Origin of the sequence: Pelobacter seleniigenes DSM 18267, from assembly GCF_000711225.1 — a bacterium.
Taxonomy (GTDB): Bacteria; Desulfobacterota; Desulfuromonadia; order Desulfuromonadales; family Geopsychrobacteraceae; genus Seleniibacterium; species Seleniibacterium seleniigenes.
In genome coordinates this window covers 1,278,638-1,335,608 of the sequence record NZ_JOMG01000002.1, presented here as the reverse complement: position 1 = coordinate 1,335,608, position 56,971 = coordinate 1,278,638, and the positions used below count along the sequence as shown (strand labels likewise).

51 protein-coding genes, 1 pseudogene and 1 riboswitch (2 of these 53 cut by a window edge) are annotated in these 56,971 nt (G+C 54.5%); of the genes and pseudogenes, 28 read left to right on the top strand and 24 right to left on the bottom strand.

The annotated features are described in order from the left end of the window. From N909_RS0108815 to N909_RS0108765, 9 genes and pseudogenes are all read left to right on the top strand, one after another. Positions 1-585 carry the 3' end of a sigma-54-dependent transcriptional regulator gene (locus N909_RS0108815; RefSeq protein WP_029914173.1) on the top strand. Its footprint begins 783 nt before the window's first position, so the window shows 585 of its 1,368 coding nt (coding positions 784-1,368); its start codon lies off the left edge, out of view; it ends in the stop codon at positions 583-585. Positions 586-938: 353 nt separating this feature from the next. After that, the gene (locus tag N909_RS0108810) at positions 939-1,361 is read left to right on the top strand and encodes a response regulator (protein WP_051689625.1); all 423 of its coding nucleotides are present in this window, start codon (positions 939-941) and stop codon (positions 1,359-1,361) included. Further along, positions 1,358-2,821 carry a DegQ family serine endoprotease gene (locus tag N909_RS0108805; protein WP_029914169.1) on the top strand — a complete coding sequence of 488 codons (1,464 nt, stop codon included), beginning with the start codon at positions 1,358-1,360 and terminating at the stop codon, positions 2,819-2,821. The genes N909_RS0108810 and N909_RS0108805 overlap by 4 nt, the downstream gene beginning before the upstream one ends. 206 nt (positions 2,822-3,027) lie before the next feature. Then, a complete protein-coding gene (locus tag N909_RS0108800; RefSeq protein WP_029914167.1) occupies positions 3,028-3,378 on the top strand; it encodes a LapA family protein in 351 nt (116 codons plus the stop codon). A gap of 616 nt (positions 3,379-3,994) precedes the next feature. Further along, positions 3,995-7,945: an RHS repeat-associated core domain-containing protein gene (locus N909_RS0108795; protein ID WP_029914165.1), complete on the top strand. Its 3,951-nt coding sequence runs from the start codon at positions 3,995-3,997 to the stop codon at positions 7,943-7,945. Between the two features lie 441 nt (positions 7,946-8,386). Beyond that, entirely contained in the window at positions 8,387-8,779 is a 393-nt protein-coding gene (locus tag N909_RS0108785; protein WP_029914161.1) for a DUF5412 family protein, read from the top strand. A 290-nt stretch (positions 8,780-9,069) separates the two neighbouring features. Beyond that, a pseudogene (locus tag N909_RS26555) lies at positions 9,070-9,174 on the top strand (RHS repeat-associated core domain-containing protein); the annotation flags it as partial. A 15-nt stretch (positions 9,175-9,189) separates the two neighbouring features. Further along, positions 9,190-9,516 (top strand): hypothetical protein, encoded by a 327-nt coding sequence (locus tag N909_RS25240; protein WP_245613588.1) that lies wholly within the window; start codon positions 9,190-9,192, stop codon positions 9,514-9,516. Positions 9,517-9,861: 345 nt separating this feature from the next. Continuing rightward, on the top strand, positions 9,862-11,166 hold the full coding sequence (locus N909_RS0108765) for a DUF4034 domain-containing protein (protein ID WP_029914160.1): 1,305 nt from the start codon (positions 9,862-9,864) through the stop codon (positions 11,164-11,166). A 108-nt stretch (positions 11,167-11,274) separates the two neighbouring features. On the opposite strand, the gene N909_RS0108760 is transcribed toward N909_RS0108765, so the two are convergent. After that, complete coding sequence (locus N909_RS0108760) at positions 11,275-12,087, bottom strand: ZIP family metal transporter (RefSeq protein WP_029914158.1); 813 nt, start codon at positions 12,085-12,087, stop codon at positions 11,275-11,277. Between the two features lie 219 nt (positions 12,088-12,306). On the opposite strand from N909_RS0108760, the gene N909_RS0108755 reads away from it, so the two are divergent. Next, positions 12,307-13,053, top strand: coding sequence for an SDR family NAD(P)-dependent oxidoreductase (locus N909_RS0108755; protein ID WP_029914155.1), 747 nt, complete (start codon positions 12,307-12,309; stop codon positions 13,051-13,053). 18 nt (positions 13,054-13,071) lie between these two features. Here N909_RS0108755 and N909_RS0108750 read toward each other — a convergent pair whose 3' ends face one another. Next, positions 13,072-14,316 carry a RelA/SpoT domain-containing protein gene (locus N909_RS0108750; protein ID WP_029914153.1) on the bottom strand — a complete coding sequence of 415 codons (1,245 nt, stop codon included), beginning with the start codon at positions 14,314-14,316 and terminating at the stop codon, positions 13,072-13,074. Between the two features lie 233 nt (positions 14,317-14,549). On the opposite strand from N909_RS0108750, the gene N909_RS0108745 reads away from it, so the two are divergent. Further along, entirely contained in the window at positions 14,550-15,278 is a 729-nt protein-coding gene (locus N909_RS0108745) for a hypothetical protein (protein ID WP_029914151.1), read from the top strand. Positions 15,279-15,538: 260 nt separating this feature from the next. Further along, positions 15,539-16,111, top strand: a complete 573-nt coding sequence (locus N909_RS0108740) for a nitroreductase family protein (RefSeq protein ID WP_029914149.1) — start codon at positions 15,539-15,541, stop codon at positions 16,109-16,111. A 194-nt stretch (positions 16,112-16,305) separates the two neighbouring features. Here N909_RS0108740 and N909_RS0108735 read toward each other — a convergent pair whose 3' ends face one another. Then, a complete protein-coding gene (locus N909_RS0108735) occupies positions 16,306-18,834 on the bottom strand; it encodes an ABC transporter permease (protein WP_029914147.1) in 2,529 nt (842 codons plus the stop codon). Further along, on the bottom strand, positions 18,831-19,520 hold the full coding sequence (locus tag N909_RS0108730; protein ID WP_029914146.1) for an ABC transporter ATP-binding protein: 690 nt from the start codon (positions 19,518-19,520) through the stop codon (positions 18,831-18,833). Before N909_RS0108730 ends, N909_RS0108735 begins: the two co-directional genes overlap by 4 nt. Between N909_RS0108730 and N909_RS0108725 the strand changes: the two genes are divergently transcribed. After that, positions 19,519-20,148, top strand: a complete 630-nt coding sequence (locus N909_RS0108725) for an arylesterase (protein ID WP_051689624.1) — start codon at positions 19,519-19,521, stop codon at positions 20,146-20,148. The genes N909_RS0108730 and N909_RS0108725 overlap by 2 nt on opposite strands. A 64-nt stretch (positions 20,149-20,212) precedes the next feature. Here N909_RS0108725 and N909_RS0108720 read toward each other — a convergent pair whose 3' ends face one another. Beyond that, positions 20,213-21,091: an RluA family pseudouridine synthase gene (locus N909_RS0108720; RefSeq protein ID WP_029914142.1), complete on the bottom strand. Its 879-nt coding sequence runs from the start codon at positions 21,089-21,091 to the stop codon at positions 20,213-20,215. 222 nt (positions 21,092-21,313) lie between these two features. On the opposite strand from N909_RS0108720, the gene N909_RS0108710 reads away from it, so the two are divergent. Then, a complete protein-coding gene (locus N909_RS0108710) occupies positions 21,314-21,529 on the top strand; it encodes a hypothetical protein (protein WP_029914137.1) in 216 nt (71 codons plus the stop codon). Between the two features lie 273 nt (positions 21,530-21,802). Here N909_RS0108710 and N909_RS23775 read toward each other — a convergent pair whose 3' ends face one another. Then, entirely contained in the window at positions 21,803-22,837 is a 1,035-nt protein-coding gene (locus tag N909_RS23775) for an IS110 family RNA-guided transposase (RefSeq protein ID WP_245613587.1), read from the bottom strand. Positions 22,838-23,230: 393 nt separating this feature from the next. Here N909_RS23775 and N909_RS0108700 point away from each other — a divergent pair, with 393 nt between their 5' ends. The 4 genes from N909_RS0108700 (at position 23,231) to N909_RS0108685 (ending at position 26,227) form a co-directional block, all read left to right on the top strand. Further along, the gene (locus tag N909_RS0108700; RefSeq protein ID WP_029914135.1) at positions 23,231-23,896 is read left to right on the top strand and encodes a TetR/AcrR family transcriptional regulator; all 666 of its coding nucleotides are present in this window, start codon (positions 23,231-23,233) and stop codon (positions 23,894-23,896) included. A 46-nt stretch (positions 23,897-23,942) separates the two neighbouring features. After that, on the top strand, positions 23,943-24,980 hold the full coding sequence (gene ltaE / locus N909_RS0108695; protein ID WP_029914127.1) for a low-specificity L-threonine aldolase: 1,038 nt from the start codon (positions 23,943-23,945) through the stop codon (positions 24,978-24,980). 60 nt (positions 24,981-25,040) lie between these two features. Continuing rightward, a complete protein-coding gene (gene thpR, locus N909_RS24535) occupies positions 25,041-25,643 on the top strand; it encodes an RNA 2',3'-cyclic phosphodiesterase (protein WP_051689623.1) in 603 nt (200 codons plus the stop codon). A gap of 113 nt (positions 25,644-25,756) precedes the next feature. Then, the gene (locus tag N909_RS0108685) at positions 25,757-26,227 is read left to right on the top strand and encodes an RT0821/Lpp0805 family surface protein (protein ID WP_029914123.1); all 471 of its coding nucleotides are present in this window, start codon (positions 25,757-25,759) and stop codon (positions 26,225-26,227) included. Between the two features lie 269 nt (positions 26,228-26,496). Here N909_RS0108685 and N909_RS0108680 read toward each other — a convergent pair whose 3' ends face one another. The 3 genes from N909_RS0108680 to N909_RS0108665 all read right to left on the bottom strand — a co-directional run bounded on the left by N909_RS0108680 (position 26,497) and on the right by N909_RS0108665 (position 29,629). Then, positions 26,497-26,895: a hypothetical protein gene (locus N909_RS0108680; RefSeq protein ID WP_029914121.1), complete on the bottom strand. Its 399-nt coding sequence runs from the start codon at positions 26,893-26,895 to the stop codon at positions 26,497-26,499. 227 nt (positions 26,896-27,122) lie between these two features. After that, positions 27,123-27,197, bottom strand: a riboswitch (cyclic di-GMP riboswitch). Positions 27,198-27,278: 81 nt separating this feature from the next. Continuing rightward, positions 27,279-28,154: a DMT family transporter gene (locus N909_RS0108670; protein ID WP_029914119.1), complete on the bottom strand. Its 876-nt coding sequence runs from the start codon at positions 28,152-28,154 to the stop codon at positions 27,279-27,281. Between the two features lie 5 nt (positions 28,155-28,159). Beyond that, a complete protein-coding gene (locus tag N909_RS0108665) occupies positions 28,160-29,629 on the bottom strand; it encodes an aminotransferase-like domain-containing protein (protein WP_029914118.1) in 1,470 nt (489 codons plus the stop codon). 389 nt (positions 29,630-30,018) lie between these two features. On the opposite strand from N909_RS0108665, the gene N909_RS23770 reads away from it, so the two are divergent. Further along, the gene (locus N909_RS23770) at positions 30,019-30,321 is read left to right on the top strand and encodes a DUF2917 domain-containing protein (RefSeq protein WP_036683025.1); all 303 of its coding nucleotides are present in this window, start codon (positions 30,019-30,021) and stop codon (positions 30,319-30,321) included. A gap of 18 nt (positions 30,322-30,339) precedes the next feature. Here the strand turns inward: N909_RS23770 and hflC are convergent, their stop codons facing one another. Next, positions 30,340-31,263 carry a protease modulator HflC gene (gene hflC, locus N909_RS0108655; protein ID WP_029914116.1) on the bottom strand — a complete coding sequence of 308 codons (924 nt, stop codon included), beginning with the start codon at positions 31,261-31,263 and terminating at the stop codon, positions 30,340-30,342. Next, positions 31,260-32,297, bottom strand: a complete 1,038-nt coding sequence (hflK, locus tag N909_RS0108650) for an FtsH protease activity modulator HflK (RefSeq protein ID WP_029914114.1) — start codon at positions 32,295-32,297, stop codon at positions 31,260-31,262. The genes hflC and hflK overlap by 4 nt, the downstream gene beginning before the upstream one ends. Before the next feature lie 302 nt (positions 32,298-32,599). Between hflK and N909_RS0108645 the strand changes: the two genes are divergently transcribed. Continuing rightward, positions 32,600-32,917, top strand: a complete 318-nt coding sequence (locus N909_RS0108645; protein WP_029914113.1) for an MTH1187 family thiamine-binding protein — start codon at positions 32,600-32,602, stop codon at positions 32,915-32,917. 14 nt (positions 32,918-32,931) lie between these two features. Here the strand turns inward: N909_RS0108645 and N909_RS24530 are convergent, their stop codons facing one another. The 4 genes from N909_RS24530 to N909_RS0108625 all read right to left on the bottom strand — a co-directional run bounded on the left by N909_RS24530 (position 32,932) and on the right by N909_RS0108625 (position 37,934). Further along, positions 32,932-35,169 (bottom strand): diguanylate cyclase domain-containing protein, encoded by a 2,238-nt coding sequence (locus N909_RS24530; RefSeq protein ID WP_051689622.1) that lies wholly within the window; start codon positions 35,167-35,169, stop codon positions 32,932-32,934. A 136-nt stretch (positions 35,170-35,305) separates the two neighbouring features. Further along, positions 35,306-36,307 (bottom strand): ribosome small subunit-dependent GTPase A, encoded by a 1,002-nt coding sequence (gene rsgA / locus N909_RS0108635; RefSeq protein WP_029914109.1) that lies wholly within the window; start codon positions 36,305-36,307, stop codon positions 35,306-35,308. Beyond that, positions 36,304-37,212 carry a DMT family transporter gene (locus N909_RS0108630; RefSeq protein ID WP_036683020.1) on the bottom strand — a complete coding sequence of 303 codons (909 nt, stop codon included), beginning with the start codon at positions 37,210-37,212 and terminating at the stop codon, positions 36,304-36,306. Before N909_RS0108630 ends, rsgA begins: the two co-directional genes overlap by 4 nt. A gap of 11 nt (positions 37,213-37,223) precedes the next feature. Beyond that, complete coding sequence (locus tag N909_RS0108625) at positions 37,224-37,934, bottom strand: 16S rRNA (uracil(1498)-N(3))-methyltransferase (RefSeq protein WP_029914105.1); 711 nt, start codon at positions 37,932-37,934, stop codon at positions 37,224-37,226. Positions 37,935-38,081: 147 nt separating this feature from the next. On the opposite strand from N909_RS0108625, the gene ilvA reads away from it, so the two are divergent. Then, positions 38,082-39,338, top strand: coding sequence for a threonine ammonia-lyase (ilvA, locus tag N909_RS0108620; protein WP_281174828.1), 1,257 nt, complete (start codon positions 38,082-38,084; stop codon positions 39,336-39,338). Positions 39,339-39,366: 28 nt separating this feature from the next. Here the strand turns inward: ilvA and N909_RS0108615 are convergent, their stop codons facing one another. Then, positions 39,367-39,936 (bottom strand): cob(I)yrinic acid a,c-diamide adenosyltransferase, encoded by a 570-nt coding sequence (locus N909_RS0108615; protein WP_029914100.1) that lies wholly within the window; start codon positions 39,934-39,936, stop codon positions 39,367-39,369. Between the two features lie 424 nt (positions 39,937-40,360). Here N909_RS0108615 and N909_RS0108610 point away from each other — a divergent pair, with 424 nt between their 5' ends. From N909_RS0108610 to N909_RS0108600, 3 genes are all read left to right on the top strand, one after another. Further along, entirely contained in the window at positions 40,361-42,016 is a 1,656-nt protein-coding gene (locus N909_RS0108610) for an L-lactate MFS transporter (protein WP_245613586.1), read from the top strand. An 83-nt stretch (positions 42,017-42,099) separates the two neighbouring features. Beyond that, positions 42,100-42,702 (top strand): acetate uptake transporter, encoded by a 603-nt coding sequence (locus tag N909_RS0108605; protein WP_029914097.1) that lies wholly within the window; start codon positions 42,100-42,102, stop codon positions 42,700-42,702. A gap of 54 nt (positions 42,703-42,756) precedes the next feature. Then, positions 42,757-43,095, top strand: coding sequence for a hypothetical protein (locus N909_RS0108600; RefSeq protein ID WP_029914096.1), 339 nt, complete (start codon positions 42,757-42,759; stop codon positions 43,093-43,095). A gap of 12 nt (positions 43,096-43,107) precedes the next feature. On the opposite strand, the gene N909_RS0108595 is transcribed toward N909_RS0108600, so the two are convergent. The 5 genes from N909_RS0108595 to N909_RS0108575 form a co-directional block, all read right to left on the bottom strand. Then, positions 43,108-44,475, bottom strand: coding sequence for a sigma-54-dependent transcriptional regulator (locus tag N909_RS0108595; RefSeq protein WP_029914095.1), 1,368 nt, complete (start codon positions 44,473-44,475; stop codon positions 43,108-43,110). A 39-nt stretch (positions 44,476-44,514) separates the two neighbouring features. Continuing rightward, a complete protein-coding gene (locus N909_RS0108590) occupies positions 44,515-46,470 on the bottom strand; it encodes a cache domain-containing protein (protein ID WP_029914093.1) in 1,956 nt (651 codons plus the stop codon). Between the two features lie 290 nt (positions 46,471-46,760). Beyond that, on the bottom strand, positions 46,761-48,152 hold the full coding sequence (locus tag N909_RS0108585) for a dihydrolipoyl dehydrogenase family protein (RefSeq protein ID WP_029914090.1): 1,392 nt from the start codon (positions 48,150-48,152) through the stop codon (positions 46,761-46,763). A gap of 236 nt (positions 48,153-48,388) precedes the next feature. Further along, a complete protein-coding gene (locus tag N909_RS0108580; RefSeq protein WP_029914087.1) occupies positions 48,389-48,742 on the bottom strand; it encodes a hypothetical protein in 354 nt (117 codons plus the stop codon). Between the two features lie 314 nt (positions 48,743-49,056). Next, complete coding sequence (locus N909_RS0108575) at positions 49,057-49,818, bottom strand: porin family protein (RefSeq protein ID WP_029914084.1); 762 nt, start codon at positions 49,816-49,818, stop codon at positions 49,057-49,059. A gap of 232 nt (positions 49,819-50,050) precedes the next feature. Between N909_RS0108575 and N909_RS0108570 the strand changes: the two genes are divergently transcribed. The 3 genes from N909_RS0108570 to traF all read left to right on the top strand — a co-directional run bounded on the left by N909_RS0108570 (position 50,051) and on the right by traF (position 53,456). Next, positions 50,051-50,761: a response regulator transcription factor gene (locus N909_RS0108570; protein ID WP_029914082.1), complete on the top strand. Its 711-nt coding sequence runs from the start codon at positions 50,051-50,053 to the stop codon at positions 50,759-50,761. Further along, entirely contained in the window at positions 50,758-51,891 is a 1,134-nt protein-coding gene (locus N909_RS0108565; protein ID WP_051689621.1) for a sensor histidine kinase, read from the top strand. Before N909_RS0108570 ends, N909_RS0108565 begins: the two co-directional genes overlap by 4 nt. Before the next feature lie 89 nt (positions 51,892-51,980). Beyond that, the gene (gene traF / locus N909_RS0108560; RefSeq protein WP_029914078.1) at positions 51,981-53,456 is read left to right on the top strand and encodes a conjugal transfer protein TraF; all 1,476 of its coding nucleotides are present in this window, start codon (positions 51,981-51,983) and stop codon (positions 53,454-53,456) included. 198 nt (positions 53,457-53,654) lie between these two features. On the opposite strand, the gene N909_RS0108550 is transcribed toward traF, so the two are convergent. From N909_RS0108550 to aroC, 3 genes are all read right to left on the bottom strand, one after another. Continuing rightward, positions 53,655-53,999 carry an RNA recognition motif domain-containing protein gene (locus tag N909_RS0108550; RefSeq protein ID WP_051689620.1) on the bottom strand — a complete coding sequence of 115 codons (345 nt, stop codon included), beginning with the start codon at positions 53,997-53,999 and terminating at the stop codon, positions 53,655-53,657. Continuing rightward, entirely contained in the window at positions 53,996-54,862 is an 867-nt protein-coding gene (ylqF, locus tag N909_RS0108545) for a ribosome biogenesis GTPase YlqF (protein ID WP_029914074.1), read from the bottom strand. Before ylqF ends, N909_RS0108550 begins: the two co-directional genes overlap by 4 nt. Before the next feature lie 76 nt (positions 54,863-54,938). Next, positions 54,939-56,018, bottom strand: coding sequence for a chorismate synthase (aroC, locus tag N909_RS0108540; protein ID WP_029914072.1), 1,080 nt, complete (start codon positions 56,016-56,018; stop codon positions 54,939-54,941). A gap of 494 nt (positions 56,019-56,512) precedes the next feature. Between aroC and N909_RS0108535 the strand changes: the two genes are divergently transcribed. Continuing rightward, positions 56,513-56,971 carry the 5' portion of a carbonic anhydrase gene (locus N909_RS0108535; protein WP_051689619.1) on the top strand. 234 nt of this gene lie beyond the right edge of the window, so 459 of the gene's 693 nt are visible here — the first part of the coding sequence; it begins with the start codon at positions 56,513-56,515; its stop codon lies beyond the right edge, outside the window.

Sequence of the window (56,971 nt, the reverse complement as noted above, 5' to 3'; positions counted from 1 at the left end):
CGGGTGCTGGAAGATCATAAAGTTCGGCCGCTGGGCGGCAGCAACGAGATCGATTGTGATGTCCGCGTGCTGGCGGCCAGCCATCGCGACCTGAGCGAAGCCGTGGCCCGGGGCAGTTTCCGCAACGATCTGTTTTACCGGCTCAATGTCATTCAGCTCGAATTACCCCCCCTGCGTGAGCGCGGCAACGATATCCTGCTGCTGGCGCACAGCTTTATTCAGGATCTCGGCAAGCGCTTTAATAAATCCGTTACCGGGTTGGCGCAACCTGCCGCCGCCTGCCTGCTCGCCTATGATTGGCCCGGCAATATCCGCGAATTACGAAATGTTGTTGAACGCGCCCTGGCTTTGACCCTGCATGACCGGATCACGGTGGAAGATCTGCCCGAGCAGATCCGTCATCCGGGCGGAAGCACTCCGTTGCCTCCTAGTCTGGTCGAAGCCGGAAATATCCTGCCTTTGGAAGAGATGGAACGGCGCTATATTCATCAGGTCCTGGAACAGCTCGACGGTAATCGCACGCTGGCTGCCCGGCTACTGGGGGTGGATCGTAAAACCCTCTATCGCAAACTGAAGGAAGACTGAGCGTTCCCCGAGGTCAGGGCCATAAGCCATCGCCTTCCGCCTTATATTATTGTTTGTTGAAGTCATATCCTGCAGCTTTTTCCCCTTGCCAGTCCCATAAGCCCAAAAACCAACACTGCCCTTTGTTTGCCCGGCCATGGGTTCAAGGGCCGGAGTTCCCCGCGGCTGATTTTTTCAGGTGCCACGGCACACTCCAGAAGAGGGCCAGCCTGGGGCAAAATGCCCCGCCGTGGATTTATGCCCCGCTCTTCTGACCTCCAGAGGCCGATTTTCAGGCGTTAAATTTTGGCATGTAGATTGCTAAGAATAAGAACGTCAGAAACAACACAGGAATTTTATTCCGGAGATGACAGATGGAAGCAATCCACCTTGATGATCGACCCCACATCCTGCTGGCAGAAGATGACCCTGAATTACGGGAACTGCTCAGGTTTGTGCTGGTGCGTGCCGGTTATCGGGTGACGGTCTGTGGCAACGGTTTGCAGCTGTTGGAACAGCTTGAATGGGCTGAAGAATACGACCTGGTGATCAGTGATGTACGTATGCCCGCCTTCACCGGGCTGGAAGTATTGGAAAGTCAGTTAGACAATCCTGTTCGTCCGCCGTTCATCTGCATGACTGCTTTTGGGGACGATCTAACCTACGAATGTGCCAGAAAGCTGGGTGCTACGGCGACCATTGACAAGCCTTTTGACCTGGACAGAATCATTGCTTTGGCCCATACCGTTTGTCTCCGGAAAGAAAAGAAAAATCTGTCTTTAAGGAGTCAAAAATGAGAGTGAACAAGCGTCTGTTTTATGTCCTCACGGTGTGCCTGTTGACGGTCGCTTTGAATGTCGGGTCGTTTATCGTGCCGGCTTCCGCCCAGGACACTGGAATCCAGAATCTGAAAGAGACCGGCAAGGCCTTCCGCAGTGTTGCCAAGCAGGTTTCTCCGGCCGTGGTTTTTATTCAGGTGGAAACAGAAGTACAGCAAGCGGCGAACAACCCGTTTGAAGGCACCCCCTTCGGGGATGAATTCTTCCGGCGCTTTTTCGGCCAGGTTCCGCAGCAACAGCAACAAGCACCGCAGCAGCAGTTACCGAAGCGTCATGCAACCGCCCAGGGTTCCGGTTTTCTGATCTCTGCCGACGGTTACATTATGACCAATAACCATGTGGTCGCTAATGCCGATAAGGTTACGGTGCAGCTGCTTGACGGCCGCGATTTCGATGCCAAGATCATTGGCACCGATCCGGCTACGGATATCGCGCTGATTAAAATCACCGCCAAGGAAAAGCTGCCCTTCCTGAAGCTTGGCGATTCCGACAAGTTGGAAGTCGGTGACTGGGTGCTGGCCTTCGGCAACCCCTTCGGACTGTCTCACACCCTGACTGCAGGGATCGTCAGTGCCAAAGGGCGTAGCGGCATCGGCCTGAGCGACTATGAAAACTTCATCCAGACCGACGCAGCCATCAACCCGGGGAACTCCGGTGGCCCGCTGGTTAATCTGGATGGCGAAGTGGTCGGAATGAACTCCGCGATTTTTACCCGGAGCGGCGGCTACATGGGAATCGGTTTTGCTATTCCGATCAATATGGTCAAAAACGTTCGTGATCAGTTGATCGAACACGGTACGGTCCAGCGCGGCCGCCTGGGGGTCTACATTCAGGACCTGACCAAAGAGCTGGCTGATTCTTTCGGTATCGACCAGCGCGAGGGGATTCTGGTTTCCCAGGTCATGGCTGATTCTCCGGCAGCGAAAGCCGGCCTGAAACAAGGTGATGTGATTCTTGCGCTGAACGGGGACAAGGTCGACAAAGTCTCCAACTTCCGTAATAAAATCGCCTTCACCAGCCCCGGCACCAAGGTCAACCTGCTGGTTCTGCGGGATGGTAAAAAAGAAACCATCGTTGCTGAAATTGGCACACTGGAAACCGATCAGCAGGGGCATGCCGTCAGTGCCGATGCATTACCCAAGCTGGGAATGACGCTGCAGGGTTTAACGCCGGAACTGGCTGATCAACTTGGTTATCAGAATGCCAGTGGAGTGGTTGTCACCGCAGTCGAGTCGGGTTCCATTGCCGCCCAGGCCGGGATCAAGCGTGGCGACCTGATTGAAGAAGTCAATCGGACCCAGGTCAAAACTCCGGCCCAGGTCAAACAACTGATCAAGGACAGCAACAAGAAAACCGTCCTGCTGCTGGTGCGGCAGGGAGATGCCAGCCGCTATCTCGCTCTTAAGCTGGCCGATTAAACCAACCGAGGCAGCCCGGCGTAATGCTCAGCGCCGGGCGCCCTTAACATAGATTTTGAACGTTACCTCCTACGTTCATATTAGGGGAATCAGCAGGGTTCCCCTTTTTTTTTACATTTATCCGTCAGGGGTGTATGGTTTATTGCAACTTCAGGCGGTTGTTTCATATCGATCTAACATTTTTAAGCTTTTGGTAGGGAGAAACAATGAAAGGAAAACTTATTGCCGGTCTTGTTCTGCTGGTTCCGGTGTTGATATTCGCGGTCCAGAACAGCGCTCCGATTACCGTCACTTTTCTGCAGTGGGAATTCGCCGTCCCCCTGGCCCTGCTGGTTTACGCCAGCCTGGTCATCGGGATCGTCCTGGGAGTTCTCTTCTCCTATGTCGGCCGGGTGCGCAAAAACCGTAAGGAAAAGCGCAAGCAGCAGGAAGCAATGGATCTGCCAAAAAAGGCTGAGCAGAATAGCACCATGCCAACTCCTTCGGCCAATGGGATCAGTGCCACGGTTGATGCCTCAACCTCCTTTCCGGAGGAGGAAAAGAACGCATCCAAGTAATTTCAAGCCTAATAGGGTGCGGAGTTTATCCGCGTTCGATTTGTCGATTGATCTTCCCCCTGGGAAAGCTGTCCAACAAAAAAGGATAGAACCTCTCAGGGGGATTTCCACATAAATCAGGGCAGAAATTTTTACGATTTGCTTGCAAGCCAAAAATGAACTGCTAGTCTTAATAACGTGTGACTGAGGGGGAAAATGGGGGCCACGCGGTTTTTACGTTTTCATTGAATAACCATTCTTTTTTCTGGCGATCTTTTCGTTGGATATCTCACAATTAAATATTTCTCCCTCTCTAAATGGCAAATAGCGGCTTGGACAGTTCTGTCCTGGCCAAAGAAACATCAAAAGTACGAGCCTGGTGAGTTTTTTGGGGCTGGGTTTTCTTCGGAACGCTTGGCACAGGCTTATAGCGAGTTGCTTCGGAAATTCCGCAGGCAACGGCTAAGTTTTCAGATTGGAAACGAGCAATTTTTTGTTGTGGCAAGGAAATCAAGGGGGGGTGCGGAGGCGTAGTACTTTACGCCGCACAAGAAAACCCGCAGATTGACACCGCCATAGCGGAAAAGGGCCGTTTCCGGATGAAAACTAGCGAACAAACCACAAGGGAGGGGTATCCATGCGTCAAGGCACTATTGCATCCAACCATTCACCAACAGCCATCCATTTTTTCAGTTTTTTTCTTTTTATTCTGGCGATTGTCTTGTTGCAGCCAAAAATGGTTTTGGCGACATCCTGTTCTGTCGGCGGTGGCACCTATATCATCGGTGAAGAACGCATCGCCGATCGTTGTGTTCCGGAGGGAATGAATGACGATACGGCGATTCATTTTGTCGGCAATACCATTATTTGCCAGAACGGTCAGGTCGTCACTGTTCCCGGCTATACCATACAGGGATATTACAAGCCCAAAAGTATTGTCAGTACAATGAAAAGTTATCCGTTTAAAGTGTTCCGCAACAAAGAGGGGACGCATATTATCGGGGTTCACCGTTACTATTTCGGGACGATTGACGGCAAGTCCATGGGCAGCTACTCAACCGGAAGTGTCACCACGGATCTTTTTGATGAGGCCCTTGCCCTATCTTGGGATGCGCCCGACTGCCGCGGCAAGGATTATAATACTTGCCCTTTGGAAACGGCTTCCGGGTCGACAGTCAACAAAGGGACCGGCCGTTACTCCCATCATCAGGAGCTTTTTGCCACCCGTAGTCGGCAACTGCTGGCAGGTCGTGTTGATCTATTCTATCGCAGCTTTCCGGAGGCCCCCAGCGCCATCGGAGGGGGCTGGAGCCATAGTTATGATATGAGGCTGGAACCGGGAGCCGGCAGCAGCCAGGTGTTCTGGCAGAATGGGAAGCGCAGGGTCTACGAATCTTACAACAGCGGTTATGTCTCGCCCAAAGACGATTATTCCACCTTGGTTCAAAATGAGGACTCGACATTTACGTTGACGGAAAAGAATGGGATTGTGCGACAGTTTGATGCAACCGGGCTGATCATGTCCATGACCGACCGGAACGGTAACGTCATGACATTCAGTTACAGTGACGATTTGCTGGCAAGTGTGACCGATGCTAACGGGCGCTCGATCAGCTTTTCCTATGTCGCAGACGATACATTGTCTGCAATAACTGATCCGAACGGTAACAGCTATCAGTTTCACTATACAAACGGGCAGCTGTCACGTGTCGTCTACCCGGATACGGCAGAGTGGGTTTATACCTATACCGCCAATGGCCTGCTTTTGTCAAAAACCGATCCTGAAGGACATTTGACCACCTATACCTACGACTCCGCTGACCGACTCACCACAGCGGTCGATCCGCGAGGTCGGGTTCGCAGCTACAGTCACGCCGTGTTGGGTTCTGTTGGCAAGGTGCCCGATCTCTATCCGATTGGAAAACGAAACCCCAAAAATTTTTCCGCTGTCGAAAAAGATGGCGGAGAGTGGAGCTATACTTTCGATACCCTGGTCGAAGCGGTGACCAGCAAAACCGACCCGCTGGGTCATACCACAACCTACAGTTATGATAACGAGGGCCGATTGACCAGCAAAACCGAGCCGGAGATCGGAACCACCAGTTACAGTTATGACGATGCCGGTAACATCATTTCGGTCACCGATCCCCTGGGTCAACAAACCAGCTACACTTATAATGCCTTCGGCCAGGTTCTCACCGTCAGCGGTGCTCCGGGCAGCTATTCTTACAGTTACGATGGTGGCGGCAACCTGCTGTCCATGACCAACCCCGCAGGGGAGACGGTTCAATATGCCTATGATTCCAGAGGGAATCTCACCGGCATGACCGATGCTGATGGTAACGTCCTGACTCTGGCCTATGACACGGCCAATAACCTGCTCAGCGTGACTCAGCCAAGCGGAGCTGTCACGGCCATGAGTTATGATGCCGCCGGTAATGTCCTGACCGTCACCAATGCTCTGGGCCATGTCACCACCATGACCTATGACAGCCGCAATCGTCTGGCAACCACCACCGATCCGGCCGGAAATATCACCACAGCAACTTACGATGGCAATAGCAATCCGGCATCAGTCAGCGACGCTAACGGGAATGTTACGGCGTACACTTACAATGAGCAGGGGCAGATGACAGAGCTGAACAATGCTCTTAATCAGTTGACAACCCTCTCCTACGGTAGCTCAGGTTGTCCGTCATGTAGCGGCGTTGACAAGCTTAATTCCCTGACCGACGCCAAAAGTCAGCAGACCAGCTTCAGCTACGATCAGATCGGTCGTCTGATGGCCGAGTCCGATCCGCTTGGAAAGACCACCAGCTTCAGTTATGGCGCCACCAAACAGCCCACGGCGCGGACAGCTGCCGGCGGTAACACGGTCAATTATACCTATGACGTTCTTCAGCGGCTTACCCAAAAGGCTTATCCAAACGGTGAAACCGTTGACTACAGTTATGACAGTCGCGGGAACATCCTGACCGCGGACAACGCTGCAGTCGATTACACAATGACCTATGATGCGGGGAACCGGGTCAGCAGTGTTGCGGATAATCGTGGCTATAGTCTGGGCTATGAGTACGATGCCACCGGTCGTCGCAGCGCCATGACCTTTGCTCCGGGAACCAGTGATGAATTCACGATCACCTATAGCTATGATGCTGATCATCGCTTAACCGGAATGACCACCCCGGCGGGCAGTTTCAGTTTCGCTTACGACCTGCTCGGGCGGCGTACCGCCCTCACCTATCCCCATGGCGTGGTTGGCAGTTACAGCTATGATGAAACCCATCAGCTGAACTGGCTGACCGGTATCAGTTACACCTCCGGTTCCGGTGAACTGTTGAGCGTTGCCTATCCTTTGCACGATAATGTCGGCAACCGCCTGCAGCGCAATGAAGATGGTGACAGCGTTGACTACAGCTATGACGCGGTTTATCAGGTGACCGCAGCCCAGTCGAGCCTGGACGATGAGGGCTTTTCCTATGATGCCGTGGGGAACCGGACTGCGGGACCGAGCGCAACGGATAGCTATACCCACAACGCCGCTAATCAGATGATCCAGGGTGGAGAGCTGAGTTTTGCTTACGACGAACGCGGCAACCAGAGCTATCGCTACCTCAACAGTGCCCAGACTGATTACTGGCACTACAGCTGGAACGCCGAAAATCAACTGATTCAGGCCGAGCTGACCGAAGCCGGAACCACGGTGCGCACTCTGACTTTTGAATATGATGCCTTTGGTCGCCGGGTAGAGAAGCAGATTACGGAAAATGGTACAACAAAGACCAGCAGCTATGTGTACGACGGTGAAGATATCCTGCTGAGGATTGATAACGACGGCAGTGCAACGACAACAACCTATATTATCCACGGCCCCGGTATCGATGAGCCGCTGGCAATGATCCACAGTGGGCAAACTTATTATTACCACGCTGACGGTTTGGGCAGTATCGTTGCCATAACCGATAGCAGCCAGACAATTGTCCAGCACTACGACTACGAGACCTTCGGCCAATTGACCGCCAGTGATGATTTTACCAGTAGCTATGCTTTCACTGGTAGGGAATGGGATGAGGATCTGAGCCTGTATTATTATCGGGCTCGTTACTACGATGCTCAGACAGGGCGGTTTATTAGTAAGGATCCGATTGGCTTTGCTGGTGGGGATGTGAATGTTTATCGGTATGTGGGGAATAATTCTGCCAATGAGATAGATCCCTTGGGGCTAAAAACATATCTGTGCAAAAAGCCTCTTAGTTTTGGAGGGACTGGAATAAAATCCGGTCCTGATATTCCTGGAAATCCTTTATATCACCAGTGGTCCTGTGTCGTAACTAGATCAGGGAGCATTGTCTGTGGAGGTCAAGATCGAAGTGGTAAGGTGACGGGAAGCCCAGGCAAACCAAGTAATGACACTTTTAGCTCCAAATACTGTGAAGAATCCTTGCCTGACTATGATTGTTTTGAAAAATGCTTACAAAATGAATGGTCAAAGCCAAGGCCCTATTATGGAATTCCTTTTGGAACAGATTGTCAAGAGTATGATGATAGAATTAATTTATATTGTAGACAATCTTGTGGTGTTGATTGAGATGAAAATAATTAAATTGCTATGGATTATATTTTCTATTTTAGTATTAATATATTCTATGTTTATATTATTCGAACTAGATGGAAAAGATGTAGAGATTTTTTTAATTTACTCTATGTTGTTAATATCTTTTCCTTCTGGTTTTTTGGCATCTTTTTCTTTATTTATAGTTAATTTTGAATTCAGTAGTAAATTATTTTTAATAATTTTTGAATGGTCAGTGTTTTTTATTTTTGGTTCAATTCAATGGCTATTTATTGTTCCAAAGATTATTCAGTTTTTTAATAAAAATAAATAATATCCTTTATTGAAGTTTTACTTTTGACAAAAGTAAGGCCAGACACCAACAATAGGTGTCTGGCCTTACTTAAATGATGAATTCTTTGGCTACAACGAAAATTTATAATGATATGCCATTAAATTTAAACACAAAATATTGATATGGCTAACTTTTTAATAAAGTTTTTATTAATTATCCAAATTTTTGTGATGCTAGGTTGTAGCTCTATAGACCCATGCCATGAATTGGAAATACTTAGGGAACAATCTCCTGATGATGCTGTAGATTTTGTTGTGATGGAGAAAGATTGTGGGGCAACAACTTCTATAAGTATATTAATTTTTATAGTCCCCAAAGGGAGCTCTACTGATGAATTTAAACCTATATTTATGGCAGATCATGTTGAGGGGCTTACCGTGAATTGGAAAAAGGCAAGAGAAATGACTATAGAATATAGAAATGCAAGGATTTTTAGCTACACTAATTTTTGGCAATTTCGATATGTTCAAAATTTTAAATATATAGTTTCTGTTCGTGAATATCGATATCAGTGAGTGTTTACAATATAAACGCCCCCCTCCCTGTGATCCTTTGAAAGAATCACAGGGAGGCACGGGTTTCAATAACGGTAGGAAATATTTACGCCCGAATCGCATAGTACCATGTTGATGGCTTGGGCAGTATCGTTGGTATAACCGATAGCAGCCAGACTATTGTCCAATGTTACAGCTACGACACCTTCGACCAATTGACCGCTAGTGATGATTTTGTCAATAGCTATGCTTTTTTTACGGGCCGGGAATGGGATGAGGAGCTGGGTCTGTATTATTAGCGGGCTCGTTACTACGATGCACAGACAGGGCGATTTGTCAGTAAGGATCCGATTGGTTTTGTCGGTGGGGATGTAAATGTTTATCGATATGTTTGGAATAATGCTCCAAAACTTATCGATCCTCAGGGATATATGGGTTTTGATTTCGGATTTGATGAAGGAGATATATATTTAAATGAACTTAGAATTTATAGGGATCATCTATGGGCGATTCGGAAATCATCGGCGCAAATCAAGCTTTGCAATCAGTTGGAAGAAGACCATCAAAAATTCGTAAAATTAGTAGATTTGTTATATGCAATACCTCCGATTGATATGAATGGAACTGCTCCAAAAATCTTTGAATATATCTCTTATCCAAATCAAAAAAATATCGACAACCTAAGGAGAAGAGCCAAGTCAAATCGTTCTACTTCTATAGATTTTATATATAATTTCAGCCGTTTTTTTGAGAATTGATAAGCTTCTTCTATGGATAGAAAAAAAGAATATTTGTGGCGCGGGATTTTTTTCATAGTAGTTTTAATGTTTCTCTGGTCCTGTTTTGAACCTGAATATTTGGACGATACCTTCGATCCGTTAAGGTCTGGTGGAAATGGCCTTGGACTTGCTTTTATGATTGTTTCTGCATGTGCAGCTATTTATAGTTTTTATAAATTTTTCAAATAAAAATTTTAGCGGGTAGAGCTTTTTAACAAATTGCCTACCCGCTAAACAATTGTCCGGAATGCAAAGCCAGCTGATTCAGGCTGAACTGATCGATATAGAAAAACTCAATGTGATTCATATCGGAGGGGATTCATTATGAGCAGACGCTTGATTGTATGTATTGTTCAACTCTTTCTTTTTTTCTTGATAACAATCTCTACTTGTTCAGCCGCTTTCCAGCTGCCTGCCGGGTTGGAAGGGGAACGCGCCAGCACTTTGATCCATGCACAGGTTCTCGACCTCCTGCATGAAAGCAAGTTCCAGGAGTTGGAAGATCTTGCTGCGGACCTGAGGAAGAATAAAGCGCGATTTACCAGCCATCGCTGGCAATTGACTGCCTTTTACCAATCTTTCGCCATGGCGAAACTTGACGACGCAGGTTGGCTGGATCTGATTTCTACGGTTGAGAGTTGGCGGCAAGCTTATCCTGAATCGGTGACTGCGACTACGGCTCTGGCTCGTACTTGGTTTGGGTATGGCTGGTACGCTCGCGGCACTGGCTATGCTAAAGATGTGCCTGCCAGAAATATGGCGTTATTCAAGGAACGCTTGCATACTGCATATGAAATCCTTGTAAATGATTCTTTCTCTGACGACTGTCCTGGCCGTTATCATCTATTGTTGCTGATTTCCCCACTCTTGGGAGAAAAAAGATTATTATTCGGGCATGTTTTCGAACAGGCAATCCAGTTTGCACCAGACTATCCCGAGTTTTATTTAACGGTAGCAACTCACCTTCTTCCTCGCTGGGGAGGGGCTCCCGGAGCCTGGTTGGAATTTGCGGAATGGGTTGCACAACATTCAGGTTCTGATAGTGATTTACTTTATTTGATGATAGTTCTGAATGTTCAACAAATTGGAGGAGTTCGAGATCTTCAGTCTGCCGGAATCTCCTGGCCGCGTTTGCAGAATGCTTTCCTGAAATTGGAACAACTCTATCCCGGGTCGCAAAGAAATGCCAATCATCACGCGTTGCTGGCCTGCCTAGCCAATGATCGAGAGGCTTTGCGCCAGGTTGTCGAAGATAAAAACTTCAGGTTCCTTGCGGAGTTCTGGCCGCGTATCAGCATCCATGATTGTTTGGCTAAAAATGAACTCCCTCCTTTGCATAACCTGTCACCTGGGCAAATGAAAACGCACAGGGACAGGTTGGATGGTCAGGTTTTTAAAGATTTTTTAGCAAAAGCTCAGAGCGGCGATCGCCTAGCCATGGTCATGGTCAGTCAGATGTACAGCCGCGGAGAGGGTACGCCTCAGGATGATTTGGCTGCATATGCATGGCTCATGGTTTCAGGGGAAAATCAGGATCTTTGTAAAGAGCTTTATCAGCGCATTCCAAAACATAAGCGAACAGAAGCTGTTCTAAGGATTGAGCAGATAAAGGAAAGCCTGACGAAATAATAACGGCTGACTTGTTCCTTTATTTAAGACGTTGCGGCCCAAAGTGATTTCTTGCCAAGGAGAGAGGCCGCCAGTTTGTGTCATCCCATGTCTAAATTCAAATTAGTTCTATCCCAAAGCCACATCCAGCATCATCATGATGGAAAAACCACTCATCACCCCGAACGTAGCCAGGTCGGTATTGTTGCCCTGCTGCGATTCGGGGATGACTTCTTCTACCACCACAAAGATCATGGCACCGGCGGCAAAGGCCAGGGCAAAGGGCAGAATCGGTCTGGCGTAAGCGACCATGGCCGCCCCGGCTACGCCAGCGATAACTTCAACCATGCCCGACAGTTGTCCGGCCATGAAGCTACGATGGCGGGACAGTCCATCCCGGCGCAGCGGCACGGCAACGGCCAATCCTTCCGGGAAATTCTGAATTCCGATCCCCATGGCCAGGGCCATGGCACCAGCCATGGACGCTTCCGGAAATCCTGCGCCGACTGCGCCAAAAGCGACTCCGACTGCCAGCCCTTCGGGAATATTGTGCATGGTGATGGCCAGCACCAGCAGGGTGCTGCGCCGCCAGTTGGTTTCAATCCCTTCGGCATCGGCCATCGGCGTATTCAGATGCAGGTGGGGGAGAAACTTGTCGATCAGGCGCAGAAAACCACCGCCGCACATAAAGCCGAAAGCGACCACCAGCCAAGCCGGCAGGAACTGCCCTTCGGCCATCTCCAGGGCCGGTGCAAGCAGGGACCAGAAGCTGGCAGCGATCATGACCCCGGCGGCAAAGCCGAGCATAATGTCGAGGGTCTTGCGGCTTGGAGTCTGCTGCAGATAGACCGCTGCCGCGCCCAGTGCGGTCATACCCCAGGTAAACAGGGTGGCGAAGAAGGCCTGCCAGATGGGGTGCATGCTGAGAAACGCATCAGTCATAAGATTCCTCCAAAAAATTAATTCAGTGCAGCGACTTAGCGCAAATCATAACACAGATCACTAAAAAGGATATCCACTGGGAGCAACGGTTGCCGGGCTGCTGGAGATAGTCAACCGTGTGTTGATGCCCGGGGAGAATAAAGTTCAGGACGAATGTGGTCAGCAGCTGTATACTGTTAGGATATTTTTTATCTGCAACTGTTTCCAGGAGGTTATACGATGGCAAAAACCATAGTGATTACCGGAGCGACATCCGGTTTCGGCAAGGCTTGTGCGGAATATTTTGCCGAGCAGGGCTGGCTGTTGATTTTGACCGGACGGCGGATTGAACGGCTGGAAGAACTGAAGAAGCAGCTTGGCAGTGCGGTGCGCCAGGTCATTCCGCTGGACGTGCGTGATCGCGACGCTGTTTTCAGTCAGCTGGGTGGTCTGAAGGATGTCGATTTACTGCTCAATAATGCGGGGCTGGCCCTCGGTCTTGAACCTTCCTGGCAGGTCAGTCCGGACGACTGGGATACCATGATCGACACCAATATCAAAGGGTTGACCTACTGCACCCGCGCCCTGCTGCCGCAGATGGTTGAGCGCGACAGCGGCCATATCATCAATATCGGTTCGGTTGCCGCCAACTGGCCGTATCCGGGGGGGAATGTCTATGGCAGCACCAAGGCTTTTGTGCAACAGTTCAGCCGGAATCTGCGCGCGGACCTGCTTGGCCACAATGTCCGGGTGACCGTGATTGAGCCGGGTATGGCGGAAAGCGAATTTTCCAAGGTCCGTTTCAAGGGAGACGATCAGAGAGCCGCCAAAGTCTATGCCGGCACCGAAGCCCTGACCCCGCGGGATATTGCCGAGATCGTCTATTGGGCGACGGCACGACCCAAGCATGTCAACATCAATTCCCTTGAGGTGATGTGCATTGATCAGTCCTGGGGACCGTTTGCTGTCCATCGTGACAACAGCTGAGGATTAGTGCAGGATTCGTTAGAAAAGCAGGCGGCGGAGAACTTTTTCCAGGTCCTCGGCCGGGGTGAAATCCGCTTTTCTTTGCAGGGTGCTGCGGCAATCGTCCAAGGCCCGGCTGTAGAGCTTCATCTCATAACAGGTTTGCGCACGCCCCCAGTAGCCTTCGTACTGCTGGGGGTGTATTTCCACCACCCGATTATAATCTTCCAGCGATTGATCCATTTTCCCCAGGACCCGGTAAGCCAGTCCCCGGTTGCTCCAGGCCCGGAAATTCTCTTCATTGAACTCAATAGCCTTGCTGAAATCTTCCACCCCTTTCTGGTAGTCGGAGAGGGCAAACAGGGCCATGCCGCGATGATTGTAGACCAGTGAGCGGATGGCCGGTTCCAGTTTCATACGCAGCAGGATACTGTAAATGTCGATAGCTTGTGAAAAGGCGTTGTTGCTATGGGCTTCCAGGGCGGCCAGCATCAACTGTTCCAGTTTTTTAGAGGCGATCTGCTCCGGAACAAACTCCCCCAGCTCCGGTTCAGTCACCTGTTTCAGTTCCGGCAGTTGAGAAATCTGGATACTGCCGCAGGCACAGGCCTCAGATTCAACGCTCTGGCGCCGCTTGAGTCCGCGTTGGCGGATCTCTTTCTGGTAATCGCGGATTTCCTGAAAGACCAGGTCTGAAAGGGTTAAAGAGGCGTTCAGCGAGGCCAGTTTCCGGCGGATCGAATGATTAGGTATGGCGATATCGGACTTGTAGACCAGTTCATGTTCCACTTCAGCCCAAGCTTCCTGCAAGATTGTCCGTAGCTGGATTTCACAGACATCAGTGCTGTAAGGCAGCCTGGCTCCTTGTTCAAGCGGCGGAGTTTTAATCAAAATGTGGACGGAATCATAGCCGAATTCTCGGAAACTGTGCTGCTCGGCCTTGTGTTCCATTTCGAGAATTTCAAACGACCGGGCGATGATCCTTTCAACGTGTTCGAGGTCCTCCAGAAACGGGCAGACAATTCTGACTCCGAGCAGGTCGGTAATGCAGATGTCTTTGTCTGTGCTCTGCTTTCTTTGCCGGAGCAGCTTTTCACAAAAGTTGTCGAAACGCTTAAGCCGATACTTGATGGTCACGGAGAGTCCTGCCGCTTCCAGCAGCAGTCGCAGCTGTTTTTGGATCTCGGCCAGCAGTCGTTCGTAGCCGGGGCGCAGCTCATGGTAGGTCTCCTCCAGTGCCGGGCAGTCGTACAATGGTTTTTTTTCTGAGATGCGTGCTCTCATGCAGCATTACTTTCTGCAAGTTGTTAAACTTGTCGACCTGTGCGGAAACAGGACACCAAGGCCGGTTGTTGAAAAAATCCCCGTTCAGAATTCGAGTTTAAATCATTTTGTTCCTTTGCAAAGGATAAATAGCTGATTTTTAGATTAAAGTTTTTCCAGTTTACGACCGATAAAGATAAAAACGACTCATTTTCGTCTGACACTCGTGAATCTATCCACGGAAGGATAATCACATGGCCAGCAATCTCAAAGTCGGCGGCATTAATGCCTATCAGCCGTATCGTGAAGTGGAGCCGGTTTCTTCCTACCCCCGGATCGACCCCCATCAACCTCGTGACCAATACCCGCAACAGGAGCCGCTTGCCCAGAACGAGCCCACTGATCAGGCCCGGCGCCGGTTCAGAGCCATGCGGAAACTGATCGACCGCCTCAAGGAAAACTCCCGGATTGTCCGAGTTGACTATCTGACTGCCGAACAAGAGTTGTGTGAGCTCGGTCGCCATCTGGTCGAAGAAGAACTGGTTCAGCAGCTGCTGACCTTGAAATTTCCTCTGGAGAGCATCGAAGCCATATTCAAGGATCTGGGGCAGCAGCTTGAACGCCCCGACCTGCAGACCGGGGGGACGCTGACCGAAGTTGATAATTTTTTTCCGGTTTATGTTGCCGGCCTTTTGCGGGGGCTGTTGTGCTTTAACAACCTGCCGGTGCCGGAGCTGTTGATCAGCGATCACATCACTAATGAAATTCGTAGTGACGGCCAGTTTGTGATGGAAAAAAACCGAATCAGGCTGGAATTCCGCGATCCTCCCACGCCTGGCGGGAAAGACCGCCACCGCCTGAATATCCGCCTGCTGGTGGCGATCACTGAAATGGATGAAGAGGGACGCCGGGCCTTCCTGTATCAGCGGGGAGACCTGGATTTCGCTCTCTATGCCGATAAACAAATCAGTTTATCGATCTGACTCCTTGATCAGCCGGGTTCCAACCGGCACGGATTGCCTTGCTCTCGTGGTTTCCCACCCGCCATTTCCGTTGAAACCCCTTGTAGAAGCTGACCCGGTGGCGAAATGACAGTTGTTTCTGTTGTACTGCGGCGGTTGCGGAATCAGAGCACCTGCGCTGCCATTGCTGCGAACTGGATCTTTTTCTGGACGCAGGGGCGTCGATGAGAGATAGTTCTGGCTGATTTTGTGAACTAAGCTTATCACCGAGGAGACAGAGAATGCCTGTAAAAGAGCTTGTGACGAAAAACCGATCCTACCGAAGATTTTATCAAGACCATGCTATTTCCACAGCGCAACTGCGCGATCTGGTCGACTTGGCCCGTCTGTCAGCAACCGGCGCCAATCTGCAGGCGCTGAAATATGTCCTGGCTGCGACTCCCGAGAAAAACAGCATCATTTTTGAGCATCTGGCCTGGGCCGGTTATCTGAAAGACTGGGTCGGTCCGGTCGAAGGAGAGCGTCCCAGTGGTTATATTGTGATGCTGCTCGACCGTAAGATTGCCAAGTCCTGCGCCTGTGATCACGGCATTGCCGCGCAAAGCATGCTGCTGGGCGCAGTTGAGGCCGGCCTGGGAGGTTGCATCTTTGCCAATATCAAGCGCGACCAGCTGGCGGCAGCGTTGAATCTGGATGAACACTATGAAATCTTGCTGGTTCTGGCGCTGGGCAAGCCCAAGGAGGACGTTCGCATCGTCCCCCTCGGCGAGGATGGCAGCATTCGTTATTATCGGGATGACGCCGGGGTGCACTATGTGCCTAAGCGCGCCCTGGACGATATTATTATCGATTGATCCGGGGTGACAAATTCCTGATCTTTGGCCAAGCCGGGGCGGTTATCGAATCGTCTCGGCTTGGCAGTTCCAAGCGGCGGACCTCCCAATTTGTCGCGGCCTTGTCCTGCTCTCATTCGGACGGCAGTTTTCCCGTTTTCCCTTGTTTCCTTCCCGACCGCAATCGCCTGTTCCGCAACGACGGGCACTCTTTCTTAATCATTACGCAGATAGCTGGATGGCTTCTGCCCCAACGCTTTCCAGGTTCCGGCCAGGCCGAGCACCAGCGTCAACAGAATGCCTATTCCCAGGGTCAGCAGGATGATTACCGGTTGCAGCCGATAGGTTGCATTCAGGGGACCGTCGACAATCGCCATGGCCGCCGCAGAGCCGGCCAGGAGGCTGACGGTTCCGGCACTCAACCCGAGCAGGATGAACTCGGTCGCAAAGGCGGTCAGGATATCCCGGCGGGTCGCACCGCAAACCTTGAGAATAACCGCGTCCCGAATGCGGCGATGCTGATCCGCGGAGACCGCTCCGCTCAGCACCAGAAGGCCGCTCAGCAAAGCGATGGCGGCAATCCCTTTAAAGACCCAGGCGATCCGCTCCAGGGTGATGGAGACATTTTTCAGGACTTCACGTACCGATAACGCAGAAACATTGGGAAACCGGTCCGTCACCTGACGATAAACGGTTTGTTCCAGGGCCGGTTCCAATTGTGCCGCGGCAATATAAGTTTGTGGTGCGGATTCCAGGACACCTGGTGCAAAGATAATGGCAAAATTGAGTTCCAGGCTGGTCCAGTCGACGGTGCGCACATTGGCGATTTTGGCGGTGATGGTACGGCCGAGGATATTGACATCCAGAGTATCGCCGAGACCGACGGAAAATCCATCCGCCAGATCCCGGGTCAGGGAAATCAGTGGCGGACCGGAATAGTTTTCCGGCCACCAGGTGCCGCTGCTGAGGACGGTGTGCGGCGGCAGCTGGGCGGCATAGCTGAGAAAACGGTCGCCACGGACGGCCCAGCGGACATCAGGGGAGATGCTGGCTTGATCCGCTGGCACTCCTTTGATGGCAGTAATGCGTCCGCGCAGGGTCGGCGAAGCTTTCAGGCTGTTACCGGGTGGTAACTGGGCGAACAGCTTTTTGAAGGGCGCGATCTGATCCGGCTGAATATCGAAAAAGAAAAAGGCCGGTGCATCTTTGGGCAGGGTTTCGTTGACCATGTCATTCAGGTTGCTCTGTACCTGGGCGATCATGACCAGGACGGTCAGACCGATCCCTAAAGAAAAAAGAATCCCCCCGGCCGGTGAGCCGGGTCTGGCGATATCCGCCAGCGCCAGGCGCACGGAAGGGTTCGACGCCCGGGGGAGCCTGGCGGTCAGGCGGATGGTTGCCGTAGCCAGCAACCTAAACAGCACAAAACAGCCGGTGGCTCCAACAATAAACCAGAGTGCCAGACGCTGATCCGGGCTGGATACCAGGGCGATGGCGACCAGCAGGGCGGTGGTCAGCAGCACCGCGGCGCGACTGCCCGGACCGGGTCTGCCGCTATCCATATCGGTATAACTGCGAAACAATGTCGCCGGAGTGACCCGGCAGGCCTTGCCCAGCTCCTGCAAAGAGAACAATAAGGCGATGAGCAGCCCATAGCTCATGGCCAACAGCCAGACCCGCGGGAACAGCCCGGGTTCCATCGGAATCGGGAAGCTGCCGCCGAAAAATTGGACAATCAGCCAGGGCAGTGCCGCGCCGGCCAGCAACCCGGCGGTTGAACCGATGGCGCCCAGCAACAGAATCTGTAGCAGGTAAGTGGTAAAGATGATGGCGCGCGAGGCGCCCAGGCATTTGAGAGTGGCAATATGCTGAATCTTGGCCGTCAGATAACCGCGTACGGCACCGGTGACTCCCAATCCGCCGACCAGCAGGGAACAAAGCCCGAGCAGCGTCAGATTGGTCTCCATCCGATCAAGGAAGCTGCGCACCCGCGGAGCCGCCTCGCGCCAGGTGCGAATCCGCCAGCCCGCCTCGGGAAAACGCTCAGTTAATAACTGCTTGACCGCTTCGGCCTGATTGCGATCCGGCAATTTCAGCCGATACAGATAATTGACCAGACTGCCCGGCTGGATCAATCCGGTTGCCGGCATGGCAGCGCTGGCCACCATGATCCGGGGGCCGAGATTGAAGGCGCGAATGCTTCGGTCCGGCTCATTTTCAATAACCGCCCGGATGGTGAAGGTTGTGTCGCCAAGGCGGACCTGATCACCAACCGTCACGGAAAATCGCTGTAAAAAAGCTTTTTCGACAACCGCTCCGGGAGTTTCCGCTGTCATCAAGGCCTGGGCCAAGGGCTGCGCCGGAGCAAGAGGCAGGGAGCCGTAGAGGGGGTAAGCCTGATCAACGGCTTTCAGTTCGACCAGCCCGCGGTTGGCATTTTTTTCGGTCCTGGCCATGGTGCGCAGTTGGAGGATCTGGGACACCGTCCCCTGCTGGCGCAGAAAGTCCAGCTGATCGGTGGCCATGGGGCGATTGATCAGGCGGATCTCCAGGTCGCCACCGAGCAGGGCTCCGGCATCGTCCAGCAGTCCTCGGTGGGCCGCTGCGCTGAAGTTACCGATGGCGGAAATGGTAAAGACCCCGAGGAAAAGACAGACCAGGAAAACCCCGAAGCCGCGGATGCCATGGCGCATTTCTCGCCGCAGCAGGCGGAGCGCTTGCAATAACATAGCTGTTGTCTTCATGCCGCTGCCCAATCGATATGGTCCAGTTGACCATCGGCCATGCGGATAGTGCGCTGGCAGCGTTGCGCCAGGTTAAGGTCATGGGTAATCAGAATCAGGGTTGTGCCTTGGTCCTGTTGCAGATTAAACAGCAGCTCCATGACCTTGTGGCCGGTCTCCTGGTCAAGGTTTCCGGTCGGCTCGTCGGCCAGGATCAGGGCCGGCCGGGAGACAAAGGCCCGGGCCAACGCGACCCGTTGTTGCTCGCCGCCGGAGAGCTGGCCGGGAAAATGTGCGGCCCGCTGTTCGAGTCCGGTTGCGGCCAGGGCTTCCAAGGCCCGTCCGCGGGGATCGGGCACGGCCGAAAATTCCAATGGCAGGGCGACGTTTTCAAGGGCGGTCATGGTTGGAATCAGGTGGAAGGATTGAAAGACGATGCCGATCTGCTCGCGCCGAAACCGGGCCAGCTCATCTTCGCTGAGTCCGGACAGCCTCGTGCCGGCAATGGTGATTTCTCCTGCGCTGATTTGTTCGAGGCCGGCCAGAGCCATCAGCAAGGTGGTTTTCCCGGCTCCGGACGGGCCGACGATACTCAGGGTTTCGCTCCGCGCTACGGTCAGGTCGATCCCGCGGAGAATATTGACCCGGCCCGCGCCTCCTTCTAAACTGAGATGAAGATTATTAATTTTGATGATGGGATCTGACATGAATTCTCCCCGCTGGCTTTTGACATTGCTGTTTTTTTTACTGTTCCCGGGGTCGCAACTGCATGCCGCGGCAACCAAAAAAACCATTCTGGCCTTTGGCGACAGCCTGACCGCGGGCTACGGTTTGCCGGCAACGGACTCTTTTCCGACCCGCCTGGAACAGGCTCTGAACAGTGCTGGGTATCAGGTTAAAGTCATAAACGCCGGGATTTCGGGCGATACAAGTGCCGGTGGCGTCGCCAGGATTTCATGGAGTCTGGCCGAAAAGCCTGACCTGGCAATTGTTGAATTGGGGGCCAACGATGCCCTGCGCGGACTGGACCCGCAGGACACCCGAAAAAATCTGGCCTTTATTCTGACCCAGCTGAATAAAGCCGGGGTAAAAACCATCCTTGCCGGAATGAAGGCTCCGCGCAACCTCGGCGAAAACTATTATACCAGCTTTGACCGCATCTATCCGGAATTGGCCGCACAATACCAAGTTGAGTTGTACCCGTTCTTTTTGCAGGGGGTGGTTGGTAACAGTGCCCTGAACCAGGCCGACGGGATCCACCCCAATGCGGCCGGGGTGGAGGTGATCGTCAAGCAGTTCCTGCCGCTGGTGGAGAAAGTTTTACAGCGCGGTTAGTGTCCAATCTGAAAACTTAGCCGTTGCCCTGCGGAGTTTCCTGATGACAACGAGTTAGTGCCAGTCAGATTGCTACCGCTAAGCGATGCTGTTCGAGGAACTGCAGCAGCGCGGTCGGCAGCGCAACCTCCACCACGATTGGTTGGTTAGAGAAGGGATCGGTAAAGGCTAGCCTGTGACAGTGCAAAAACAGTCTTTGCAGCTCCCTTGGGCAAGGCCCGCGGTAACGACGGTCACCATAGAGCGGATGGCCGGCTTCGGCAAATTGCCGCCTGATCTGATGTTGCCGCCCGGTTTCCAGTTTCACTTCAAGCAGCGAGGCCCATTCGTTGCCGGCTATTTTTCGAAAGCTGGTTGAGGCGGTCTTTATTTTTCCCTTGGCCGGAATTTCGGATGACAACGTGCCATGGTCGGGCAAGTGCCCCATGACCAGGGCCAGGTACATTTTTGTCACCTCTCCTTTCATAAACAGCTTGCCCAATTCAGAACAGCTTTTCTTTCCTTTGCCAAAGAGGACCGGACCAGAGGTTTCCAGGTCGAGTCTTTGGATCGGATTGAGCTGAAAAAGCTCTCCCCGAGCGGAAAAATAAGACCTGGTTCGATCAGTTAAATTGTCGTTTTCGTGGCCCTTTCCGGTATGCACCGCCAACCCTGCTGGTTTGTTGAGAATAAGGATTTCGCGAGATTCAAACAGGATATCCAGTCCAGGTAAAGCCTTGGACGATTGCTCTAACAAGTCAAGAATACGGGCACTTTCCGGTAATTGTATACAGTCTCCCGGGGCCACTTCAGTCTCCGCACTGAGGATGCTGCCGGCCCTGCTCACCCGCCCTTTTTTGAACAGCTGGTTCAGGTAGCCGGGAGCTGCCGCCGGGATATTGTTGAGGAGAAATTGTCTGGCGGTTAAGCCGGTGTCATTTTTTGAAACGGTCAGTACGGGCATGGCTAAAAGTCTCTTTGTTGAGGGTGAAATCGGGGCCGGGTAGATTCTTGAGTTGGCAGGTTTTAAACCAACGGTCTGTCCAGTAAAACGAAAAACTGTTTAACATGTTGTTTTTTCGGCGTTTTTTGTCTTTTTTGCTTGTAATAATCCCGCAGGAATGTATAATTTCTGAAAAACAATAAGTGGGAATAATAACTTCATATAGAATAAAGGAGGTCACTGATGAAGTGTCCAGTATGTCACAGTCTCGATCAGAACGAAATGGATCTTCAGTCCGATCAATTTAAAGAAGACATTATCGAATGCCGTCACTGCGGAGCTGTCTGGGCCATCAACCATGATCTTCTGGAAATGGTCAAAGATCCGCAGGAATCTTCCTTCCTTGGCGCGATTACCGAAACCGTCGAAGGTGATGATTACTGTTACGAAGTCGCCTGATTTTTAGGTGCGTCAACCCGGTTGTGAAAGCCCGCTGTTGAATAGACAGCGGGCTTTTTCTTATGTGGCCCCCTGTCAAGACATAACTTTCCTGTTGTTAAAAACCGAGGGTGTTTGAGCACTATCCTTTTCTTATTCGCGTCTCATATCGCCAAGTACCAATTCGGTACGCTCAAAGAACCTCGCCATTTTATTTCCGCCACCCGAAGTGGCCAAAAGCCCGTCGCGTCAGACCTGTTTATACTGAAGGTCGGTAGGCCCTTTGTTCGATGCTCAAGCGCCAGAGAATAATCGCCAGTTTTCTTGCCAATGCTGTACTTTTTGCGGAATACCGGTTTTACTGAGCAGTTTGTGGTACATTTCGCTAGCTTTTGCATCTTTTGCTCGCCATATCCAGGCCGCTTCAATCAACAAGGATCGTAAGCGTTTTTGCCCAACCGGCATCAAGTACCCGCGAGGTATCTTTTCGCCACTGTGCCGAACGGTTGGTGCGAGCCCAAGATAGCTGGTGACCTCCTCTGAACGATGAAAACGTTCAGGACGAAATAGTTCCAGATGAAAAGTTGTGGCAACCACTTTGCCAACACCAGGAACACTTGTCAGCGCTCGAATCACAGGCCGGTGTTTGGGATGCCGGTTGAGTTGCTCCAGTTGACCTGCCACTTCACTTAGCTCCTGTTGAAGAAATTCCAGCTCTCGCAAGTGGCTGTCAATAGTTAAGCGGCCCTCGGGCAAAAGAGGAAGTGCTGCGATATTCTCTCTAGAGTCCGATCGCCAGTTTCTGACGGCCTCCGTTTCCTCGAAACCATGGTAAAGCAGAAACCCCTTAATCCTCTGCTTGCATTGACGAACTCGATCTATCAATTGATGTCGACGACGCAGCAAAGAACGCTGAGCCTCTTCTGCGGCTGACGGCACAGCAATCGGTCGAATCAATCCTTTTGAGCAATAGTGCGCTAGCTTCAAACAGTCGAGTCGATCTGTTTTCGATCCAGGGCTGACGCTTCTCGGGATTTTACTCGGGGCTGCAACGGTCACAGGGAATCCTGTTGCCTGGAGGGCGCGAGCAAGAGAGAATCCTGTTGGCCCTGCTTCGTAGGCAACTCCTGCAACCTGAATATTGAGCTGGGATAATTGCTTTACAAACACTTCTGGATTAGCAACTGTTGTAAATGCAAAGGCCTTGTCGTCTGCCCTGAGTAAGGCGACATGATAGCTGCGCTTGTGAACATCCAGGCCGATCCAGAAAGGCTCATCTTGATATATTGAGAGAAAAGACTGCAGAGCTGATAAACTGTACTTTGCCATGTTGGCCTCCTGACTTGTTCAGAAATGGGGATTTCCTTCAAGTCTACCGCAGAGGCCAACATGGTATTTTATTTTTTGCGTGCTTTTACTGAATGCCTGAGTTCTCGCGTGGGGATTGACGACGCAGCACCCCTTTTTCTCTTTTCAATAACTCTGAACGGGCCTTTCTGCTAAACTGAGTCAATTGATTAAACCTGCTCAGTTGACTAATTTTGCTATGGTAAGATTTTAGAAAAACATCCGCTGGCTGTTCAAACAGGTTCAGACAACGGGTGATTGCTCTGCACCAGAAAATCCATGACGTCTTGACCCGGCGTTGATTCTGGTGGCCCGGCCATAGGCTGTGCAGGTTGTTCGTGTCTGCTGTTGCATCTCCAAGGGGGAAGGATATTCATGGCAATCTATCGATCCAGCTTGAAAACGCGCAAAGGACTCATTAACGCGGCCGGGGAACTGGCCGCTGAAAAAGGCTTTCATTCTGTTTCGACTCGCGCTGTTGCCGAAAGAGCAGCGCAGAACATCGGCAGTATTCACTATCATTTCGGCAGCAAACAGAAATTATTTGAAGCGGTTGTGCAGCAGGTTGCGGAACGTTGGCAGCAGTCTCCTCTGGAAGAAGCACTGGCGGGCTGCGATTTACTGACACGATCGGGACAGGCGCAAGCGCTGGCAATTATTTTGCGCCGGCAGGCCGAGTTATTGTTTGATAAGGCGGCTCCGGCCTGGCACTGTCGGGTCATTTATCAGTTGATGCAATCTCCCGATGCCCTGCAGGCTGTGTTTCGCACGGCCGTGGTGGTGCCGGAGCGCGAGCAGGTCGAGAAACTGCTGAAGCAGATCGATCCGGATCTAACCGAGCAACAGATTCAGGCACATTTTTTCGTGCTCACCGCCCCGTTGTTGCTGCACGCCGATTACCAGAAAGCGTTGCTCCGGCGGATGGGAAAGGCAGCGTATGATGACAGCTACCTGGAAACCCTGTTGGACATTTGTACCCGGCAGACGCTTTTGGCCCTCGGGTTGCCGGTGCTTGCGGATGAGGGCTTGGTGACATTATGAAGGGGCGATCACGTGTTTCGCCGAGCATGCCGTGAAGGGATTTTTTATGGAGACCATCGATTTACGCAGTGATACCGTGACCCAGCCGAGCGCTGCAATGCGGCAGGCCATGGCGGAGGCAGCCGTTGGCGACGACGTCTATGGCGAGGACCCGACCGTCAATCAACTGCAGCAGCGCGCTGCAGAACTTTTCGGCCAGGAGGCGGCGCTGCTGGTCACCAGCGGCACCCAGGGCAATCTGGTGGCCATGCTGACCCATGCCCCGCGCGGGAGCGAGGTCATCCTCGGTGACAAGTCACACATTTTCCTCTACGAGCAGGGTGGGATTGCCGCGCTTGGCGGCATCATGCCGCACACAATAACGGTCCAGCAGGACGGTACCCTGCGGCTGGATGATATTGAAGCCGCCGTGCGGGGTGACAATGTGCACTTTCCCAGGACCCGGGTGATTGCTCTTGAGAATACCCAGGGAACCGTCGGTGGCGTCCCCCTGAGTCCGGATTATGTGGCCCGAGTCGTCCACTTTGCCCACGCCCGGGGATTGAAGGTCCATATCGACGGCGCGCGGATTTTTAATGCGGCGGCTCATTATGGAGTCACCCCGGCTGCGTTGATGGCCGGTGCTGATAGCTTGACCTTTTGCCTGTCCAAAGGTTTGGGGGCGCCGGTCGGTTCAGTGCTGGTCGGATCGCGGCAATTTATCGACGAAGCTCGGCGGATGCGCAAGCTGCTCGGTGGTGGCATGCGGCAGGCGGGAATTCTGGCCGCAGCCGGCCTGACCGCGCTGGAATCAATGCCGCAGCGACTACAGCAGGATCATGACAACGCCGCCTACTTTGCCGCACGCCTTGCCGAGATTCCCCAGCTGCGTCTGCTCAGCTGCCATACCAACTTTGTTTTTTTCGCTCTGGAAGAGAGTGTGGCGCTCAGTGCCGAGGAATTTTCCGCCCGCTTGCAGCGCAGCAATATCCTGCTCCAGCCGTATCATGGTGCGGCACGCCGGTTTCGGGCGGTTTTCCATTGCTGGATCGACCAGACCCGGGTTGACCAGGTCGTTGCCGCCATGCAGAATGTTTTGGCCTGAGCCTGCCTCCTCGGGCTTTGCAGCCTGTGCGCAAACAGTGCCTGACAACAGCGAGGGTGTATGCGACTGTTTATCGCGGTGACGGTTCCGGAGTCGATCCAGCGGCAACTGGCGAGCCTGACCGGTCGGTTGCGCAAAGCTGCTATCCGCGGCAGCTGGGTTCGGCCGGAAAATCTTCACCTCACGCTGAAATTTCTTGGCGAAATTGACTCTTCAGCCGTTCCCGCTCTGGAGCAAGAGCTGACTTCTTCCTGCCGGCAGTTTGTTCCATTTCAATTGCGTTTAACCAAGCTGGGCTTTCTGCCGCCCCGAGGACAACCCCGGGTGCTCATGGTGGCGACGGACCAGGAGCAGCGTCTGCGCAGCCTTGCCAGCACGCTGGACCAGAGTCTGGTCCGGCTTGGTTTTCCTGTGGCAGAGCGTTTCAAAGCCCACATGACCTTGGCCCGGATCAAAGGACCACAGAACCTGATGCTGTTGCATAAACTTATGGAACGAGCCGTGCTTGGTCAATCCTTCCCGGTCTGCGGCGTCAGCCTGATTAAAAGTGAGCTGAGAACCGAGGGCGCTCATTACCAGGTGCTGCGGCAGGTGGCGTTTAGCGGTGCGGAGCGAGGTTTCCCGGACGAGCAGCAAGCAGGCCGTGATGGAGGGCCGAACTGACGGGAATTCGCCTTGTGCTATAATTGAAAAAGCACCGAACCTGCTCAGTTGAACAGTGAGCAGCATTCGGAATGCTGGTCAACGCACAACGCGAGGCAGTGAGGAATAATATCATGAAGAAGAGCATGAGTTTATTAGTGATCGCAGTGTTTATTTTAGCCGGCTGTACTCAGGGAATGGGGCCGAAGGAGGGTGCCGGGACTTTCCTCGGCGCGACTGCGGGAGCTGTGTTGGGATCCAACGTGGGGAAAGGCAAGGGGAACATCGCGGCAATTGCCATCGGGACGCTGGCCGGAGCGCTGTTCGGGCAGGAGATCGGCCGCTCGCTGGATCGGGCTGACCGTATCGCCATGGGACAAAACGCTCAATATTCCCTGGAATATACCCCCAGCCATGAAACGACCCGCTGGCAGAATCCCGATTCCGGCAATTCCGGGTCCATGACTCCGCTGAAAACCTATCAACGCCCCAGCGGCCAATACTGCCGGGAATATCAGCAAACCATCTATGTCGGTGGTCAGCAACAGCAAGCCTATGGCACCGCCTGCCGCCAACCGGATGGCTCTTGGGAAATTCAGAATTAAGCTGGCACCTAGTGTCCCGTTCGGTTCATTATTTGTATTAATTTTGAGTCATTTTTGTTGCTGTCAAGGCGTGCCGCCGCAGGCCTAGCTTAGGCTAAGCCGAGAAGGCAGAACGTAGACAGCGGCAAAAAGGACCGAAATTGGAATAGAGAACTAACCGTACGGGACACTAGCAGTCATGGATTGCTGAATTGTTAATGAAGAAAGGTCGGGGACAGCTCACTGCTCCCGACCTTTCCTGGTCATGACTTGACGCTGCCGGCCACCGGTCAGACGAAAATGTCGTTGCCGCTCAAGCGTGCCTGAGCCAGCAGCCCGCTGATGATGGTTCTGGTCGCTTCGGAGCGCAGGACTTTGGCGAGATTCTGTTCAAACTCCTGCTGATTGCTGCTTTTATATTCGTTGGTATCCTGTTCTTCGTACAGGTTGGCCGGATAAAGTTTGATATCATGATTGAGGCGTAAGAAACGTTGCCGATATTGCATGGCCGGGAGGGTGATGAAAACGTCATAGCTGAAAATAGTATTGCTCTGTTTTCGTTCAATTTTCATTTCCAGCATGCCCTTAGTCATCTCGGAAAGAACCTTGCCCTGTTCCGCAAGGATTTCGTGAGGTGCCTTGATGTCCTTGAAATCAGCGATATCCCCCCACATGTTTGGTAAACCCATGATGATGCTCCTTATTCTCCAAGATGTTTCACGGTCAGGATGCTCGGCTTCAGGCCAGCGACCGGCCGAAAATACGAGTTATATTTGTTGAGCAGAATCCGAATGGCGAGCCTTGCTCGCGTCCCGGTCTTTGCCCAGGCGATTTCCAAAAGCGATTTTTTTCCCGTTCAGCTGAACGAAAAACACCCCACTTCAAACCGAAGGGAGGTGTCTGGTAAATCTTCTTCTTCGGCAACCCGGCTATCCACATGGGACCCGTGGCTTTGCGTCCCCGGATCGCTCCGGGTTTGCTATTATCGGGAATTTTTAATGTTTGTCCATTATTAATGCTGGATAATAATTTGTCAAGAAAAATGTTGAGCTGGTGGGAAGGGTATGCCTGCTCAGCCCCTCTTTCTAACCAGAGCCAGATAATTGCCACTCAGAATCAGTCCCATTCCGACCACCCCGAACAGGGTCCATTGGTAGTTTTCCCAGAAGGTCGACAGGAGCAGGGCGACGATCGGGAAGAGCAGGGTTGCGTAAGCAGCCCGACCGGCTCCGATTCGGCCGATCAGGGTCAAGTAGCAGCCGAAGGCAATAACCGACCCGAAAAAAGCCAGGTATAAGAGGGAGAGAAGGTAGGAGGCTGTGCTGGCGATGCTCACAGGCGTTCCGGTCAGGGTGCCGAGCAGGACCATGCAGCAGGCTCCGTAGGCCATGCCGAAAGCATTGGTCTGGATGACCGGCAGCCGGTTGCTTTGGTTGCGGGCCGAGAGGATATTGCCCAGCGAGGCCAGATAGGTTGCCGCAAAGCTCAGCATCAATCCACTCAGAATCGGCCCGGAGAAATTGACCGCACTCATTTCCGGCCAGAACAACAGGCTCAGTCCGAATAATCCCAATATCCCGCCCACCAGCACCCGCGGATCCATCGGCGTACCAAGGAAGAGCCGGCCATTGACGAGGTTCATGACCACAATGGTGGAAAAAACCACTGCGGCCAGGCCGCTGGTGATACGGATTTCAGCCAGGTAGAAAAAATAGTAATTGATGGCAAAGAGCAAGACTCCCTGTAACGCCATATACAGGTGTTCCTTCATGGAAAAGCGCATGGAGCGGCGGGTGACCAGGCACCAGATGAGCAGGATGAAGGAGGCCAGGGCAAAGCGGTAGGCGATGGACCAGACCGGGGCCACGCTGCCGAGCTGGTATTTGATGGCCAGCCAGGTGGATCCCCAGATAAGAACAGTACTCAGGTAGAAGGTAGTGTTGAGCATGGTCGTCAGCCCTGCTTCCCTTCCTGCAACAGCTGCAGCGCCAGGCGGCCCACCGTCTCTATGGCTGCTTCAACGCAGGGATTCCAGTAAGCGGCATTGAGACGGATGCAGTTGCTGAATTTGCCTTCCACCGAGAAAAGCTGACCAGGGGCAATGCTGATGCCGCAGGACTTGGCTAGCTTATAGAGATGCAGCGCATCAATTCCCAGTGGCATCTCGACCCAGAGCAGAAAGCCACCCTGTGGACGTGAAACCCTGGTGCCCGGCGGAAAACAGCGGCCAATGGCATCGGTCATCTGGGCCACCTGACGGGCGTAATTGCGGCATAAGGTCCGCAGGTGATGGTCGTAGCCGCCATTGGCGAGAAATTCCGCAATGGCTTGCTGAGGGGGACTGGCGGTTGCCACTCCGGAGATCATTTTGGCCCGCTCAATCCGTTCCTGATAACGTCCCGCCGCAACCCAGCCGACCCGATATCCCGGCGCCAGGGTTTTACTGAACGATGAGCAGAGCAGGACGTTGCCGGTGGTGTCGAAGGTTTTGGCAACCGTGGGGCGTTCGCCGCTGAACGGCAGGTCCCCGTAAACATCATCCTCAATCAGGGGAACCTGGTTGGCGTCGAGCAGCGCCACCAGTTTCTCTTTGTCTTCATCCGCCATGAGACTACCGAGAGGGTTGTTGAAATTCGTCACCACCAGGCAGGCTTTAATGAGTCCGCGATTTCGTTCCAGGGCGTACTCAAGGGCTTCCAGGCTGATACCGCCGCGCGGAGAGGCTGGAATCTCCAGGGCCTTGAGGCTGTGTTCCTCAATCAGCTGCAAAAAATTAAAGTAAAAGGGGGTCTCGATGGCCACGGTATCGCCCGGCTTGCAAAGGGCCCGCAGGGACAGACTGACCGCTTCGACACAGCCAGAGGTGATGACGATCTGCTCCGGCGACAGAACGCAACTGGAGGCCAGCAGGCGCTGGGCGATCTGTTGCCGCAGCCGCAGGTTGCCAGGCGGCAGCTGATAGGAAACCGCCATGCGCGGATTGCGCCTGACTTCACGAGCCAGCATTCGATTGATTCTTGCCGTGGGCAGCAATTCATGGTTCGGGGTGGCAATGCCCAGCTGCAGCAGCTGAGGATCAAGCAGATCACGCATGACCAGCCCGTAGGCATTGGTCAAGTTGACCTGAGCCGGATTATTCAAGGAGGGGCGATCGACCACCGGTTCGCTGGGCAGTTTGGGCAACCGGGTGCGCACATAGAACCCCGATTGCGGGCGGGCCTCGAGCAAGCGGCGATCTTCCAGCTGGCTGTAGGCCTCCTTCACGGTATTGATGCTGACCTGCAGTTGCTTGCTGAGACTGCGGATCGATGGAATGCGATCACCGGGGCGCAGGGTGCCCTGCTCGATCAAGAAGCTGATGCGGCTGGCGACTTTTTCGTAAAGGGGCGCTTCTTGTTGCCACTGGTCTTGGGGAATGAGCATATCCGGCTCCCATAGTTAGTTATCATCGGGAAACGGCCCTTTTCCGCCGTGGCGGTGTCAATCTGCGGGCTTATTTGTGCGGCGTAAAGAACTACGGCTCCGCATCAGCCCTTGATTTCCTTGCCACAACGAAAAATTGCTCGTTTCCAATCTGAAAACTTATGCGTTGGCATCCGGAGTTTCCGGCTGCCAACTAGTTAAGGAGAAGAGTCTTTTTCTGTTGTATCAGGAGGGCTGACCCTGCAACAGATACAGTCCGACGCTTCCTTGATGGGTACAGTTTTGCAATGGTGTTTCTGTGATGGTTACAATAATAGTCTACTGTATCTGGCGCTGAAAAGGGATTTGCGTTGTAATTGAATGACCATAATCACTTAAGGAGCGTCCTTATGGAACTGTTACTGAACAGCAAGGAAGTGATTGAGCTGGGCAACGATCTCTGCGGGACACGGATTTGTTGCCGGGCAGGGTTGTGCTGGGTCACTCTGGAAGGTGATTCCAGGGACCATATCTTGCGCGCCGGCAGCAGTTTCGAAATCAGCCGTAGTGGCCGCGTGCTGGTGACCGCATTGACTCCTGCCCGGGTTCTGCTGGCTGAGCTGGCACAGCAGTCCAAGCTGTTTGAACCTGAGCCGAGTGGCTGGGGGTGGTTGAAAAAGCGGGCTCTTTTTAACGCCAAGAGCCCGCTGTAAACCTGTTGGGGAGCCTGCTTATTTGGCGTCCTGCAGATATTTGTAATAGTCGGAATCAGTGGAAATGACCAGCTTGCCGTTTTGGCCGATAGTTTTCTTGTAAGACTCCAAGGTGCGCAGAAAACTGTAGAATTCCTTATCCTGGTTATAGGCTTCGGCATAAATGGCGGCTGCTTTGGCATCTGCTGCGCCGCGAACTTCCAGGGCCTTGCGATAGGCTTCGGAGGTGATCTCCTTCAGTTCACGCTGCATCTGGCCGAGGATCTCAGCCTTTTCGCCTTCCCCCTCGGAGCGGTATTGGGCGGCGACTTTCTTGCGTTCGTTGATCATCCGCTCGTAAACGCGGGTCCGTACCTGCTCGACGTAGTTGATCCGCTTGATCTGCACGTCAAGCAGTTCGATTCCGTATTCCGGAGTACTGGCCCGGGCCTGGGTCAGAATATTGCTGAGAATCTCTTCCCGACCGAGCATTTCTTCAGGGAGGACCCGCTTTCCTTCCACTTCAAAATGTTCTTCGCCATCGGGAACGTAGTCCTTGCCGCGCACCAACTCCACCAGCAGGTGACCGGAAACCGCGTCTCTGACCACCGAGTCGATGATATCGTCAAGGCGGCTTTGCGCACCACGTTCGGTGGCCACAGTTTTGAAAAACTGCAGCGGATCTTTAATCCGCCAGCGCGCGGTGGTGTCGACCCAGATAAACTTTTTGTCCTTGGTCGGAATCTGGTTGGGGTCTCCATCCCACTTCAGGATACGACTTTCAAAGCGATTGACGTCCTGGACAAAGGGGATTTTGAAATGCGGCCCCGGGTGGATGATGTTGCCAACCGGCTTGCCGAACTGGGTCACGATGGCTTGCTCGGCTTCATTAACCACAAAGAAACCATCCTGGGCAACGAGCAGCGCGATGACAACGACAATAACGAGAATACCGTTCTTCATTTGGCGGCTCCTTCCAGGTTTTTGCGCAATGGCAGCAGTTGCAGCAGGCCGCTGTCGGTTTTATCCATGATGTAGGTTTCGTCCAGTTTGGGCAGGACCTGCTCCATCGACTCGATGTAAATCCGGCGGCGGGTCACCAGCGGCGCTTTTTTGTATTCGGTCAGCAGGGCCAGGAACCGATTGGTTTCGCCGCGGGCCTTGTTGATCCGTTCGACAGCATAACCTTCCGCTTCCTGGAGGGTACTTTTGGCCTGGCCGCGGGCGCGCGGAACCTCGCGATTGAACTGTTCGCGGGCCTGGAAGATCAAACTCTCCTTCTGCTGTTCCGCTTCATTGACTTCGTTGAAAGCATCCTTGACCGGATCGGGCGGGTTGACATCCTGAAACTTGACGGTAACAATGCGGACGCCGATGTCATACTGGTTCAGGGTGTTCTGCAGGTCCACTTCTATGGCACTGGCCAGCTCGGCCCTGGCGGTGGTCAGGACCTGGGTGACATTGGCATTGCCGATGGCTTTGCGGACCATGGCTTCGGAAATATCCCGCACGGTGCCGACGGGGTCTTTGACCTTGAAAATATACTTGAAGGGGTCCGACACCTGAAACTGGACGATCCACTCGACATCACTGACATTGAGATCCCCGGTCAGGGTCAGTGATTCCTCCTCCAGGCCACGTTTGCTGAAGGAGGATCGGACTCCTGGAGTCACGGTCCGGTAGCCGAACTCTTCTTTCAGAACCCGGCCGGTCGGCACCAGATAGACTTGGTCAATACCAAAGGGAAGCTTGAAATGCAGCCCCGGGTCGGAAAAACTGGCAAACTTGCCGAATCTCAGCACGACGCCGGTCTCTTCGGTGTCGACTTCATACATACTGCTGTAGCCGCCGATGATGATAGCAATAAGGGCAATAACGGCCAGGATCGGCAGAAATCCTTTTTGCGGGTTGTTGAACTTTTTCTTGATCCGATCGGTTATCTCAATAACCTTTCGTTCCAGATCGGCCCCGGAAGGGCCTTGTCCCCAATCCTGCATGAATACCTCTTTTTCTTAGCACAGGTTAAAAGAAATGGTGCCAGTCAGTCTGCTCAGCTGTTCACAATCTGCTTCAGTGCCCTCGACTGACAGGAATAGCTGGGAGCAGGTTCCGACCCCTTGTTTTTACGGCAGAGTAAAAAGACCCCGGGCCGGAATCTCCTTCTGCCAGTTATAACAGATTTTTCCGCCGGCCGGTCAGACTTCTGGTAAATTTCACCCTGGCCCGGCATGAGGTGTATACTCTATCAGGAAATAAAGGTAGCAGCAAAATGGATGAACTTGATCAAGGAGCTTGTTTCATGAATGTGATTGTCGATCTGTGTGTCGTGCCCATGGGGGTGGGCGTTTCCGTATCTCGTTATGTGGCCATGTGCCAGGATGTGCTGGAAGAGGCCGGCCTGAAAACCAGCCTGCACGCTTATGGGACCAATATTGAAGGCGATTACGATGAGGTCTTTGCGGCGATTCGTCGCTGTCATGAGGTGATCCATGCTGCCGGAGCGCCGCGGATCACCACAACGATTAAAATGGGGACCCGCATCGACCGTGAGCAGACCATGGCGGACAAGCTGCAGAGTGTGGCTGAAAAAAGAGCAGCCGCCAAGCTGTCGTCCTGAAAAAGGCGGGCCGCTCAGTCGAACAAAAAGCGCGCTTGCGGGGTGGCATAAAACTGATAGTTGGCCCGTCCTTCCTTTTTCGCCTTGTACATGGCGATGTCCGCGGTTTTTAACAGGTCCTGGCCAGTGACGGCATCCTCTGGGAAGATGCTGATTCCGATGCTGCTGCTGATGGTCTGGCTGAAGTTCCCTTCAACAATGTGCTGGGATAAGGACCGATGAATCCGCTCGGCAGTGCTTTCAATCATTTCGATGGAGTCCACGTCTTCGAGCAGGACCAGAAATTCATCCCCGCCCATGCGGGCTACCGTATCGCTTTCGCGGACACTTTTTTGCAGCCGGCGGGCTGCGTCGATGAGCAGGCGGTCGCCGTAGTCGTGGCCGAGGTTGTCATTGATGCTTTTGAAGTTATCCAGGTCAAGAAAAAACAGGGCGACCTGTCGCCTGCTGCGGCGCGCTTTGCTTAAGGCCTGCGCCAGCCGGTCTTCAAAAAGCAAGCGGTTGGGGAGATCGGTCAGCGCGTCGTGATGAGCCAGATAGAGCAGTCGTTTTTCATTTTCATTGAGCAGTTCTTCAATCTGCATGCGCTCCGAAATATCCCGTGACACCTCGATCATCGCATACATTTCCCCCTCGCTGTTGAATAGCGGTGCGGCGGTGATTTCGAAAATCCGTTGTCCCTGATCCGTGGCGTGGCGGTGGATGACGGTGACCGGTTGGCCCGTCTCCTTGATTTGCTGCAGCGGGCAGGGATGCTCTTGGGCAGTGCAAGGATCCGCCAGTCCGTGGGAAAATTCATAGCAGGTCGGTGGCAGGGGCGCGTTTCCAAAACGGCGAAATTGCTCGCAGGCGGCTTTGTTCTGCTGCAGAATCCGGTAATCAAGACCCACCACCATCAACGGATCGGTCACCCCATCGATCACCGCCTGTAAAAATCGGTTCCGTTCGGCCAATGCCTGTTCGGCTTTTTTGCGCTGGCTGATGTCATGGATAATGGAACAGAGCAGCATTCGTCCTTCAATCCGAATCGGAGTGCTGTAGATTTCCACCTGCCGGGTTTGCCCGTCGGCCCGGGTGTGGACGAATTCAAAGTGCTGCTTTTTGCGATTGCTCGCCTGGTGCAAGGCTTGGCCCAGTTCGTCTTTGTTCAGATTGTTGATCTGGCTGATCTGCATATTTTTCAGCTGGTCCCTGCTATATTGGTAAAATTGGCAGGCGGCCGGGTTGGCGTCAACGATAGCGCCGTTTTCCGGGTCGATAAAGAGGATGCTGGAGAGGGAATTTTCAAAGAAAACCTGGTATTGCTGCTGACGTTCCAGGAGTTCCTTTTCAATGCTGTGCCGGGCCGCCAATTCGTCTTGCAGCAGAGCGTAATTTTCGGCCAGCTGCAGGGTCTTTACGCGCACCTGCTTGCGGGTCCAGAAGGTGGCGGCCAGCAACAGCAGGATGAAGACGCCGCAGGTATAGCTCAGGCTGTACAGCCAGGACGGCACCTGGGTCGTGGTTTTCTCGCTGAGCCAGCGGTCGATGAGGCGGTAATAGACGGAATCCGGCGCCTGTTTCCATTGGGCCAGCAGCCGATCGAAATTAGTCGTCAATTTGACCGGGCTCTGCTCGGAAAAAGCCGGTCGGGACTGAATCGGTTTGATCAGGATGGACGACGGAACCAGATTGTAGCGCTGGCGATTTTTAAAACCGAAAATTCGCCCGACCATGGCCGCATCAACTTGTCCTGTGGCGAGTTTGTAGAAGGCCTCGTCATAATCTGCAACGTCAATAAAATCCACCTGCAGGTTGAACAGGGTCGAGACCTGGCGAAGGCCTTGCGGGCCGTTCAGGTAGACATCCCCGGCTAAGACGGCAACCTTTTTACCATCCAGCTCCAGAATCGAAGTCAACGGTTCATCGCTGCGGCTGAAGATTTGCCCCCAGCTGCTCAGCACCGTCTCATGGCCGAAACGGTATTTTCGGCTCCTTTCTTCGGTTACCGCGATCCCCGGCAGGATGTCGATCTCTCCGGAAGAGAGTTTATCCAGGCATTGCTGCCAGGTGCAGGGGATATAGTTGACTGACCAGTCCAGCTCTGCGGCCACCTGATTGAAGAGTTGCGGGAAAAAGCCGTCCGCTTGTCCCTGCTCGTTGAGGAATGAGGTCGGCGGGCTCTGATCCAGGCCGATTCGAACCGGGGCCGCAGCACAGAATTGTGCCGGCAGGAGGAACCCTACAAGAATGAACAGGCTGAGCCAGGACAATCGATCCTCCCCCCAGCAGGACAGATAGATTATTTGCTGCATGAAATGGTATTGGTGTTGCCTTCAAAAGGCAAGTTTTATCCGGCCTGTTAGCGGATTTAATGAGAAAAAGCCGCTACTCTGGTAACGCTTTGGGTCAGAATTGGCGCAGGTTGGAGAGTTCCCCTTTGAGTTTGTGGTAATTGGCCAGGCGTTCTTCCGGCAGATTGCCGGTTTTAATAGCGTCCCGGACGGCGCAGCCCGGCTCGGAACGATGATGGCAGTCGCTGAATTTGCAGCCGGTGGACAGGTCTTCGATATCGGCAAAAGATTCCACCAGATCCTGTTCATCTCCCCAGAGGTGAAGTTCGCGCATCCCCGGATTATCCATCAGGATGCCTCCTCGGGGGAGCAGGAACAGCTCCCGGTGGGTGGTGGTGTGGCGGCCTTTGCCGTCCGCCGCGCTGACTGCGGCGATTTTCTGGCGCTGCTCGCCAATCAGGCCGTTGACAATGGTCGATTTGCCGACCCCTGATGAGCCGAGCAAGGCAATGGTCTTCCCGGCCTGCAGATAGCCGGTCAGGATGTCGAGCTGGCCCTGCTGGCGCGCCATGCACAGGTGGACCGGGGTTGCTCCTGCAATCTCCATGACTGCGGCCCGGTGTTGTTCTGGATTATCACACAGGTCGGTCTTGTTGAGCAGAATAACGGCTTCACTGCCGCTGCCGCCAACCAGGGTCAGATAACGCTCGATGCGGCGCAGGTTGAAATCGCGATCCAGGCCGCTGACAATGAAGATCAGATCGATATTGGCGGCAATCACCTGCTGTTCGATGCGTTCCCGCCCCTTCCCTTTGCGGCGGCCCGGCAGGTTGCGGGAAAAACTGTTGCGGCGTTTCAACAGGGCATGGATCAGCCCGCGTTGATCGGGCTGAGGCTCCACCGCGACCCAGTCGCCGACCACTGGCAGGTCAGCCCGGCCATCCGCCTGGTGGCGAATTTTACCTGCAAAACGAACGGTCAGCTCGCCGCTGGTTGTCCAGACTCGAAAATAGTTTTTTTCGCCGCGGATAACCCGTGCCGGAAGCAGGCCTTTATCGCTCCAGGCCGTAAATTGCTCGGCAAAGAAAGCCGTCCAACCCCAATCTTCAAGTGTCATTGTTTCTCCTCGCGCCTTCCCAGCGGCAGATTGAACAGCAGCAAGCCGCTGCAGATAAAAAGAATGCCGATCAGGTGAAAGCTTTGGAAGCGTTCATTCAATAGCAGCACCGCGAGCAGGGATGCGAACAGGGGGATCAGATTGATATAGAGCCCGGCCCGGTTGGCGCCGATCTCCGCGACTCCGCGGTTCCAGTAGAGATAGGCGAGGATCGACGGGCAGGTTGCCACGTAGAGCAGGCTGGCAACGACCGGACCGGTCAGGAGTAGTGGCATGGCGTTCTGGCGTTCCCAGAGGTAGAGCGGCAGCAGCAGAACAGTGCCCACGGCAAAGGTGCAGGTCAGCAGGCTCAGGGGGTGGATCGCGGGCCTTTTACGCAACAGGACCGAGTAAACGGCATAGAGGATGACGGCCAGCAGCATGATCAGGTCGCCGCTGACAAATTGCATGTGGAGCAGCCGTTGCAGATCCCCTTGGATCACGATATAGCCGGCACCCAGCACGCAGAGCATGACCGCGGTCAGCTGCAGGCGGGTGACTTTGTCGCGGAAAAACAGGTAGCTGATCAGCAAGATAATCGCCGGCATCACCGCCTGGGTCAGGGCAATATTGATTGCCGTGGTGGTGTGTGCGGCGGTATAGAGCAGGGTGTTGAATGAGGCGATTCCGAGCAGGCCGAGAACGAAAATGATTCCGCGGTTGGCGACAATGACCGGCCAGTCCTGGACCAGCTGTTTGCGGGTCAGCGGCAACAAGATCAGCAGCGCCAGGCACCAGCGCCAGAACGACAGGGCCACCGGGGGGATCAGGTCGGCGACACCGCGGGCCAGCACCGAATTGCCGGCCCAGAACAATGGCGGCAGTATCAGCAGCAGGTAAACCCAGATGGATTGTCGTCTCTCCATGAAAACCTCACTTAGGGGGAAAGTCGAGAGAGTAGCACAGGAACAGCGGTTTCGACCCGTAAAATTCTGCTCCCCAGGGTGACCGGGGTGAAGCCGCACTCCTCCAGTCGGGCAATCTCGTAGTCGATAAAGCCACCTTCGGGACCGACCGCCAGGGTGGTCGGGGCAAGGAGCTCCCGGGGGCACGGGTGGGCGCCACCGGGGTGGGCCACCAGCTTGGTCGTGTGGCCGCTGAGGGCGGGGAGCTCATCCTCGACAAAGGGTTTGAAGCGCGGCCGGAGATGAACCTCCGGGAGGATGCTGTCCCGGGCCTGTTCCAGACCGAGAAGCAGCTGTTCGGTGATTTTTTCCGGCTGTAGAAAAGGGCTGCTCCAGAAGCTTTTATCGACCCGATAGCTGTTGAGCAGGTAAAGCTGTTTGACCCCCATGGCGGTCACGGTCTGCAGGATCCGTTTGAGCATCTTCGGCCGCGGCAGGGCCAGCAGCAGAGTGACCGGCAGCGGCGCCGGCGGCTGCTGGTCCAGTTGCACCTCCAGCTCGACCCGCGCGGCATCCGCGTTGATGACCAGGCCACTGCCGAGAGCGCCATTGATCAAGCCGACGCGTAGCCGATCCCCCTGGCTGGCACGATGTACGCTGAGGATATGGTCGCGGCGGCGGTCAGCCAGGACCACCCGGTGGGCGCTGACGAAATCTTCGGCGCTGAGCAGAATCAGGTTCATGGGATCAGTCGTATCTCCAAAGGTAAATTATTCCAAGCTTGTTGTCCGCCTTGGCGGGAGTGGGATTATATGTGCTGATCTGCTCCTTGTAAATCAGTGAGTCGCCCCGTTTATGCTAAACTTGACAGGTCGATAAGGGCTCTTCCCATGCCGTGGCCCAAAATTGTTCATGTGCGAGCGCAGGAGGCGATGATGTTGACGATCCAGCAGATCGAGGATGCCGCTGAGAACCTCCACCATGTAATCCGCCATACCGAACTGATGCACTCCCCCTATTATTCAAAGCTGCTCGGAACCCAGATCTTTTTCAAGTGTGAAAACCTTCAGCACACCGGCTCGTTCAAGATCCGCGGAGCCTATCATTTCCTCTCCCGGCAGGCGCCGGAGCAGTTGGCGGCCGGGGTCGTCACCGCCTCGGCCGGGAACCATGCCCAGGGGCTGGCCAGTGCTGCGGCACTGCTGCATTGCCCCTGCCGGGTGGTCATGCCCGAGGGGACTCCCCTGGCTAAAGAGCTGGCCACCCTGGCCCACGGGGCTCAGGTCGAACTCAAAGGGAGCGGCTTTGACGAGGCGGTCGCTTATGCCGGTGAGTTGGCTCAGCGGGACAATCTGCTCTATGTCCCGGCCTTTGACCACGAATTGATCATGGCCGGGCAGGGCACGGTCGGCTTGGAAATACTCCACGACCTGCCGGAACTCGATACCCTGCTGGTCCCCATCGGCGGCGGTGGTCTGATCGCCGGCGTTGCTGCTGCGGTCAAGGCCCGCAAGCCGGCGGTGCGGATCATCGGGGTGGAGGCGGCCTGTGCGGCCAGCGCGGCCTTGGCCAGGCGTAACGGGCGCCCGGTTTACCTGGCCTCCTACTGTCACACCCTGGCCGACGGGATTGCCGTCAAGCAAGTCGGGGAGTTGACCTTTCCCGAGATTCAGAAATATGTCGACGATATCATCAGTGTCGATGAAGAGGCTATTGCCATGGCCATCGTCAGTCTGATGGAAAAGGGCAAGCTGGTGGTGGAAGGAGCCGGCGTGGTCGGTCTGGCCGCGCTCTTGTATGGGGACAAATCGGTACAGCGGGGGAATACCCTTTGCCTCCTGTCCGGCGGCAACCTGGATGTTCAGACCATGGCGCGGGTGGTCGAGCGTGGTTTGCTGGCGGAAGGGCGGTTTTTGAAACTGCGTCTGGAGATGATCGATATGCCTGGCGCACTGGCCACTCTGACCCAGGTCCTCAGCGAGCTCAAAGCGAATATCTTTCAGGTCAGTCATGATCGGCATAAGTCCTCTTTGCCCCTCGGCGAGGCCGAGGTCATTGTCGATCTGGAAACCCGTGGACCGGGGCATATCCAGGACATCCTCATCCGTCTGGAAGAAGAAGGCTATCGGCCCGAAGTGCAGTACTGAGTCCCTGTTCTGGCTGCTGCGGCCCTGATCAGTCCGGGTGAAAGCCGGGCTGCCAATGGATATCGGCCCGGCCATTTTCGTTGCAGAGCCGAGCCCAGACGAAACAGAGGTCGGACAAGCGGTTGAGAAAGGCCAGGCAGAGCGGATTGATCTGCTCCGTTTCCAGCAGCGCGACCAGCTCCCGCTCGCAACGTCGGGTCACGGTTCTGGCCAGATGCAGGGCGGCGGCAGCACGACTGCCGCCAGGCAGGACAAAGTTTTCTGCCGGTTCCAGGCAGCTTCGCGCTTCCTGAATCCAGCCTTCGAGACGGTCGATTTGCTGTTGCCGGATGCGGGGGATCCTGGCATAGATCTCGCTTTCAATGGGGGTTGCCAGTTCTCCGCCAAGATTGAACAGTTCGTTCTGCAGTTGGAGTAGTTTTTGGTTGAGCCCGGCGGGGAGGTCCTCGCAGCGCACCAGGCCAAACACCGAGTTCAGTTCATCCACCGTGCCGTAAGTCCGAACCCGCTGGGACGATTTCTGGATCCGGCTGCCGTCGACCAGGCCGGTTTGTCCGGAATCACCGGCGCGGGTGGTAATTTCATCGAGTTTTGGCATCTGTCTGCTCCTGTCATCTGTGCTGGGGATTGTCCTGATTGCCATTTCTTCAGTTTAATCGGCCACTGACTGTTTGGCCAGTCGCGGAAATTTCGCAAAATTGCAAAAATTTGCAGATGGTTATTTGTCTGTGCAAAACAATGTTATTTTTATCAAGAAATTATTCTCACATATCCTGAAATAAATCATAAAAACAATATATTACAAGAGCAACTTCATTATATAGAAATTCTCTTCATCGTGGCTCGCCCGTTGCGGTTTTTTGCAGATTTGCAAAAAACCGTATTTTTTTGGGCTCTTGGTGAATCCTCAAAATTTCCGTGTAAGCAATTGAAATTAATGAAATTTTTTAGGAAATTCTGATTTGGTATAAAGATTGCCAAGGTTAAAACCCGAGGGCCTGTTGTGGCCAAGGAGGTGACCCATGGCGATCTGTCCGTTTTTTGACCAGGATAAAAAATACTGCGATGTTGGGGAGGATTATATCTCTCCCTATGATGTTGTGGCCATGTCCCACTTCTGCTCCTGCCGGTTCCATGAATGCGACAAGTTCGCCTTGCTCAGCGAGCGTCACCCTGAAGTGCTGCAGCTTGCGACAGTTGCCCGACCAAGTGTTGCCGCAGAACCGGCCGCCGCTACTGTGGAGCCGGTCGAGCGGACGCCACTGGAGATCAAATTCAGTAATAAGTGGCCGCTGGCTTATCGTTTGAAATACGCAACATCCTATCGTCAATTGAATGAAACTGTGAGAGAGGAGAGTTCAGCAATGCAATCTCAAAAGATCAAAAATCGGGGACTTCAGGTGCTGCTGGCAGGGTTGGGGATCAATCTGGCCCTGGGGATTCTTTATACCTGGAGCATCTTCAAGGGGGCGATTGTCGATTCGATTGCGGCGGGTGGTCCCAATGCTTTTAACTGGGATGCCGCCAGCGTCAACGATCCTTATGCGGTTGCCTGCCTGGCTTTTGCCGCGGCCATGATCATGGCTGGCAAGTGTCAGGATAAATTCGGCCCCCGGGTGACCTGTATCATCGGCGGGTTGCTGGTCGGCGCCGGGTTCGTGTGGATTTCACAGACCACGGACTATTGGGCCTGGGTGCTCGGCTTCGGGGTTCTGGCCGGGGCTGGTATCGGCTTCGGTTATTCGGCGGCGACGCCCCCGGCCCTTAAGTGGTTCCCGCCCGCCAAGACCGGATTGGTGGCCGGCATTGTGGTGTCGGGATTCGGGCTTGCCTCGGTCTATATCGCTCCTTTGGCCAAGTATCTGTTGGCGGAGTACGGTCTTCAGCAGGCCATGATGTTTTTTGGGATCGCTTTTGCGATTGCGGTCAGCAGCCTGGCACTGTTCATTGTTAATCCCCCGCAGGGGTTTGTTGCCGGCAAGGCGCAACCCGGGGCCGCCAAGGTGGTTGCTGCGGGGAATGATCTTTCCCCTTTGCAACTGTTTAAAAGCAGCCGTTTTTATACTCTTTGGCTCTGTTATTTTATCGGCGCCGGCGCCGGTTTGATGGTGATCGGCAGCGCCAAGGGGTTGGCCAAGGCCTCGATGGGCGAGATGGCCTTTCTGGTAGTTGTCATCATGTCGGTCGGCAATGCCGGTGGGCGGCTGGTGGCCGGCGTGGTTTCCGACAAAATAGGCCGGGGCACCACCCTCTGCCTGATGCTGGTGTTCCAGGCTCTGTTGATGTTTGCCGCGATCCCGGTACTGGGCGGGGATGGCAGCCATCCGGTGCTGGTCGCCTTGCTGGTGACGGCCATGGTCTTTAACTACGGAACCAACCTGTCCCTCTTCCCCTCCTTTGCCAAGGACAGCTGGGGGATGAAGAATTTCGGCATGAATTACGGGATCCTGTTCTCCGCCTGGGGGGTTGGCGCTTTTGTATTGGTGCGCGTCTCGGAAATGCTCAAGGTTAAAACCGGCAGTATGGACTCGTCCTTTATTGCTGCCGGGGTGCTGTTGCTGGTCGGGGCGATGATGGCCACGTCGTTGCGCACCCAGAAAGCTCCGGCGCGGGTTGTCGAAACCCAGGAACTGCCCCTCGAAGACGAGGAGCTGGCGTTGCAGGAAGCAGGCAAATAGAATCGGCTTGGCGGTTCTGAGGCAATGCCCCGCATGCGCGGGGCATTGCCCTGGAGACTGTCATCTGACGGGAGGAAGGCGTGATGAGTGCACTGGTCTTGGCCAAGGGGAGTCGATTTCCGAGCTTAGGGCTGCTGGCGCTGGCCGCAACCCTGGCTTTTTATATGCTCAGCCAGCTCGACGGCTATCGGCCACCGGTGCTGCTGACCGGCTCGATTCTGCTGACCGGCGGAGCGGTTCAATTGCTCATCGGGATCAGCAGCCGCCAACAGGGGCGGGTGGAAGCTGCCGTGACCCTGTTGCCGCTGGGGATTTTTTGGCTGTCGCTGATCAGTTACCAGGTGTTTCCTGCCCTTGGGCTTGGGCGACAGCCGAATGCCCTGACCATGTTTTCCTTTCTCAGCCTGTGGGGGCTGTTTATGGCGGTTCGATTTTTGGGCAGTTTCCGCCAGAGCCTGGCGATGCAGATGTTGTACGGCACCATGATGTTCTCTTTTCTGGCTCTGGCCATGGACTATCTGCGGACTGACCAGGTGTTTCTCATCATCGGCTGCACGACCGGGATTTTGGCTTCGAGCGTGGCCGGCTATATGGCTTTGGCGCAGTTCTGTCGGCAATTGGCGGGGCGCGAGATTTTCCCGCTGGGTGACTGTTCGCCCGAAGAGGACGACCGGCAAGGCTTGTAAAATATGGCCGGATAAGGTTTACTTGAATTAAGCTTCTCTTGAAACGGAGAAAAGATGAATCCTGGCCGACATATGACATTTCTCGGGCTGCTCGCTTTGGCCTACTACGCCGTTCTGCTGGCGTCGGGAGCGGTCAGCACAGACGTCATGCCGCAGTTTGTGGTGTCGGCCGTCCTGTTTTTGTCTTCCGGCCGATTGTTGCGCAAAACCTCGGCGGTTCGGGTGAAAGACAAAAAGAAAGCCGAACTGGACAAGCCGCGCAAGGAACCCGACTGGGCCTTTCGGACCCAGGTGCTCAACTGGGTGATGACCATTCTGATCCTGCTGGTGCTGGGCTTGTGGGTGATGAAACCGGTCGGGGTTTCGTTCATGGAGATGCTTGATTTCGGCTAAGCGCCCTTCCCTTCAGTTGATCATGTCTTCTTTGCGCAAACCGTATTTTTTCATTTTCCGATAGATGGTCGCCATATTCATGTTGGCTTTTTGGGCGGCTGCTTCGATGTTGCCGTCGGCGGCGCTCAGCAGCTGGCGCAGATAGTCGATTTCAAACCGTGCCAGGGCCTGGTTGTAGTCATTGTCCGGCGGGGTGACGGCGCTGTCCGTTTCGATGAACTGGGCCAGGGTCGCCAGGCTGATACGCTGCTCGGTTTCGATGGTCAGACAGGCTTCGATGACGTTCTTGAGCTGGCGGATGTTGCCCGGCCAGGCATACTCACAGGCGGCGGCCTGCGCCTCTGGTGTGAGCCCGCTGATTTCGGTCTTGAACTTTTTATTCTGGTCGGCAATGAAATGGGCCGCCAGCAGCGGGATATCCGCTTTGCGCTGGCGCAACGGCGGCAGGTGCAGGTTGATGACATTGAGCCGATAAAAAAAATCCTCGCGGAAACTGCCACGCTGAACCTCCTGTTCCAGGTCCGAGTTGGTCGCCGAGATCAGCCGGACATCGACCCGGGTCGGGACCGTATCGCCGATCCGTCGGAATTCCTGTTCTTGGAGAAAGCGCAGCAGGGTTTTCTGGACGGAGAGGGGAAGATTGCCGATTTCATCCAGGAACAGGGTGCCCCCGTCGGCTGCTTTGAGCAGACCGATTTTATCCGCGTCGGCGCCGGTGAAGGCGCCCTTTTTGTGTCCGAACAGTTCGCTTTCCAGGACTGAATCGGGAATAGCCCCGCAATTGATGGCAATAAACGGCTTTTCCTTGCGTGGCGAATTGTAGTGAATCGCCTGGGCGATCAGTTCCTTGCCGGTTCCGGATTCGCCGGTGATCATCACCGAGGTGTCGCGGACCGCAACTTTTTGGACTTTTTCCAGGAGCTGCTGGAGGATGGTCGATGCGCCGATGATGTTGTCGAAGTTGAATTTGCCGGCCAGGGTTTCCTTAAGCTGGCGGTTTTCTGTTTTCAGCTGGTTATGGTTCAGGGCATTGCGGACCCGGAACAGCAGCTCGTCTGGCTCAAAGGGTTTTGTCAGCATATCGTAGGCCCCTTTGCGCAGGGCCTGAATCGACATTTCCACGGTGGCAAAGGCGGTAATCATAACCACCGGAACGCCGCTGTCCCTGGCCTTGACCCGCTGCAGCACTTCCAGCCCGTCAATCCCCGGCATCTTGATGTCGCTGATCACCAGGTCCCAGCAGCCGGGCCGGAACAGGTCCATGGCCTCCAGGGGATCGGTAAAGGTTCTGACCGCATGCCCCTCATCCATCAGCACGGCCGCCATCATCCGGCACAGTCCCTGTTCGTTGTCGATGATCATGATCTTTTTGGCGGACATGGTCATTTCTTCCTTGTGCAATATGTTAAGTGGCCTGAATCAGTATTCTTCCCGCACCAGCGGCAGGCGGATGATGACCGTTGTCCCGCGGCCGCTCTCGGAGTCGATGCAAATCTCCCCCTGGTGCATGTCGATGATCTGCTTGGTGATGGCCAGGCCGAGACCCGTGCCGCGCGCCTTGGTGGTGAAAAAGGGCTCAAAGATTTTTTCCAGATTCTCTTCGGCGATGCCGGCACCGAAATCGGTGAATTCAATGCGGATGAACTTGTCATCCTCGAGTCGGGTGGAGACGCGGATCTCACCGCCCTGCGGCGATGCTGAGCCGGCGTTGAGCAGCAGGTTGATGGCGACCTGGCGCAGTTGGTCGGCATCAACGGAAATCTGCGGAATCTCTGCCCCTAGGTCCTGCTTGATGGTGACATGGTGGAGGTCGGTGTGGTTGCTGGCGAAATCGATGATCTGCCGCAACAGCTGATTGATGTCGGCCGGCTCGAGGACCGGTTTGGGGGTGCGCGAGTAGCTGAGCAGATCCTGGACGATCTTTTTGCAGCGCTTGCTCTCCCGTTTGATCTCATGGATATAGCTGAAGTTGGGGTCGTCTGCAGGGATTTTTTTCTCCAGGTAACCGGCATAGCCGAGGATGACTCCGAGGGGATTGTTGATTTCGTGGGCCACGCCCGAGGAGAGGACGCCCAGGGAGGCCATTTTTCCTTGCTGGGCCAGGGCTGCTTCCAGCTCCTTGTTTTTTCGCAGCATGCGGGTCATGCGGTTAAAGGCGATCGCCAGTTCGCCCAGTTCATCCCGGCCGGCCACGGTCATCTGTTCGTCGAGACGACCCTGTTTGACCTTGCGAATCACTGTGATCATGTTGTGGATCGGCTCGGTCAGCATTCTCGCCGCCAGGAAGACCAGCCCGGCTGCGATCAGGCCGATGAGCAGGGGCAGCAATAACACATGCAGGGCAATGCGCCATTTCAGGGCGTCGGCGGTGCGGTAAAACTCGTCTTCGTAGCTGCCCACCGCAACGATCCAGTCCCAGGGTTCAAAGTAGCGGTAGCGGACGATTTTCATCCGAGCCCTGCTCTCCCCCTTGTTGAGCCAGGGGTAGCGAATCCAGCCATTCTTGTGCTCGACCATCTCGGCGATAAAGGCCCTGCCGTTGGAATCCCTGCTCTGGAGCAGATTTTCCCCTTCGGCGTCGGGGTGGATGGTGAGGGTCCCGTCCCTGGTCATGCAATAGATGTAGCCGGTTTCGCCGACTTTTTTGCTTTTGATCTGTTCGGCGAGGGTGGTCATGGCGGCCCTTTCAAAGGCCGGGTCATCATAGGTTTCATCCAGGTAGCCACCGGCGGCGACGATCCAGTCCCATTCCGGGCAGTAGCGAAAGGCGACAATCTTGTTGCGCGGACGCAGATCCCCCAGCTGTTCGTTGCGCCAGGGGTAAATGGTGTAAAGAACCTTGCCGGGCGGGGAGGAAATAGCCTGCGCGGTCATCTCGCGGATGAAATAGCGCCCCTGCTCGTCATGGGCATCGATGATATTTTCACCTTCCCGGACCGGGTGGACCTTGAGGGTGCCGGCGCTGGTCAGGGCAAACAGATAGCCACTGCTGCCGATGCTCACCTCCTTGAAACTGTTGCGGGCGGCCTGCTGCGCAGTTTGCAGATCGATGGTGCCGGCGGCCAAATAGGCCTGCTGCTGATTGATCAGGTTGTAGGCCAGATCGACCAGGGTCTTCATTTCCTGGCGGACGATGTTTTTCTTGTCTTCGCGATAGACTTCGAACTGCCGATGGTGGCCGTCGAGCAGGTCCAGGGTGAAGTCGGCCATGTGGTCCAGATCGGCCTTGCTGGTGGCGGTCAATCCCTGATAAGCCTGTTCAGTAGCGACATAGCCGATCACCGCTCCGAGGACGAAAATGGGAACGACAACCAGAGGCAAAATGACAACCAGCATTTTGGAACGGATTTTCAGATTATTGAGCAGTCGATTCATGGCTTCCCAAACCGCAGGACTGGCGAATATGCACGATCTGTGAGTTTATAACATGGTTTTTAAATTAGTGGAACAGTTGTCTCGATCTGCCGTAGTCAGAACGTGCTTTGGACTTTCTGGCCTTTAATTTTAGGCAATCTGTCTAGTTCGAAAAATAGAATACTTTTATATATTTATTTTTTTTGGTGGGTGGGAGGTGTTGTGCTCGGTGCGGATGGTTATTGCCAAGCCGCCAGCCAATGTTGCGGGCTGGCGGCTTGGCGATGCTTTTCCTGGGGTTGGATCGCTGCTTATAACAGCCCCTGCTCCATGGCGTTTTCCCGGGCCGCCTGGCGCAGGGCGTCACTGATACTGGGGTAGACATGAACCATGGTTGCCAACTCGGCGACATTGATGCCGAACTGCACCGCCATGGTTGCTTCATGAATGATGTCCGCGGCCCGCGGGCAGAGCATCTGGACCCCGAGGACTTTACCGCTGCCCTGTTCCGCGGTGAGAATGACCCCGCCCAGCATTTCGCCCATGACGTGGGCTTTGGGCACCCGGTCCAGATGCAGAAAGGTCGTGACCACCTGGTAGCCTTTGGCCTCGGCCTGATATTTGGTCAGCCCGACCGTGGCAAATTCGGGATCGACGAAGACCGCCATGGGGGAATAGCGATGATCAATGGTGTGGTTGCCGTCGGGATCGAGCATGTTGCGGACGGCGATCTGGGCTTCGCGGGCTCCTGCCGGAGCGATCAGCGGCGCGCCGGTGACGTCACCGGCCGCCCAGATCCCGGGTACGCTGGTGCGCAGTTGCTGATCGACCTTGATAAAGCCGGCGGCGTCGGTTTGGACGCCGATCTCCTCCAGACCCAGACCCCGGGTGAGCGGCTGGGTGCCGATGGCGAGCATCAGCCGTTCGGCGCTGAAGCCGACCTCGGCGCCGTTGATCAATGCATACAGGCAGGTCGCCTCACCGACCTTGTCAACGCGCAGGGCATCGACATTACAGAGGATTCTGACTCCTTCGGCTTCCAACATGGCGCGAAACTGCTCGGTCAGGCGCAGGTCGAATTCCGCCAGCAAACGCGGGCCGCGCTCCAGGATTGTGACCCTGGTGCCGAACCTGGCGAACATCTGCCCCATTTCCAGGGCGATTACACCACCGCCAAGGATGATGATGGACTCTGGAAAACATGGCAGGTGCAGGGCGCTGTAGCTGGTCAGGTAGTGGACTTTGTCGAGGCCGGGGATGGGCACCACCCGCGGTTCGCCGCCAGTGGCAATGAGAATCTGCGGTGCGGTGAAGATCTCTTCACCGGCTTCTATCTCAAACGGTGCCACGAAGCGGCCCCGGGCGTGGACCACCTCCATATTGGGAGTGTTGCGCAGCTCACGTTGGTAATGGGTGGTGCGGACGGTTTCGACGGCATTGGTTTTCAGCGGCATCAAGGTGCCGCAGTCAGGATAGCCGGCCCGCAGATTGAGACCCCAGCCTTCACCCTTGCGGGCGCCGTGATACATTTCGGCTTTATGAATCAGGGTTTTGCTGGGAATACAGCCCCAGTTGACGCAGGTGCCGCCGATTTGGGACTGCTCGATCATCACCACCTTTTTCCCCTGGGCTGCGGCAATGCGAGCGCCGCCGAAGGCGGTGGTTCCGGCACCGAGGACGATAATATCGTATTTGCGCGGCATGAGACCCTCTCTGCGGATGAGGCAAACTGAAATTTCATGACGGATGAGCCAGGTCCGGTGGGGATACCCGTGCCCTTGCCGTTCAGCAGGCTATTGAAAAACAGCCTGCCGAGCCCATGGATGGCGATCAAAATCAAGGGCGTCTTTCTACCTCATTGATTTTGTAAGGTGAAAGAAATCACATTTTTCTCCACCGGGCTTGAAAAAGGCCAGGGATGGATTTTTTCAACAACCCGCTAGACTTGCTCCGGTCGGCCGTATTTCAATTCACAGTATTCCAGCCGTGACAGGTAGAGGTCCAGAAAAATCGAGTTGGAGCGCTGGATCATTCGTTCGTTGTGTTCGTTAAAAGCGACATTGAAATTATCTCGAATCATTTGAAACTGTTCTGTGGTCAGGTCTGATGGCAGTTTGACCGTCATTTCCGGGGGTTGGGCCGTAAAATGTTTTTCGAGAAGGGTTTCGACCTCAGTCTTCAAACAACTCAGAACCTGTGGGCTCAGGTGGGAGAGATTGGTTTCCACGGCATCATTGACGAGATCCTTGATCGATTTTTTTTCTTTTTCCAGGGGGATGATTTTAGCTGACATACTCCATTCCATTCGAAAAAAATGATTTAGAAAGTCCCTGACAGAGGTTGAAAAAGTTCCGCATGGCCCTTCTTCATGTAGGTCGGCAGGAAAGCACTTTTCCCGACCTCGCAAACCAACGGCTTAGCAAGTCGCCGGCGGGTTTGCACCGGTCTGCCAGGGGATATTCCATAGGATAACGGATTGGGCTGGTTGGATGCAAAGCGGGGAAGCAAAAAAATCAGTGGTAATGAAATGGGAAGGAGTCCGTTGTTGGTTGGCAGGGGCGGTCAACAACTCGGGAGGCGCAGACGGCGCCTCCCGAGAGAGGATGATCAGAAGCGGACGAGGGCTCCGGCAAAAGGACCGGAAATTTCCGTTTCAACATAGAGATCGCTTTCGTCGATCTTAAGATCGAAATAACGGTAGCCGGCATAGAACCCGACCACCGGCAGCGGCGAAAATTCGACCTGGGCTTCGGCATCCATGAAATGATTGCCGTCGAATTCCATGTAGCCGATCCGGCCGGAAACACCGAGGAAATCGGACAGTGCCACCCGTCCCCGGGCACCGATCGTGGGAATGGGAGCCGTGACCGATTCCGAGGCGGATTCACCCGTGGTGAGATCCTTGACCGAGAATTCGGCATCGGCGACTTTGACACTGAGCTCCGGTCCCAGCTGCAGCCGGACCGGGAGGTCATCGAAATTGATCAGGTAGTGGGTCAAGCTGAAATCGTACAGGTCGATGGTCAGATCGCTGTTGACCCTGGTGCTGGCATTGAACACCTGACCGTTCAGTTCAATGGACTTGGACAACGTTCCGGTCCCGGAAAGGTCAATCGGTAAATAATTCAGGGCCAGGCGGGTGTCCCCCCATTGCAGGGCAACTTCGCCGGTGAATTCTTCGCTGTCGTCAAGGTTGAGATCATCCTGGATATCGACTTTACCGCCTTGTCCATTGATACTTCCGGCAATGGTCCCTTCCGGGCTGAGAACCTGGTATCCGGCCTTGAGGGATATTAATTCATCGGCATGGAGGTTGCCGGAGCAGAGCAGCAGCGCAAGCAGGGGCAAAGCTTTCCATTTTGTAAACATCGGTTTGGGTCTCCTTTGGATAAGGGTTGAGCAGGTATCTGATGATTGCAAAACATTAGCACAGGTAAATTTTTGTGTCAGTCTTTCTAATGTTCCTGTTCTGTGGAACCTTTGTTGCAGGATTACTGCTATGATGGAGTCTGGCGGCCGGGTTGATACCTGGCGCCGAAACCATGGCCGCGCGGTGACGTTAACCGGAATGGAAACCAGATTAGATCTCGGGAGCCTGCTTATGAGCGAAGCTGTCAGGTGCATTCTGATTGTTGAAGATGACCGGAATACGGCCAATCTGGTGGCGACCTATTTGCGCCAGGAAGGGTTTGAGACCCGGATCGAGCATGATGGTGAGGCCGGGCTGCTTGCGGCCAGAACCGGTCAGCCGGCCTTGGTCATCCTCGATCTGATGCTGCCGGGGCTGGACGGCCTGGAGATTTGCCGCCGGCTACGGGCCGAGTCGAATGTGCCGATCCTGATGCTGACCGCGCGGGAAGAGGAAATCGATCGGGTTCTCGGGTTCTCTTTGGGGGCCGATGACTATGTGATCAAGCCGTTTAGTCCCAGGGAACTGGTGGAGCGGGTCAAGGCGATTCTGCGGCGAACCCGCACGCCACAGTCCCAGGCCGTGGCCAGGCTATTAAAGCACGGCCCGCTGTGTCTGGAACCGGAGAAACACAAGGTGACCCTGGGTGGAAAAGCGGTCAACCTGACCTCGACGGAATACATCCTGCTGCACACATTGATGTCCGCGCCGGGCCGGTTGTTCAGCCGCGGAGAGTTGCTGCGGAAATTTTACGAGCATGAAGAGGCTGTGGTGGAAAGAGTCATTGATGTGCATATCAACAAGCTGCGCCAGAAAATCGAGCGTGATCCGGCCCGACCGGTTTTCATCGAGACGGTCCGTGGCTTCGGCTATCGTTTTTCTGAAGATGAGCTACCGTCATGAAACAGCATCTGCTCTGGAAATTGTTGCTGAACATCATTCCGGTGATTTTTTTGACCATTCTGGTGGTCTGGCTGGCCATTGATCATCTGGCTGCGGCTTATTTCATGCGGCTGATGGAAAACTACTCCATCGAACCCCTGGACAGTCATCGGATGTTTATCGAAGCGGTCCACCGCTACCTGCTCTGGGCTGCGTTGGCAGCGCTGGCCCTGGCCTTGACTCTCAGTTATCTGATGACCAAGCGGGTGTTGCGGCCGTTGTCCCAAATGACGCGGATTTCCCGCGAATTGGCGGCCGGGAATTTTTCCAACCGGGTAGAGGTGGTTTCATCGGATGAAGTCGGCCAGCTCGGGATAGCCTTTAACAGTATGGCCGACAGCCTTGAGAAGCTGGAAGGGTTGCGTAAAAGCATGGTCTCCGATATCGCCCATGAGCTGCGCACGCCATTGACCAACCTGCGTGGCTATTTCGAAGGCTTAAGCGATACGGTGCTGCCGCCCTCAGTGGATACCTTTCGCATGCTTGAACAGGAGACATTGCGGCTGGTTGATCTGGTCGATGATTTGCAGCAGCTCTCCAAAGCTGAATCGGCCGAGGCCTTTCTGCAGCGGCGCCAGTTTCAGGTTGCGTCCATGATCGCGCAGCTGTTGCCGCTGTTCCAACTGCGCTTTCAGGCCAAACAGATTGGCATTGATGTCCAGGTGCCCGATGCGCTGACCCTGGTGGCCGATTTTGACAAAATTCTCCAGGCCCTGCGCAACCTGCTGGAGAACGCCCTGCGTTATTCTCCGGAGGGGGGCCGGGTCAGCATCAGCGGTCGGCAGCTGACGGATATAGTGGAAATTTCCGTCACCAACAGCGGCGAAGGGATTGCTGCCGCCGACCTCCCCTATATTTTCGAACGTTTCTTCCGGGCCGATCGGTCCCGTTCGCGAGAGCATGGCGGGGCCGGGATCGGCCTGGCCATCGTCAAGCAGCTGGTGATCGCGCATGGCGGTCAGGTCGGTGCCGAAAGCCGACCGGGACTGACCCGGATCTGGCTGAGGATACCAACAAGTCCACCCATGGAAACCGCCCTTCCAGCCATCGCGGCCAAAGAACGAAGTGCGGGAAGGAAGAGCGGAAATTAAAAAATACTAGTAAATTAATTTTAGTTCATGTATCCTCCTACTCAAAATGTAACTAAAAAGATACATCGTGCGGGAGGATAAATGTGAAGATGAGCAGAATTATTGGTCTGGTGCTGTTGGTTCTGGCGGTTTGTCCGCAGTTTGTTTTCGCTTTGGATACTTATTTCGCTTCGCCCCGTGCCATGGGGATGGGCGGGGCGAATGTTGCCTCTGTGCATGATACCAGCGCCCAGTATTACAATCCGGCCGCGTTCGGGTTTATGGGCGATCCGGCGGCGGGGGAGAAGGCCGCCGATAAGTTTGGCATTGATCTCACTGCCGCAGCCGGCTACCGCTTGCACAGCGACTTCAGTCAATATATCGATGATCTTAATGATATCGACCTGGACCAGCTGAAGGTCGGCATTGAAAATGAGTCGGATCTGCATGACCTGCTGCTGTTGACCGAAGCGCTGAACGCGGTTGAGGAGGACAAGACCGGGGTGACCGCAGATGCCACCGTCGGGATTGGCGTCCGGGCCGGGCGTTTCTGCATTGGGGTCCGTTCCTATGCCGCGGCTTCAGGGCGGGTCACCAGTGTGGATACCCTGAACCTGGGTTTTACGGTCACCCAGGATGAGTTAAATACGGATATTGAAGCGGTTGTGCTCAGTGGCGACGACGGTCAGGTCACGCTGTTGAACGCGGATCAGCAGGCTGCGCTGCTGGCTGCCGGCTACACCAGTGAGGCGATTCAGAATATCGACTATGCCGCTCGGCAGCAGGGCATTTCCAGCAGTGATGTCGATGGCGTTGTCAACCTGCTGGTGGATGTCGCCGATGCGACCGGCTCGACGACCAGTACGACTCTGGACGATAACACGACCACTGTCGATCTGCATGGCATCAGCATTGTCGAGCTGCCCCTCAGTTACGGCTACCGACTGACCCCGCATATCGCGATCGGCGGTAACCTGAAACTGATGCGGGGGCGGGTTTATAAGAATCAGGTTTCCGTATTCGATAATAACGCCGGTGATGCCCTTTCGGAAACGGACGAACATTATCAGGAAACCACCACCTTCGGGGTCGATTTGGGGGTGATGGCAAAATATGGTCAGTTTTCTTTCGGGTTGGTCGGACGCAATCTGAATTCACCCAAGTTTGACGGTTTCTCCAAGACTGTGCTCCTCGATAACGGTGAAACGGTGACTTTGCGGGCTGCAGATGTCCGCCTTGATCCGCAGGTCACTGCCGGGGTTGCCTATATGCCCCTGGAGACGCTAACGATCGAGGCGAATATCGATCTGGTTGAGAGTGAGACCACCTTTCCGGGGTATGATACCCGGAATATTTCCGTCGGTCTCGAATGGGATGCATTCCATGTCCTTGCGCTGCGCCTGGGCGGTTATAAAAACCTCGCCAACAGCGACGTTGATTTTGTCTATACGGCAGGCCTGGGGGTGAACCTCTGGGCAGCACGGTTGGATATTGCCGGGGCTTTTGCCGCGGATTCTTATGAATACGACGGTTCTGATATCCCGCAGGAAGCGAAGATTTCCGCAGCACTGAGCTTTAACTTTTAGCAGGCCATAAAAAATCGGCCTCGCCATTGGGCGGGGCCGGTTTTTTGGTTGCTGGAAAAATCTCTGTTCCGGACTGGCTGCTGGTTGAACAGGTTCATTCGCGAACCTTTTCAGGCCAGCGAAGAACGGTACGCGGTTTCCCCCCTCGCAAAAGTAATGCGTGAGCGGCTTGGCAGCGCCTCGGCTGGGGCGCGCAGTTTAGCGAACTTTTTTCCGGCCCTTGGGCATTCTGCGGCGCCGTGAGCGTTGCGGTAGCACTTCTTCCTGAGGTTCGGGAGCAGCACCTTTGGGGCGGGCCGGAGCCACCTTGATGTAGCGTTTATCCAGCTTTGTGCCATCAAGAATGTTAACGGCTTCACGGTTTTCCTTTTCGTTGGACATCTTGATAAAGGCGATCCCTTTGAACTGGCCGCGGTCATCGTTGAGCATGAAAACCGAGCGAACCGTGCCGCAGGTCGAGAATAGTTGTCTGAGTTCTTCTTCGCTCGTTTCAAAGGGCAGCTCTGAAACGAACAATTCCTTGATTTTGGTTTTTTCTGTCATTGGGTTTCCGTCGCCCTTTCAAAAGCACTGTTTGTTTCGTTCGGTCTTTCCAGGCTGATGGGACCGATTTTCCCACCCCGCAATTCGCGCAGCAGCACCTCCGCGGCACGATGCAGGTCGACTTCGCCGCCGCTGACCAGGCAGCCGCGTTGCCGGCCGATCTCCTCCAGCAGTAACAGCGGGGTGTCAGGGAGTCGGTCGAGCTTATAGCGTTTCAGCAGCAGGCCGGGGTAGCGTTCGCTCAGGTACTCGGCGCTGACCAGGCCGACAGCCGTCGAATCATAGGCGTCATCACCAATAGCCCCGCTGGCCGCCAGTCGGCAGGCACCGGGGACGCTGTCGAGAATCGGCCAAAGAATCCCCGGCGTATCCGAAAGCAGAATCCCGTTGCGCAGGTCAATCTGCTGTGGGCAGGTGGTGATGGCTGGCTTGTCGCCGACCCGGGCGATTTTCTTGCCAGCCATGGTATTGATCAGGGTCGATTTGCCAACATTGGGAATCCCGACAATAAGAATCCGCAAAGGTTTTCCGGCCTTGACCCGCGCTGTGAGCATCTTGCGGCAGAGCTTGGGAATCAGTCCGGCATCGCGGCGGTCTTTGGCGTCGATTGCCAAGGCCTTGACGGCCTGCTGCTGCTCCAGCTTGCTGATCCAGGCTTTGGTGACGCTGGAATCGGCCAAATCAGCCTTGTTGAGGACCTTGATGCAGGGTTTGTTGTTGCGCAACCGTTCCAGCAGAGGGTTGGCGCTGCTGATCGGTAAGCGGGCGTCAAGAACCTCGATAACCAGGTCAATTTTAGGCAGGATTTCAGTGATCTGTGCCCGGGCCTTCTTCATGTGGCCCGGATACCAGTCGATAATCATGGGAACTCTTATCTTGGCAAGAAAAACTTGTCAGCTGAATTTTAAAACCGGAGCGGCTGGCCGCTCCGGTCATTTGTTATTGGCGCATTTTCTGAATCATGGCCAGATCGGCCAGAACCAGAGCGGTCATGGTTTCCACGATCGGAACCGCCCGGGGAACCACACAGGGATCGTGTCGTCCTTTGGCTTCAAGCAAGGCGTCTTCTCCGGTATATTTTACCGTCTGCTGGGCCTGGCCGATGGTTGCCGGGGGCTTGAAGGCGACCCGGAAATAGACCGGCTCACCGTTGGAGATGCCCCCCTGAATCCCGCCGCTATGGTTGGTCAGGGTGCCCAATCTGCCCGCCCGGTTGATAAAGGGGTCATTATGGGCTGAGCCGCGCATGCGTGCCCCGGCAAAGCCGGAGCCGAGTTCAAACCCCTTGGTCGCGGGGAGCGATAGCATGGCGTGGGCGAGCATGGCTTCGAGGCGATCAAAGACCGGCTCGCCGAGACCAGCGGGAAGGTTGCGACAGACACAGCTGACCACTCCGCCCACCGAGTCTTTGGCTTCGCGGGCCGCGACGATCTCTTCGGTCATATTAGCGGCTGCCGCAGGGTCCGGGCAGCGGATCGCGTTCTCGTCGACCAACTCACGGCTGATACTGTTCATATCGACGGCCGCGGCATCATGGTTGCCGACCGAGCTGACCCAGGCGACAATCTCAATACCGAACTGTTCCAACAGAAATTTCTCGGCCACGGCACCGGCGGCCACCCGGCCGATGGTTTCCCGGGCACTGGACCGGCCGCCACCGCTGGAGGCATGGATCCCGTATTTCATGCGATAGGTGTAATCGGCATGGGAGGGGCGGGGGATCTCGCTCATGGAACCGTAATCGCCGGGACGCTGATCCTTGTTTTTGACCAGCATACCGATAGGGGTGCCCAGGGTCAGGCCGTTTTCGACTCCGGAGAGGATCTGCACCTGATCGGCTTCATTTCGTTCGGTGCCGAGGCGGTTGCCGCCCGGCCTGCGCCGGTCAAGCTGGACCTGGATATCTTGTTCACTGAGGGCCAGCTGCGGCGGAACGCCGTCAACGACAACCCCTACGCCGGGGCAATGAGATTCACCGAATGTGCTGATTTTGAAAAATCGACCGAAACTGCTCGACATCTTGACCTCTGTTAAATTCAGTTCGATATTTAAAGAAACGCAGTTGAATTGGCCAGCATAACAGAAAAGAGTTGGCGAGGCTATGGAATCATCTTCCGGCGGAGCCAGGATTTATCTCGACAAATAAGAGTTTATGCTGAGCGGATAATATCTTGACTGAAAAGATAGTGAATTATATCCTAAGCCCAGAGTTAAGGCCGGTCCTTTGGACCTCCTCGGTTTAACTCTCTCCACTTTGCACCCCATATCCATTGATGGGGTGCTTTTTTTTAGGGCTGCCTGTCGGACCCGTTTACTTAAGTTCTGCTTGCGGGAGAGTTTTCAGATTGGAAACGAGTAATTTTTGTTGAGGTAAGGAAATCAAGGGCTTATGTGGAGGCGTAGTTCTTAACGCCGCACCAATAAGCCCGCAGATTGGCACCGCCGCGGCGGAAAAGGGCGTTTCCGGTTGACAACTATGCTAAGATGCCTGCAACTGAGCAGGGAGGATTTTGATGGCCGATGTGACCCGCTTTATTAATGGGATTATTAATTTTCAACAACAGCATTTTGGTGAAAATGCGGAGCTTGCCAGCACCCTGTTGGCAGGGCAGAAACCGCAGGCTTTGCTCATCGGCTGTTGCGATTCACGGGTTGATCCGGCCCTGATGACCGACTGTGCACCGGGTGATCTGTTTATTCTGCGCAATATTGCCAACCTGGTGCCCCCTTATCTGAAGAATGATGATTATCACGGGGTCAGCTCATCCATTGAGTATGCGGTCTGCATTCTGGAGGTTTCCGACATCATTGTGCTTGGGCATTCCGGTTGCGGTGGGATTGCGGCGCTCATGGATTCTGCCGACGGCAGGGAGACCGGGGAGTTTATCGGCAAATGGGTCAATATCGCAGCTGCTGCCCGCGATAAAGTTCTCACGACAATGCCTCATGAATCGCTGGAAAAGAAAACCCGG

What these genes read in the sequence shown, in the direction of transcription:
- N909_RS0108550 (WP_051689620.1), bottom strand. Translation starts at nt 53,999, where the DNA reads ATGACAGAAAAAACCAAAATCAAGGAATTGTTCGTTTCAGAGCTGCCC.
- traF (WP_029914078.1), top strand. Translation starts at nt 51,981, where the DNA reads ATGAGCAGAATTATTGGTCTGGTGCTGTTGGTTCTGGCGGTTTGTCCG.
- N909_RS23775 (WP_245613587.1), bottom strand. Translation starts at nt 22,837, where the DNA reads ATGGCAAAGTACAGTTTATCAGCTCTGCAGTCTTTTCTCTCAATATAT.
- thpR (WP_051689623.1), top strand. Translation starts at nt 25,041, where the DNA reads ATGCGACTGTTTATCGCGGTGACGGTTCCGGAGTCGATCCAGCGGCAA.
- N909_RS0108600 (WP_029914096.1), top strand. Translation starts at nt 42,757, where the DNA reads ATGAATCCTGGCCGACATATGACATTTCTCGGGCTGCTCGCTTTGGCC.
- N909_RS0108730 (WP_029914146.1), bottom strand. Translation starts at nt 19,520, where the DNA reads ATGTCAGATCCCATCATCAAAATTAATAATCTTCATCTCAGTTTAGAA.
- N909_RS0108570 (WP_029914082.1), top strand. Translation starts at nt 50,051, where the DNA reads ATGAGCGAAGCTGTCAGGTGCATTCTGATTGTTGAAGATGACCGGAAT.
- N909_RS0108740 (WP_029914149.1), top strand. Translation starts at nt 15,539, where the DNA reads ATGCCTGTAAAAGAGCTTGTGACGAAAAACCGATCCTACCGAAGATTT.
- N909_RS0108670 (WP_029914119.1), bottom strand. Translation starts at nt 28,154, where the DNA reads ATGCTCAACACTACCTTCTACCTGAGTACTGTTCTTATCTGGGGATCC.
- N909_RS0108810 (WP_051689625.1), top strand. Translation starts at nt 939, where the DNA reads ATGGAAGCAATCCACCTTGATGATCGACCCCACATCCTGCTGGCAGAA.
- N909_RS0108595 (WP_029914095.1), bottom strand. Translation starts at nt 44,475, where the DNA reads ATGTCCGCCAAAAAGATCATGATCATCGACAACGAACAGGGACTGTGC.
- N909_RS0108625 (WP_029914105.1), bottom strand. Translation starts at nt 37,934, where the DNA reads ATGAACCTGATTCTGCTCAGCGCCGAAGATTTCGTCAGCGCCCACCGG.
- N909_RS0108765 (WP_029914160.1), top strand. Translation starts at nt 9,862, where the DNA reads ATGAGCAGACGCTTGATTGTATGTATTGTTCAACTCTTTCTTTTTTTC.
- N909_RS0108615 (WP_029914100.1), bottom strand. Translation starts at nt 39,936, where the DNA reads ATGCCAAAACTCGATGAAATTACCACCCGCGCCGGTGATTCCGGACAA.
- N909_RS0108585 (WP_029914090.1), bottom strand. Translation starts at nt 48,152, where the DNA reads ATGCCGCGCAAATACGATATTATCGTCCTCGGTGCCGGAACCACCGCC.
- N909_RS0108795 (WP_029914165.1), top strand. Translation starts at nt 3,995, where the DNA reads ATGCGTCAAGGCACTATTGCATCCAACCATTCACCAACAGCCATCCAT.
- N909_RS0108685 (WP_029914123.1), top strand. Translation starts at nt 25,757, where the DNA reads ATGAAGAAGAGCATGAGTTTATTAGTGATCGCAGTGTTTATTTTAGCC.
- N909_RS0108725 (WP_051689624.1), top strand. Translation starts at nt 19,519, where the DNA reads ATGAATTCTCCCCGCTGGCTTTTGACATTGCTGTTTTTTTTACTGTTC.
- N909_RS0108750 (WP_029914153.1), bottom strand. Translation starts at nt 14,316, where the DNA reads ATGAGAGCACGCATCTCAGAAAAAAAACCATTGTACGACTGCCCGGCA.
- N909_RS0108720 (WP_029914142.1), bottom strand. Translation starts at nt 21,091, where the DNA reads ATGCCCGTACTGACCGTTTCAAAAAATGACACCGGCTTAACCGCCAGA.
- hflK (WP_029914114.1), bottom strand. Translation starts at nt 32,297, where the DNA reads ATGCAGGATTGGGGACAAGGCCCTTCCGGGGCCGATCTGGAACGAAAG.
- rsgA (WP_029914109.1), bottom strand. Translation starts at nt 36,307, where the DNA reads ATGACACTTGAAGATTGGGGTTGGACGGCTTTCTTTGCCGAGCAATTT.
- N909_RS0108630 (WP_036683020.1), bottom strand. Translation starts at nt 37,212, where the DNA reads ATGGAGAGACGACAATCCATCTGGGTTTACCTGCTGCTGATACTGCCG.
- N909_RS0108760 (WP_029914158.1), bottom strand. Translation starts at nt 12,087, where the DNA reads ATGACTGATGCGTTTCTCAGCATGCACCCCATCTGGCAGGCCTTCTTC.
- N909_RS0108745 (WP_029914151.1), top strand. Translation starts at nt 14,550, where the DNA reads ATGGCCAGCAATCTCAAAGTCGGCGGCATTAATGCCTATCAGCCGTAT.
- N909_RS0108700 (WP_029914135.1), top strand. Translation starts at nt 23,231, where the DNA reads ATGGCAATCTATCGATCCAGCTTGAAAACGCGCAAAGGACTCATTAAC.
- N909_RS0108590 (WP_029914093.1), bottom strand. Translation starts at nt 46,470, where the DNA reads ATGAATCGACTGCTCAATAATCTGAAAATCCGTTCCAAAATGCTGGTT.
- N909_RS0108800 (WP_029914167.1), top strand. Translation starts at nt 3,028, where the DNA reads ATGAAAGGAAAACTTATTGCCGGTCTTGTTCTGCTGGTTCCGGTGTTG.
- N909_RS0108710 (WP_029914137.1), top strand. Translation starts at nt 21,314, where the DNA reads ATGAAGTGTCCAGTATGTCACAGTCTCGATCAGAACGAAATGGATCTT.
- aroC (WP_029914072.1), bottom strand. Translation starts at nt 56,018, where the DNA reads ATGTCGAGCAGTTTCGGTCGATTTTTCAAAATCAGCACATTCGGTGAA.
- N909_RS0108565 (WP_051689621.1), top strand. Translation starts at nt 50,758, where the DNA reads ATGAAACAGCATCTGCTCTGGAAATTGTTGCTGAACATCATTCCGGTG.
- N909_RS0108755 (WP_029914155.1), top strand. Translation starts at nt 12,307, where the DNA reads ATGGCAAAAACCATAGTGATTACCGGAGCGACATCCGGTTTCGGCAAG.
- N909_RS0108785 (WP_029914161.1), top strand. Translation starts at nt 8,387, where the DNA reads ATGGCTAACTTTTTAATAAAGTTTTTATTAATTATCCAAATTTTTGTG.
- ltaE (WP_029914127.1), top strand. Translation starts at nt 23,943, where the DNA reads ATGGAGACCATCGATTTACGCAGTGATACCGTGACCCAGCCGAGCGCT.
- N909_RS0108580 (WP_029914087.1), bottom strand. Translation starts at nt 48,742, where the DNA reads ATGTCAGCTAAAATCATCCCCCTGGAAAAAGAAAAAAAATCGATCAAG.
- N909_RS0108605 (WP_029914097.1), top strand. Translation starts at nt 42,100, where the DNA reads ATGAGTGCACTGGTCTTGGCCAAGGGGAGTCGATTTCCGAGCTTAGGG.
- N909_RS0108665 (WP_029914118.1), bottom strand. Translation starts at nt 29,629, where the DNA reads ATGCTCATTCCCCAAGACCAGTGGCAACAAGAAGCGCCCCTTTACGAA.
- N909_RS0108610 (WP_245613586.1), top strand. Translation starts at nt 40,361, where the DNA reads ATGGCGATCTGTCCGTTTTTTGACCAGGATAAAAAATACTGCGATGTT.
- ilvA (WP_281174828.1), top strand. Translation starts at nt 38,082, where the DNA reads ATGCCGTGGCCCAAAATTGTTCATGTGCGAGCGCAGGAGGCGATGATG.
- N909_RS0108735 (WP_029914147.1), bottom strand. Translation starts at nt 18,834, where the DNA reads ATGAAGACAACAGCTATGTTATTGCAAGCGCTCCGCCTGCTGCGGCGA.
- hflC (WP_029914116.1), bottom strand. Translation starts at nt 31,263, where the DNA reads ATGAAGAACGGTATTCTCGTTATTGTCGTTGTCATCGCGCTGCTCGTT.
- N909_RS0108645 (WP_029914113.1), top strand. Translation starts at nt 32,600, where the DNA reads ATGAATGTGATTGTCGATCTGTGTGTCGTGCCCATGGGGGTGGGCGTT.
- N909_RS23770 (WP_036683025.1), top strand. Translation starts at nt 30,019, where the DNA reads ATGGAACTGTTACTGAACAGCAAGGAAGTGATTGAGCTGGGCAACGAT.
- N909_RS0108805 (WP_029914169.1), top strand. Translation starts at nt 1,358, where the DNA reads ATGAGAGTGAACAAGCGTCTGTTTTATGTCCTCACGGTGTGCCTGTTG.
- N909_RS0108680 (WP_029914121.1), bottom strand. Translation starts at nt 26,895, where the DNA reads ATGGGTTTACCAAACATGTGGGGGGATATCGCTGATTTCAAGGACATC.
- ylqF (WP_029914074.1), bottom strand. Translation starts at nt 54,862, where the DNA reads ATGATTATCGACTGGTATCCGGGCCACATGAAGAAGGCCCGGGCACAG.
- N909_RS0108575 (WP_029914084.1), bottom strand. Translation starts at nt 49,818, where the DNA reads ATGTTTACAAAATGGAAAGCTTTGCCCCTGCTTGCGCTGCTGCTCTGC.
- N909_RS25240 (WP_245613588.1), top strand. Translation starts at nt 9,190, where the DNA reads ATGGGTTTTGATTTCGGATTTGATGAAGGAGATATATATTTAAATGAA.